Here is a 57,671-nt window from a genome sequence, read left to right as displayed (position 1 = left end):
TTCAAACGATGCCTTTATTGTAAAGAAACTTCGTGAAGCTGGAGCTGTATTATTGGGAAAGACAAATTTAAGTGAATGGGCTAACTTTAGATCTTCTTCCTCCTGTTCGGGCTGGAGTAGTCGAGGTGGACAAACTAAAAACCCTTATATTATTGATCATTCTCCATGTGGTTCGAGTGCTGGTTCTGGTGCTGCTGTTGCGGCTAATCTGTGCGTTGTAGCTGTTGGAACAGAAACAGATGGTTCCATTGTTTGCCCAGCTTCTGTCAATGGGACAGTAGGTATAAAACCTACCGTTGGTTTATTAAGTCGTTCTGGTATTATACCTATTTCCCATACACAAGATACTGCAGGTCCTTTAGCTAGAACCATAAAAGATGCTACTATTCTTTTGGAAGCTATGGTTGGTGTAGATGCTACTGATTCAGTAACTATAGAAAGTAAAGGAAAAACATCTAAGAATTATATTCAGTATTTAAAAATAGATGGTTTGAAAGGGAAAAGAATTGGGGTAGAGAAAAAGAAATATAGTAATCCGCTTCTTAATGAATTATTAGAGAAAGCATTTAGCATCATCAAAGAACAAGGTGCGGAAATTGTTGAGATAGAATATCTGGATAAAGTGAATGCTTGTGGTGCATCTGAAAATGAAGTGTTAGAATTTGAATTTAAATATGGCGTAAATAACTATTTATCAACTGCTAATGCTAAAGTGAAAACATTAGAAGACGTCATCGCTTTTAATAAAAATAATGAAGCCAAAGCCATGCCTACTTTCAAACAAGAAACACTTGAAAAGTGTCAGCAAAAAAAAGGATTAGAAAGCGGGGACTATTTGAAAGCTTTAACAGAAAGTCATACGGGAGTAAAAAAAATTATTGATAATGTGATGAAAGAAAACAACCTTGACGCTATTTCGGGATTGACAATGGGACCTTCATGTAGCATTGATATCATTTATGGTGATCGTTGGGGAGATGTTTTTCTAACAGCCCCTGCAGCGATGAGTGGTTATCCTCACATCAGTGTTCCTTGCGGGAAAGTATATGATTTACCTATTGGTCTTTCTTTTTTTAGTGGTGCTTATCAAGAAGGCAAAATAATAAGTCTTGCCTACGGATATGAGCAAGCCTCTAAGAACAGAATAAAACCCGAGTTTAAAAAAGCGTTTTTGGACTAATAAAAAAGCCTGATGTTTTATTCATCAGGCTTTTATTTTTATAAGTAAGCTATAGTATTTCAATTCCATTATCTTCTAATACTCCTAAAAGATATATACTTTGATTGGGGTCGTACTTCTCTACTCCACTTTGATACCATTTAGAAATAACATCTATTTGATAAGCGGTATATCCATCTTCATTGATGCTAATTCCTAACATACCTGCTAAGAGAAAATCTTCTAGGACTTTGTTTGTAACAATTAATTTAGGGATACCATGAATAATTTTTCCATTCATCCTCTCATAATCTAATCTTCCTTGGTCAAAACCAATATTGTAGGCTTCATTTTGATTTTCTAGTGATTTTAGATAAGGGTTAACACCGTTTTTGTATCCTTTTAGATAGTCCTTACGGTAAACTGGGTTGAATATATTATTCATATAGATGTTATGTGGTATTGATAAATATATTTCAAACGTAATAACTATATTTTAGTAAAAATATTAAAATCGTTTAAAGGAAAAAAAACTCTTCGAACCGCAATACCAAAGGAGTTCGTCGATATATTTGACCCATTAACTTGGAAATAAAAAAGCCAGAAAACAATTATCTTCTGGCTTTAAATCTACTATGTAACTCTTATTTTCCGTTAATCCAGCCTACTATGGCTGCATCTGTTGGTAACACTCTTGGAGATAATACTTTTACTAATTCTCCTTGTTCGTTGATTAAGTATTTTTGGAAGTTCCACTCTACTTCACTGTCTTGTAGACCATTTTTGCTCTTTTGGGTTAGGAATTGGTAAACTTTATCCATATCATTTCCTTTGACAGATATTTTACTCATCATTGGAAAAGTAACCCCGTAATTCATTTCACAAAACTTAGCAATTTGTTCATTACTTCCAGGTTCTTGTGAGCCAAAATTATTAGCAGGAAAACCAACTATTACAAAATTTAGATCTTTGTATTTTTTATAAATAGCTTCTAAATCTTTGTATTGAGGAGTTAATCCACATTCAGAGGCTGTATTTACTATTAATATTTTTTTTCCTTTGAGTGACGCAAAGTCAAATGGTTTACCGTATAAATCGGTAACTTTAAATTGATAAATTGTTTCTGCTTTAGCAGGTGCTTGTGTTTCCATTGTTTTTTTATTGTTTTGTGCCTGATTTTGGCAACTGAATAGGGTTAAAATCGTTAGCAATAAGAATGTTTTTTTCATAACTTAATTTTTTATAAAATTAAACATTATTTTAGAAGACATTGTTATACATTTCCTAAAGTTTTAATAAAAAAAGCTCAGTGATTTTGGTATCACTGAGCCCTAACAAAACATAATAGAAAACCAATTTCTATTACCAAAACCTCGAAAGAAATAATTTCATAGCGTATTCTTCCCTAACCTACATACGTTAATATATCAGTAATGGTTTTTAGTTTTTTTTAATTAAAAACAAATTATTTTTCTATTTAAAGACTTTAATTTTCAGCACTTTGACTTCTACAAAGTCAAGTACGAAAAAACGTGAAAAGTGGTTTTAAAATATTGCAGTTTCTGTTGAAATAATTAGATTCTTTCCAAGAAGTTTCTTTATTTTTACAATAAATAAAACATTAGGTATGACACAAGAAGAATTATTACCCTTGCTTCTGAGGAAGGAAGAAAGGGCATTTACCCAATTGTATGATATGTATTCCAAGAGTCTTTTTAGTATCATTACAAATTTGATAAGTGACCGAGAAGAAGCGGAAGATGTACTTCAGGAAGTCTTTGTTAAGATTTGGAAAAACATTGAAACCTACAATCAAAGTAAAGGCAGATTATATACTTGGATGCTTAACATTGCTCGTAATACGGCTATTGACAAGCTACGCTCAAAAGGTTTTAACAACAGTCAAAAAAACCTGTCCTCTGATAATTTCGTACATCTGTTGGATGACAGTAATAAGTTGACGAATAAAATTGATAGTATTGGACTAAGAGAATTTGTAAACAAACTCAAGCCAAAGTGTATTCAGTTAATTGATTTATTGTTCTTCAAAGGTTTTACGCAACAGGAAGCATCGGAAGAATTAGAAATTCCTTTGGGCACTGTTAAGACCCAAAATCGAATGTGTATGAACGACCTACGAAATTATTTAAAAGTGTAATGGAAAATAAAGAATATATAGAATCAGGAATATTGGAACTCTACGTTTATGGTTTGTTAAGCGAGGCCGAGAATGATGAAGTAACGGCTATGTCCCAAAAAAATCCAGAAATTAAAGCTGAGATTATCTCTATTGAGAAAGCCATTATCAACTTATCCAGTAGCTTCTCTCCTTTTATTTCTCATGCTCAATTTGAGAAAATTAAAGCTCAACTGGAGTTAAAACATGGTAAAGTTGTTGACTTTAAGTCGAGAAGCAATCGATTAAACTATCTTGGTTGGGCAGCATCTTTAGCGTTATTAGTTGGTATTGGTTTTCAATACAATAAGTTGACTCAGAGCAACGAGCAGCTGAAAGTAAAAGAAAATGAAAAATTAAATCTTGAAAAAACATTAGTAACCGTAGAAAGCAAAAGTAAAGCTACAGAATCAGCCTTAAATGTTATTCGAGATGAAAATAACACGGTGATTAGTTTAGGAGGTCAAGCCGCAGCTCCGACCGCCAAAGCTAAAATCTATTGGAACAAACAAACACAAGTGGTTTATGTTGATGCCAGTGGATTGCCTGAACCACCAGAAGGTAAAGTATACCAAATTTGGTCTTTAAAACTATTACCTCAGTTAACACCAACCAGCATCGGACTTTTATCTGATTTTCAAGCGAATCAAAGCAAAGTCTTTGCTGTGGATAAAACTACTGGAGCTGAAGCATTTGGGATTACTCTTGAGCCAGCAGGTGGAAGTAAATCACCAACCATGGAGCAATTGTATACTTTAGGAAAAGTATAATAATCACTAATTTCAAATACAAAAAAAGCCCTGATTAGAATCAGGGCTTTTATATTTATTTCTTGTAATACTTTCTATACTTTGGATAAGCTAATAGTCCGACTAAAGACATTCCGCTTAAGGTCATCCATATCCAACTTAATGATTTGGCTTCTCCACTTGCATAAGAATGCAACCCTACTAAGTGAAAGTTCACTCCATAATAAGTAAACAAAATCGATACAAAAGCATACATCGCCATCAAGTTAAACAACCATTTGTTACGCATAGCAGGAACGAAACGAGCATGTATTACAAAAGCATAAACCATAATACTGATTAATGCCCAAGTTTCTTTTGGGTCCCATCCCCAATACCTACCCCAGCTCTCGTTAGCCCATTGTCCGCCTAAAAAGTTTCCGATAGTTAGCATTACTAGACCTACGGTTAAAGCCATCTCGTTGATATAGGTTATTTCTTTGATGTTTAGTTCCATTTTGGCTTTGTTCTTTTCTGTGGTAAAGAAGATTAATACTAAAGCAACAAAACCTAAAATCATTCCCAATGCAAAAGGACCATAGCTTGCTACAATTACAGCTACGTGAATCATTAACCAATAGGAATTTAATACCGGTTGTAAATTGGCTATCTCTGGGTCAATCCAATTGGCATAAGCCGCAGTTAATATCATAGCCGTTACAAAGGCACAAGAAGCCACAGTCAATTTTGATTTTCTGTCAAAGGCTAAACCGAAGAACATGGTGGACCATGCTACATAAACAATTGCTTCATAGGCATTACTCCAGGGTGCATGTCCTGAAATATACCAACGAGCAATTAAAGACAAAGTATGTATAGCAAATAATAATCCGACTATCACATGCAATAAGTTTACTGTTACTTTCAGCCATTTCCTTTCTTTAAAGATTTGGATTATCGTAAACAACATCATTAAAGCGGCAACAGTTAAATACCAATATGGCAGCTTTTGAAAGACATCGTATTTGTTATATAATAGCTCGTACTCTATTTTTTTATCCGATGGACGAACTGCTTTACCAAACTTCTTTTGATAGTTTTCCATTCCGACCAAATAGGTATTTGCCATGGTATAGTTATTATCCTTAGAAGCTTTCATTAAGGCGTCTAAATATAAAGGCAAAGCATTTTTAATCGTGTCTAAGGCTGTTCCAGTTGGATGATTGATTTCTAAAAAAGAAAGCCATTTATTATTAGCATCTTTTGGGATTGGAAAAACCCTTAATATCTTTCCGCTTAAGGCTGAATTTAAGAGATTGACTTTCTTATCAGTTTCTACAAAGTCTTTCTCAAACTGATTTGGATTGGCTGCTTTGTAGGCATCATCTAAGTAAGGAGATAATTTATAATTTCCTCTTTCATCAAAGCAAGAACGAAATGTGGCATACTTAGCATCTGATGGAATTCCAAGAATTTTACGGATACTGTCATTACCACTCTTGATGTAAATTAAAGGTGTTTCGAACCAAACCGTTGGAAACTGTGTCATCGAAATAAAAGCTTGATCGGAATTCATTCCGTGGTAAGTATCACTGTGGCTAACCTTACGCAATAATTCAGAGGAGAAGGTATTGATAGGCTTCATTCTTCCTCCTTCGTCCTGAATGATTAGACGACCAAATTGTTCCGCATGCCTTTCGGATACTTTGTATTTGTTTAGGATAGAATCTATTTGCTTTTGGGTAGGCAATCCGTTTTGACTGCCATGATTTTGAGCGAATCCATTGAAAGATATGAATAGGATTATGATAGCAGCTAGTTTTTCTTTTTTCTTTTTTACATTCTCTAATTTTCTTTTTAAGTCGGCAAAACGAGTGTTTTTCACAAACAATATGGCCATCATGCAAAAGAACAATAGGAAGTACCCAATATAAGTAATTGTGGTTCCCCAAAAGTCATGGTTTACCGACAATACTGTTCCTTTTTCATCAGGGTCAAAAGAAGCTTGGAAGAAACGATAGCCTTTGTGATCTAGAATGTGGTTCATGTAGATACGGGCATCAAACTTTGGTTTAGCCGAATCTTGAACTGTCACTTTGCTCTCAAAAGAAGAAAAGCTCTTTTCTGTTCCGGGATATTTCATGGCTACGAAATCGTTTAGTTTTATGCTAAAAGGTAACGTATATACTTTGCTTCCGTAACTTAAAGTAAATTCTAGTTTTCCTAGTTTTATAACTTTAGGTTCTCCTTGTTTTCCTTTTGAACCTACAAGGGTTACTTCCTTTTCTTGGTTACCCGATTTGATAACTAAAGTGATGGCATCGTTACCATTTTTGGCTCTAAAATTTCCGCTTGGTTTAAAGGACTTTACTCCCTTTTTAGGTTGGTCTGGAATTACAAATTGAGTCCCCCCCACATTATAAAGTGAACGATACATTAAAGGTTGAACCGAGTCTTTAGCCACCTTTCCTTGAAGTTTGTCAGCCATTCTCATGAATTGTCCTTCAAACGGAGACGTTATGGTGTTGGTTTTGGTATCAATATTAATAGCTCCTTTGGTAGGTTTATTTATAGCAAACAATACATTGTGTATGTCTTGTATTTCTCCTTCTTTAAGTAAATGCTCGTGACGCATACCGTCTCCTGATTCTACTAACTTTAAGTATATATCTCCGGTTTCAGATTCTACTACAGTTTCTTTGGCATCTAGGACAAAATTTTTATAATTAATCTCGAATGGCGTCTCATCAAATTTCTCCTCAATGCTAAAATTGTTATTGGCAACCGGAGATAGTAATAATGGCTTTTCGATAACCCTTCTCATCATTTTGCCTTGGTATATTCCGTCAACAAGGATGGTTAAATAATTTTTATCTGAGAAAAACTGATTGGAAGCGGCTCCTTCTCTTATAGGCATTACTCCTTCGTAGCTTATGTATCGTGTAATGAAAGCTCCAGAGATGATAAAGATGAAAGATAAGTGCAGTAATAAAGTTGCCCATTTCTCTTTTTTATAGAGTTGGTAACGCTTAATGTTTCCAATGAAATTAATCATAAAGAACAGCATAATGGCTTCAAACCACCAGGAGTTGTAAACCCAAATTCGAGCCGTATCAGTATTGTATTTGCTTTCAATGAATGTTCCTGAAGCCATCGCTACTGCAAAGCCAAGAAACAAAATTGCCATTAAACGAGTTGAGAATAAAATAGAGTATATTTTTTTTTCCATGAGGTGGAATCATTTTTTAAAAAAGTGCTACAAAAATAACGTAAATAAATAGATTTACATTGCATTTATTTATCGTTTTAATTCTTTTTTATGACTTGTGGAATCCCATCATTTGGAGCATAAAAAAAGCGGACCTGAGTCCGCTTCAAAAACAGCATTATGAAAACATTATTGTACTTTGATCATCTTATTTTCGTTGATATTAAATGCTTTTATCACCGCATTATAATCGTTTAAGTTTACTTTGCTCATTTTGTTACTAACATAAGCTGGAATTACGACTACTCTTAGTACTTGATTTAATTTCAAGTTATTATTCAAACCAGCTAAATCATAACCTTCTAAATATACTACGGCGTTGTAACGATTGAAGTCGTTGTTGTATCTAAAACTTAAAGTACCGTCATCAAAGTAATAGGTTTCAGGTAATAATTTCCAAACATCAGCCCCTTGATCAAATCCTGATAAACGGTATACTAACACCATATCTGAAGTGTAAAGCGTGTGAGGAAAGTTTAATACAACGCTATAACTGTTTGGAAAGAAATTAACGTTAGAGTATTCAAATACTTCACTGATGGTATCATTATCAGTGTGATCATTGTTTGTGGTGCAACCTTGTAACGTTATCATCCCGATAAACGCTAACACTAGAGTAATTTTTTTCATGATGTTATAATTTAATGATTAATGTTGATTATCACCTTTCAATAGTTGTGCCATTTTTTTGGAAAAGTATCGTGGCCCATTATAAAATAGTCCTTTTTGAGAATTAAGAACCGAGTTGAAACCCCATAAATACTGCTATTCTTTCGTTTACTATCCCATTTTCCATAGTTTATAATTTAACAAAATTTTATACATTTACCGTATGGGAAGAAATAATGCTAAAAACATAAAAGCACATAACGACAAACTTCATAAGGCTCAGGATAAGGCTAAAACAAAAGAGCAAGTTCGTGCAGAGCAATTAAAAGCGATTGTAAAAAAGTTTAACGATTCTAAAAACTCCTAGAATTTTGCAATAATTATATAGAGTTGTATAAGACAAGCCCTAATGGATTGGTTACTTTTATGGGATGAAAACAACACAAATTATTGGCATTCTTTTGATTGGTTTAGGCGTTGGATTATGTTACTATGGCTTTACTAAAGTTAATGAAAACAGTAACCAAGTTAAAGTATTAGGACTAAGTATAGATGCTTCTAACCCAACTGGGCAACGCGAAGGTTATTTTTATTTAGCGATAGGAGTTGTAGCCTTTGGTGCGGGGATTTATAGTATTACTAAAAAATAATAAAGTTCTTCTTTAAGTAAATCGTTTTTTCTACTACAAAATCTTTCTAGATTATTTCCTTATTGCCACAAGTTATGGCAATATAATTTCTCGTTGCGGCACCTTGCAGCACTTTGACAGCACTTTGACAGCACTTTGATAGCACTTTGATGGCAAGTAAGAAGCAATCTAGAGAAAAGAAACAATAGACAAGAAAAAGATCAGAGTTTTATTGGAATCCAGACTTCTTCTTGTGAGTTGGGGTCGTTGTTTTTGAATTTGTCTCCTAAGATTTCGAAGTGAGGACGGTTGTCTAATTTATACCCTGAGGCTGGTAACCATTCGGTGAAAATGGCTTTGAAAAAAGCGGTTGCTTCGGTGTTGTTTCCTTTGTAGAGGAATACTGCGTAGAGTCCTTCTGGGATGGTTAGCGTTTCCATACCTTGTGGAATTGAAGTTCCTTCTGTTACTGGTGCTGTTGCCCATTTTTCAAAAGGCGTATTGGGGCTAAAGTCAAAGTCTTTTGGATAGATTACTACATTGTATAACTCCTCTCCTAACCTATTTTGAATTTCGTTGCGGCGTGGCATGAAACTGTTCCAAAGCAAAAAGGTTTTGTCTTCGGCAAAGGTCATGGTTTGGCGGTTACCGAGGAGGGTTGTTTTGGGGTGGGTTTTTATGGTGGGGTGCATAGTGTTAACCTTTATAAAAAACAGTAACAAACATATGAAATTATTTTAGAGATTATTCTTAAAAATAGTCATTTACTGTATATCAAAAATTACTAATTGTTTTATATCTTTGACTTTACTGAGAACCTTAATTCACGATTTCCCGATGAAAAAAATCATTATATTCCTCTTATGTTCATCTGTTGCTTTTGCCACTGAACTTAAAACTAAAGCCACACCAAGAGAGGTAATTGTTTATACCAATGGAGCACAAATAACTTCTGATGTTTCGGCTACTATTCCAAAAGGAAGTTCTGTATTAAGAATCACTGATGTATCTCAGTTTGTTACTCAAAACACTATACAAATTAGCGGATTAAAAGAGGTTTCTATTCTTTCTATAGGTTTTGAAGTAAATTCATTTCCTAAAAGAGAGTTGACTGATAAAATTAAAAATTTAAAAAATCAAATAAATGCTAAACTTAGAGAAATAGCCATATTACAAAATAATATCAAAGGGCTTGAAGAAGAAGAATCAATATTATCACTAAATAAAAATTTAGGGAGTAATCAACAGGCAGCAACAATCGACAAAATAATATCTCATTCTAAGCATTACAGAGAAAGAGTTCCAATAATCAAAATGGAAATTTATGATACTAATGAAAAAATACAACTTTTGAACTCTGATGTAAAAGCTATGCAACAAGATTTTCAGAAAATGACTGGAGATGCTTATGAACAAAAAGGGGAAATCATTGTGAAATTGGACAATCCTAATGAAGCCATTGCACTCAATTTAATACTTAAATATATTGTGACTGGATCGGGTTGGGTTCCATCGTATGAAATAAAAGCCAAGAATTCTAAAGATGCTTTGCAATTTGCTTATAAAGCACAAGTATATCAGAATTCAGGAGAAGATTGGAATGATATCAAATTAACCTTGTCAACGGGTAATCCTAATTACAATAATGATAAACCTAATTTAGAACCTCAATATTTAAACTATATCAATCCTTATGCTTACCAAAGAAGTAAAGATAATGATCGAGAAAATTATGTTTACAACCCTATGGTTAAAGAAGTTTCCGGAATTGTCACAGACAAATCGGGTCCTATACCTGGAGTAAATGTACTAATAAAAGGAACTAACATAGGAACGCAAACCGATTTCAATGGAAGATATTCTTTAAAGATACCTAATGGTAAAGAATTGGAGTTTTCTTTTATTGGTATGGAAACTAAGACCATCCCTATATATAGTGGCAATATGAATGTTGTTCTGAAAGAAGATGGAGCTAAACTACAAGAAGTAGTTGTTATGGCATATAAAAAATCAGACATCGAATCAGATGAAATTGAGGCTAAAAAAGAAGTAATAACAACTGGTTCAGGTGATGAAAAAGAAATTATTATGAATAGTGTAACTTTTAAAATAAAAAAGAATTATTCTATTCCTTCACTTGATACCCCCTCTATAATTGAAATTGATAATTTTATCATTCCAGCCGAGTTTGAATATTATTCGGCACCCGTATTGAGTGAAAATGTATTCTTGACAGCTAAAGTAAAAGATTGGAACAAATACGATTTATTACCTGGAGATGCCAGTATATATACAGAAGGAAGTTATGCAGGAACTACTTATATTAATCCTTATCAAACCGAGGAAGAATTAGTTATTTCAATGGGAGTTGATAGCAATTTAATTATTGAACGCAAACAATTAAATAACACTAAAGACAAATCATTTTTGGGTGGTACAAGAATCATAGACCGTAATTATGAAATCACTACAAGAAATAATAAACCAAATGATATTAGTGTAAAAATCTTTGATCGCATTCCAATAAGTGAAAATAAAGAAATCAAAGTAGAAAAAGAAAATATTGATGGGGCTACATATGATGAAAAAACAGGGATTTTATATTGGCAGTTACCTATTCCATCAAAACAAGCTGTCAAAAAACAATTGGGATATCAGGTTAAATATCCAAAGAATAAAACCATAAATTTATAAACAAAAAAACCTCACATAGCAGTGAGGTTTTTTTCTATAGATCCCGATATTCATCGGGATAAGCGAACACTAAGTCCCCAACTTTGTTGGAAAACAGTGCCTGCTTACATATTTCTTCTATACTGCCCTCCTACTTCAAATAGTCCAGCAGTGATTTGCCCCAACGAACAATATTTAGTAGCATCCATTAGGAGTTCAAAAATGTTTTCGTTTTTGATGGCGGCGTTTTGAAGCAGTTCTATTTGTTCCTTTTCTTTGTCACCATTGGCTTTGTGGAGGTTGTGTAAGGTTTGGATTTGGAATTGTTTCTCTTCTTCAGTGGCACGAATTACTTCGGCTGGTAAGACCGTTGGAGAGCCTTTAGAACTTAGGAAAGTGTTTACTCCAATGATTGGGAATTCCCCTGTGTGTTTTAAGGTTTCGTAATACAAACTTTCTTCTTGTATTTTACTTCTTTGGTACATGGTTTCCATGGCGCCTAGCACTCCACCGCGTTCTGTGATGCGGTCGAATTCTTGTAATACGGCGTCTTCTACTAAATCAGTTAGTTCTTCTATAATGAAGGAGCCTTGGATTGGGTTTTCGTTTTTGGCTAATCCTAACTCTTTGTTGATGATTAACTGGATGGCCATAGCACGACGTACACTTTCTTCTGTAGGGGTTGTAATGGCTTCATCGTAAGCGTTAGTGTGCAATGAATTACAGTTGTCATAAATAGCATATAACGCTTGCAAAGTCGTACGGATATCATTGAAATCGATTTCCTGAGCGTGTAACGAACGTCCAGAAGTTTGGATGTGGTATTTCAACATCTGTGCTCTTTCGTTGGCTCCGTATTTATTTTTCATGGCTTTCGCCCATATCTTACGTGCTACTCTTCCGATTACTGCGTATTCTGGGTCAACTCCGTTAGAGAAGAAGAACGATAAGTTGGGTCCGAAATCGTTGATGTTCATGCCACGACTTAGATAATATTCCACGTAAGTGAAACCATTGGATAAAGTAAATGCTAACTGGGTAATTGGATTAGCACCAGCTTCGGCAATATGATATCCCGAAATAGAAACCGAATAGAAATTACGTACGTTCTTCTGAATAAAATATTCTTGTACGTCACCCATTAAACGCAAAGCAAATTCGGTAGAGAAGATACAAGTATTTTGGGCTTGGTCTTCTTTTAAAATATCGGCTTGAACGGTACCTCTAACTTGGGATAAGGTTTTAATTTTAATATCTTGATAGACTTCTTTTGGTAATACTTGATCTCCTGTAACGCCTAGCAACATTAATCCTAGTCCGTTATTTCCTTCTGGTAACTCGCCATTGTATTTGGGTCTTGTGAGTCCTTTTTTCTTGTAGATTTCATTGATTCTTTCTTCTACTTCTACTTGAAGATTATTTTCTACTATGTATTTTTCGCAGTTTTGGTCGATGGCCGCATTCATAAAGAATCCCAATAACATCGGCGCCGGACCGTTAATAGTCATACTCACTGAAGTTAGTGGATGACTTAAATCGAAACCAGAATATAATTTCTTAGCATCATCTAAGCAACAAATAGAAACGCCGGCATTTCCGATTTTACCATAAATATCTGGACGTAAATCAGGATCGTTGCCGTATAACGTTACACTATCGAAAGCAGTTGATAACCTTTTGGCAGGCAATCCTGCGCTCACGTAATGGAAACGTTTGTTGGTACGTTCTGGTCCACCCTCTCCAGCAAACATTCTTGATGGGTCTTCCCCTTCTCGTTTGAACGGATATAATCCTGAGGCAAAAGGGAATTCTCCAGGCACATTTTCTTGTAAGTTCCATTTTAAAATATCGCCCCAAGCTTGGTATTTAGGCAAGGCTATTTTTGGGATTTGCGAGTGCGATAAGCTTTCGGTGTGGGTTTGGATTTTGATTTCCTTGTCACGAACTTTAAAGCTATAAACTGGATTTTTATATTTGTTTACCTTGTCATTCCAAGTTAGAATTATTTCCCAATTGAAGGGATCGAGATTCATTTTTACTCGGTCAAACTCTTTAACTAATAGGTTTAGAAAGTCTTTGTTATCTTCATTGAAATTCAAAGTATTAGCATCAATACTTGCTTTATCAAAAGCGGGTGCTTTTTTGTTTACCGATTCGATGGTTTTATAGATGCCGTATAACTTTTGTGCTACCTCTACTTGTGTTAAAACCGTTTCATCGTACTTGCGATTATTCTCTGCAATCTCTGATAAATATCTTGTTCTGTGTGGTGGAATTACAAATACCTTTTCACTCATTTCACGAGTGATGGTGAAAGTCGATTTTAAATCGGCTCCCGTTCTTTCCACAATTTTATCCATGACTCTTTTGTAGAGCGTGTTCATTCCGGGATCATTGAATTGTGAAGCGATGGTTCCTATAACCGGCATATCATCTGGGTTAGTATCCCATAGATTGTGATTGCGTTGGTATTGTTTTTTTACATCGCGAATGGCATCTAAAGCGCCGCGTTTGTCGAATTTATTGATAGCTACTAAGTCGGCAAAGTCAAGCATATCAATTTTTTCTAATTGAGTGGCAGCCCCAAATTCAGGCGTCATTACGTAAAGTGAAACATCCGAATGATCCATGATTTCAGTATCACTCTGACCAATTCCAGAAGTTTCCAGAATGATGATATCATATTTGGCTGCCTTTAGTACTTGAATAGCTTCGGCAACATATTTAGATAAAGCCAAATTAGACTGACGTGTAGCCAAAGAACGCATGTATACTCTAGGATTGTTGATGGCGTTCATACGAATTCTATCTCCCAATAAAGCACCTCCTGTTTTACGTTTGGATGGGTCTACGGAAATTAATCCGATAGTTTTTTCTGGGAAATCGATTAGAAAACGACGTACTAATTCATCTACTAAGGAAGACTTCCCCGCTCCACCAGTTCCTGTAATTCCAAGTACTGGTATTTTTGAGGTTTCATTTCTAGTATGAATATCGTCAAAAACAGGTTTGGCAATTTCTGGGAAATTTTCGGCAGCCGAAATTAATCTTGCTATGGCTGTTGGGTTTTTATCTTCTATATGTTTTAACTCTCCGTTTAATTGGTCTCCAATAGGATAATCCGATTGTTTTACTAAATCGTTAATCATTCCTTGTAATCCCATGGCTCGACCATCATCAGGAGAATATATTCTGGTAATTCCGTAGGCTTGTAATTCGGCTATTTCGCTTGGCAAAATTACACCCCCACCACCACCAAAAATCTTGATGTGACCAGCGCCTTTTTCCTTTAACAAATCGAACATGTATTTGAAATACTCATTGTGTCCTCCTTGATAGGAAGTCATGGCAATCGCATTAGCATCTTCTTGAATGGCAGTATTTACTACCTCTTCTACGCTTCTATCATGACCTAGATGTATCACTTCTACACCTGTTGACTGGATAATTCTACGCATGATGTTGATGGCTGCATCGTGTCCGTCAAAAAGAGAAGCGGCGGTAACAATTCTTACTTTGTTTTTTGGAATATAGGGTTGTTCTTGAACCATTGTTAAATAAGTGTGTATTTTGAGGACGCAATTTACGGATTTTTCAAAAAAACGCCTATTAAATGAAACAAAACATAAAAATAAGTTTTAACTAAAAAACTAATCAAATTAAGTTTAGATTTGAATTTAAGAAATAGCTACTTTATTATCAAATGAATAAAATTGTCATCCTCATCCATTGTAGTGATCAAAAGGGAATTATAGCCGCGGTTACTAATTATATTGCTTCTATTGGAGGAAATATCATTTACCTAGACCAACATGTTGATAGTGACCAAGATGTTTTCTTTATGCGACTGGAATGTGAGTTTGCTAAAGACCATTTTAATTTGGATACCATCAAGGATAATTTTTCGAAAAATTTAGCGAATCCTTTTTCGATGTCATGGTCTATTCAACTGCAAGAACGTAAACCACGGATGGCTATTTTTGTTTCAAAATACGATCATTGTTTGTATGACATTCTTTCGCGCTACAGCACAGGAGAATTGCCTATCGAGATTCCGATTATCATTAGCAATCACCATGATTTGAGTTCGGTTGCTGCACGATTTTCGATTCCGTTTCATCATATTCCTTTTACCAAAGAAACTAAAGAAAGTGGTGAAAAGGAACAGATAGCCGTTTTAGAAAAATACCAAATAGACTTTATCGTTCTGGCTCGGTACATGCAGATTATTACCCCTAATTTGATTGCTTTGTATCAAAATAAAATTATTAATATTCATCATTCGTTTCTTCCTGCATTTCCTGGGGCGAAACCTTATCATTCGGCATTTAACAGAGGCGTTAAAATTATTGGCGCTACTAGTCATTATGTTACCGAAGAATTGGATGAAGGCCCTATTATTGAGCAAGATATTACCCGAGTAACCCATAGTCACTCTATTGAAGATTTTATCATGAAAGGGAAAGATTTGGAGCGTATGGTTTTGGCTAGAGCCATCAAATTGCATGCTGAAAGAAAAACGATGGTTTACAATAATAAGACCGTAGTTTTTTCCTAAAATTATTTTTTGGCCTTATTTTTGCTACTTCTTAAAAAAAATTACACTTATGAAAACTAAATTAACGCTACTCCTATTATTACCTACCTTGGGTTTTTCTCAAGGAAGCCTATTAGATCAATTAAAAAAAGAAGTCCAAAAAGTAGTTCCAGTTGATTTATCCATATTGGATGGAAAATTAGGTACTGTTGATATAGCAGGAGGCTTGAAAGAAGCCTTAAATAAAGGGATTGAAAAACAAGTAACTAAATTAACGGCCACTGATGGTTTTTATAAAAACGACAAGGTAAAAATCTTGTTGCCAGAAGAATTACAAAACATAGACAAAACACTCCGAAAACTAGGTATGAGTTCTTTGGCCAATAAAGGTTTGTTGCTGTTGAATCGTGCTGCGGAAGATGCGGTTAAAGAGTCGACTCCAATCTTTGTTGATGCGGTAACTAACATGAGTTTTACCGATGCAAAAAACATCTTGATGGGGAATGAAAGCGCGGCTACCACCTATTTACAAACCAATACTACTACTCCACTGTATGCGAAATTTAATCCAGTAATTAAAAGTTCTTTTGCAAAAGTCGGAGCCGATAAAGTTTGGGCAAGCATTATTAAAAAATACAACAATTTACCGTTGGTAAAAAAAGTGAATCCAGATTTAACAGATTATACCACCAACAAAGCCTTGGAAGGTGTTTTTAAAATGATAGCCGTTGAAGAAAAAAACATTCGTTCCGATATCAATGCTAGAACTTCACCTTTATTGCAACAAGTTTTTGCTTTACAAGATAAAAAGTAATTTTTTACACTTTATTTAATTGCATCCTGAACTGTTTTGGGGTGCAATTTTTCTTTTTTAGAAATATCCTATTGAAATAGGTTTGGTTTTCAAAACCCGATTCTATGGCAATTTGAGCAATTGTTTTATCCGTTTGAGTAATAAGAGTGCAGGCATTTCCAATTCTAATTTCATTCACATAATCTGAGAAAGTTTTTCCTGTCATTTTCTTGAAAAATTTACAAAAAGCGCCAGTTGTTAAGTGAATAGAAGCCGCGGCTTGCTCTAATGACATAGATGTCGCTGCATTTTGTTTTATATAATTAAACACGGTGTTTATTCGGGTTTCGTTTTCTTTGGAATTCTTTGGAGCATAGAAAGAAGAGGCTAACGTTTCACACTTGATATTTGTTAAATCGTCAAATACATTTAATAACGCTGCAATTTGTTTGACTCCTTTTTCATTAGCAATTAGCTTCATTCGTGATGCCATATCATTGGCTTGGGGATTTGGAAAAAACAACCCTCGAACACTAGATTGCAACAGTTTTTTAATTTGATAAAAAGCCTGACTATTCATAACACTTTCTATGAAATTCTCTGAAAACTGAATTACTACAGCGGCTACCATCTCTTGATTATTGGAATCACTTTCCCAAGTATGGGGTATTCCAGAGCCCAACAAAACTAAATCACCCGATTGGAAAGGTAGATAGCTATCTCCTACTAAACGCATACCCTTTCCTTTGACAATATAAGTCAATTCATATTCGGGATGGTAGTGCCATTTGAATTCAAAAAAAGGCATTTCAAACGCAAAGGCATGAATAGCATTTTCAATAGTGATCGTTTCTAAAATAGGTTTCATAGCACCTTATTTGTTGTGAAATTGGATTATTACCTCAAAACTAAACAATATAGTATTATTATTTTCATTTTTTGTACTATTTACTGGCGGTTAAAAAACTTATTTTTGATTATAATCAAGTTTACTTATGGTATTCAATAGAAACCCCCTCTTATCTTTCTTTCTGCTTCTCTTTATTTCTTTTTGCTTTGCGCAAAACAATTATAGATATGTCAACGTCTTCATAGGAACAGAAGGAACTGGTCACACTTTTCCTGGACCGTCGATGCCTTTTGGAATGGTACAACCAGGTCCTGATAACAAAGATCATGGTTGGAATCATACTAGTGGGTATCAATATAAAGATACTTTGCTTCTAGGTTTTTCTCAGACGCGTTTTAGTGGGACTGGCATTAATGAAATGGGCGATGTTCTTTTGCTTCCTATTAACCCTAAAAAAGAAAACTTAAAAAATGGGTATTATAAAAATACGGAGTTTGGAAAAGTGGGTTATTACACATTGACTAAAAAAGATGATGTGAAAGTAGAACTGACTTGTTCTGAAAGAGTGGCATTTCATCGGTATACCTTTCCAGAGAAAGAAGCGAAGGTTCTTCTTGATTTACAACATGGTTTGCATTTTGTCTTTGATGAATCTAATCCCAAAGGATTGGTAGTTGAAAGTGATGTAAAAATTGAAAATAGCACCACTATTTCGGGCTATTGCGCTACACAAAACTGGGTTAACCGAAAGTACTTTTTTACTCTGACTTTTGACCAACCTTTTGTCTCTAGTCAATTATTGGAGAAGAAAGCTAATGAAAAAGCACCAAGGTATTTTTTAGATTTTAATTTAAATGATAGCAAAGAATTAAAGGTGAAAATAGCTTTATCATCAGTTTCCGTTGCTGGAGCTAAACTCAATAGGCAAACTGAAATTCCAAATTGGGATTTTGATGCCGTTGTAATCCGTAACAAAAAAGCTTGGGATACTTATTTGAACCGCATTGACATTGAAGCTCCACAAAAACAAAAAGAAATCTTTTATACCTCCTTATACCATTTGTTTTTACAACCTTCTAATATAGCTGATGTTGATGGAAAATACAGAGGTGTAAATGACCAGATAGCATTAGCGCCCAACAAGGAATACTACTCTACCCTATCGATTTGGGATATTTATCGTGGGGCTTTTCCGTTGTTACAAATAGTAGCCCCTGAAAAAGTCAATGGGATTATCAATTCAATGCTCATTCATCATAAAGCCAAAGGGTTCTTGCCTATTTGGACGGCTTGGGGACAAGACAATTATTGTATGATAGGCAATCATGCTATTCCGATGCTACTATCCGCTTATCAAAATGGCTTTACCGGTTTTGATAAAAACGAAGCTTTGAAAGCGATGGTCGAGACTTCTACCAAATCGCATATTAATTCGGATTGGGAATTGTATACTCAATATGGGTATTATCCATTTGACAAATTAGATAATGAAGCCGTTTCTCGGACTTTAGAAAGTGGTTATGACGATTGGTGTGTTGCGGAAATGGCAAGGAAATTAGGGTCAAAGAAAATAGCCACTACTTTTTTTAAAAGAGCTCTTTATTACCAAAATATTTTTGACAACGAAACCACCTTCTTTAGAGGAAAAGACACTAAAGGCAACTGGCGTAGTCCTTTTAATCCTCTGCAAGCCACCTCTCCCCTTAACAATCCCGGGGATTATACTGAGGCTAATGCTTGGCAATATTTTTGGACACCAGCGCAACATGACGTTAATGGAGTCATTAAATTGTTAGGAGGAAAAGCAAACTTCACTAAGAAATTAAATGCTTTTTTTACCACAGAAGCTGAAAATCCGAATAAATTTTTGGGACAAGAGGCTATGATTGGGCAATATGCTCATGGGAATGAACCAAGTCATCATATTTTGTATTTGTATGCTTTTACTAACGAACCCAAAACAGGTCAAAAATACATTCACAAAGTCATCAATGAATTTCATAACAATACTCCAGATGGTATGATTGGCAATGATGATTGCGGCCAAATGAGTGCTTGGTATCTTCTTTCTACTTTAGGGTTTTATCCGGTAAATCCAGCTAATGGAGAATTTATTTTTGGGAGTCCACAAATAAAAAAAGCCATACTCCATTTAAAGAATGGAAAAGAATTTAAAATTGAAGCTAATAATTATTCCAATGAAAATAGTGTAAACGAAAATAGATTTCTGAATGGAAGTAAAATAGCAAAATCATTCATTACTTATAAAGAAATTATGGCAGGCGGAACGCTTACCTTTGAAATGACAAACAACTAATTATGAAGAAAATAGTGATATTACTTTTCCAATTTCCTTTCCTTATGATAACAGCACAAGAGCAGTTACAACGACTTCCTTTTGGAACTATAAAACCAACCGGTTGGCTCAAAGAACAAATGCAGAAAGACATAAAGGGTTATTTAGGCCACTTAGACCAATTAGTTCCCGATTTGATTAATGATCCTATTTATGGTTCGGGAAGATTGCATAAAAATAGTCAAGTCAAAGATTTAGGCAATCTAAAAGCAGGAGATGTTGAAGGAAGTGAGCAATACAAATGGTGGAATTCAGAAACGCAATCCAACTGGTGGGATGCTTATATTAGAAATGTGTTTATGATTGATGACCAAGCTGGCATTGAAAAAGTTCATCGCTATGTGGAGCGCATTTTGGCAACACAAGATGCCGATGGTTATCTTGGCATTTATGACAAAGAACTTCGGTATCACTTTAGTTCAGAAAATGGCGAATTATGGTCGAAAACAACTTTTTATCGTGGCTTATTAGCTTACTATCAATATACTAAAGATGAAAGGGTTTGGCAAGCGTTAGTTAGAGCTGTAGCTAATGTGATGGAAAATTATCCAATTAATACTTCCAGTCCGTTTAGTTCAGGAGATAAATTTAATGGTGGAGTTTCGCATGGATTGACTTTTACGGATGTGTTAGATAGCATGTACCAAATCACAGGAGATGAAAAGTATACCAAATACGCTTTGTTTTTGTATCAAGATTTTTCCAAAACCTATCAATCGGAATGTGATGTGCAGTTGTCCAATATTTTAAATCCAAACTACAAATTAAAATCGCATGGCGTTCATACCTACGAACATCTAAGACCTTTGATAGTTGCAGCTTATCAAAATGAAGCATTGCAAAAAGCATTGTCTATTTATTTGGAAAGAATCAAAAACACCACCACGCCTACTGGCGGGCCTATAGGAGATGAATGGATAGCAGAACGAACTGCTGATGCCACCCATACAGGGTATGAATATTGTTCGATTCATGAGTTATTAGATAGTTATACTGTATTGCTTCAAAAAACGGGGAACGCAGCTGTTGCTGACCAAGTAGAAACTATATTTTACAATGCAGCTCAAGGTGCTCGAAACCCAAACTATTCCTGTATTGCTTATTTAAAAACAGATAATAGTTATGAAATGTTAGGGACCAAAAACGGAGAAGTAGAACCTGACAGAAAGCAAACTCGGTATAAATATTCTCCAGCACATCAAGATGTGGCGGTCTGTTGTAATCCAAACGCAGGAAGAATATCTCCTTATTTTATTCAATCGTCGTGGATGAAAGAAAATGAAACCACTTTGGTAGCTACACTATTAATGCCAAATGTGTTAGCAACAGTTATTAATGGTTCAAAATTAACTATTGAAAACCAAACCAACTATCCGAATGAAAATACTTTTAATTTTAAAATTCAAATGGATACACCGATAGCTTTTAAACTAAAAATCAGAAGGCCAAGTTGGGTTACCTCTATTGTAACATCTGAAAAATATCAAATGGAGAAAGAGTATATAGTTATTGAAAGAACCTTTACTAAAAATGACAATATCAAACTTGAATTTAAAGCCGATGTTAAAGTGATTACTGATGATAAAGGAGAACATTACTTTTCGTATGGAAGTTTGTTCTATGCTAAAGCGATTTCAGCTATTCAAATTAAAGGAAAAGAATATGCTAAAGGATTTGATGATTTACATTATGAACCTTTGGATACTGTCCGGTTTTCATTCATTGACAATGAGAAGGCACTATATTCTAAAAACACGATAAAGGTGAATTTAAAGAACAGCGTTACTAATAAAATAAGTGAAATGACACTTACTCCTTTTGGCAAAACCATACTAAGGCAAGTTTCTTTCTAAATTTTTAGAAATCAATAACATAAGAATAACAAAAACTTAACATTAAAACTTAAAAGCCCAACGTACATTTGTAGTGTAATAAATTTGGTTTTTTATTATTTTGGTTTGAGGTTAGTTAGTTAAAGAATCCGTTGTTCCCAAAACATCGGATTTTTTTATGCTATACTTTCATGAAGTTTTTTGAAATAGGCAAAAGCTTTTACTACCCTGCTCCCGTACCAAGAAAACATTTCCCCGTCTACAAAAACCGTTTTGGCATGATGGGTAAATCTCCCTAATTCAAAGGCATGTTCATCAGAAAATGGGAAAGGCTCTGAGGAAAGAAATACTACATCAGGATCGCCTTGAATGCGCATTTTTTGAATGATAACTTCAGGATAGCGTTCTTCTCTATTTTCATAAATGTTAGCAAACTTATTGATTTTCAGCATTTCATTAATAAAAGTATTCCCTCCTGCCACCATATAGGGATTGGCCCAAATAAAATAGGCTACTTTTTGAGTTTCTTTATCGCTTATAAAAGTTAGAAATTCATGGTGCGCAAAATTGATTTTATCAATCCATTTCTGAGCTTCGGTTCTTTTGTTGAAGAGATTTCCAAAGTCGGTTATCATTTTCAAATTGTCTTCTAAAGTAATAATATCAGTTACCCAAACTGGACAAATTTTAGACAATTCTTCAACTATTTCAATAGTATTTTCTTCTTTGTTAGCAATAATGATATCCGGTTGCAATAAAGGGATTTTCTCGAAGTGCACTTTCTTGGTTCCTCCGATAATTTTCTTGGTAGATTTAAAATGAAAAGGATGCACGCAGAATTTGGTAATTCCGACAATACTTTCTTCTAAACCCAAATCAAATAGCAATTCAGTTTGCGAGGGCACTAAAGAAATGATTCGTTTGGGTGCGTTTTCAAAAGTATGTTGCGTTCCGAGTTGGTCAACCAATGTTTTCAAAGCGATTATTTATTTTATAGTATAGCTTCCATTTCTTGTTGCATTTTTTGGGCTTCTTCTCTTGCTTTTTGGGCAAAGTCTTTATCTTTTGAAGCGTAAATAATACTTCGAGAAGCGTTTATAAGCAAACCAACTTGTTCGTTCATTCCGAATTTACAAACCTCTTCTAAACTTCCGCCTTGAGCACCCACTCCGGGAACAAGCAAAAAACTATCAGGTATTATTTTACGAATTTCTGTAAAGTATTCTGCTTTCGTAGCGCCTACTACATACATTAGATTTTGTGAGTTCTTCCAAGTTAAAGAAGTCTTGATAACGGTTTTGTATAACTCCTCACCTTCTACTCTCTTAGTTTGGAAATCAAAAGCACCTTCATTAGAAGTCAGCGCCAACATAATCGTGTGCTTGTTTTCAAAAGCTAAAAAAGGTTCAACAGAGTCTTTCCCCATATAAGGAGCCACCGTGATACTGTCAAAATTTAAATCTTCTAAAAAAGCTTTGGCATACATGGTTGAAGTATTGCCAATATCACCTCGTTTGGCATCCGCAATTGTAAAAATCTCAGGATGCTTTTCATTGAGATACTTGATTGTTTTTTGTAATGACATCCATCCTTTTAATCCGTAAGCTTCATAGAAAGCCGTATTGGGTTTGAACGCAACACATAAATCATGAGTAGCATCAATTATGGCTTTGTTGAATTCGAAAATAGGATCTTCTGTTTCTAGAAGATGTTGAGGGATTTTTGTTAAATCCACATCAAGGCCGATGCATAGAAAGGATTTCTTGTGCTGAATTTGTTGTACGAGTTGTTGTGTAGTCATTTTTGTAGTTGTGTGAGGCAAAGTTACAAATTGGAAGCTGAAAAGTGCAAATTTTATAACTTTCCTTGAAAATTCTGTAAAGGCCTAAATATAGTCGTGAAATATCTTTGTAATGCTAACGATTAGTACCTACTACTATATCATTTGGCTAATAATAAAAAGTTAGGGTTAGAGAAAAAGCCGTAATCATTTACGGCTTTTTTGAAGGAAATATTTTGTTACATTTACAAGTAATAACCCAAGTCCATTTTTTATGAAACTCTTTATCAAATTTGACTTTAATGCGGTCTGCCGAAAAGTATTAGAAGAAAAGCTTATCAAATACCAAATAAAACACAAAATTATTGGGTTTGGCGAAGTAGAAATTCTAGAGAAAGTTGAGACAAATATTTTTTCAGAATTAACAGAAGAGTTAAAAGAATATGGTATCGAGATTATTGAGAATCAAAAAAGTATTTTGGTTCAAAAAATTAAAGATACCATTATCGAGATGATTCACAATCCAGAATTAGTACCTCTTAAAAGTTCTGCCTATTTAGTCGAAAAACTGGGGCATAGTTATGGTTATATCTCCAATTTGTTTTCTGATGTTACCTATACTTCGATAGAAAATTATATCATATTGCAAAAAATAGAATATGCTAAACAATTGATGGTTACCAGTGAATTGAGTTTAACAGAAATTGCCTTTAAACTTAATTATTCCAGTGTGGCGCATTTGAGTACTCAATTTAAAAATGTAACGGGTATAACACCCTCTGCTTTTCTGCGTATTATCAAAAAAAGAAGGGAAATAGCACTTAAAAAATAATTTATGGAGAAGGAATATATACATATTATATTGGCTGACGACGACGAAGATGATCGTTTGTTTTTTACCGATGCCTTTGAAGAGTTAAAAATTAATACCAAAGTGAGCACTTTTAATGACGGTGTGGAATTGATGGATTATTTAAATCAGACTGATGCCGTTTTACCTAATGTCCTTTTTTTGGATTTGAATATGCCAAAGAAAAATGGAATTGAATGTCTTCATGAAATTAAAAAAAATGAACGATTTAATGACATTGCTATTGCTATTTTTTCAACCTCTTCTTCAGAGGAACATGTAGAAGAGACCTTTGTCAGTGGTGCCAATATCTATATCAAAAAACCTAGCGATTTTAATACTCTTAAAAAAGTATTGTCGGATGTCGTGACTATTAACTGGCAGTATCATACTTCTGGATTGAACAAAGACAATTTTTTATTAAGAATGTAAATTAAGTTATGACACCAAAAACGTTTTATAAATCTCCTGCCTTTCTTAAGAGCGTTTTTGTCGTTTCGATATTTGCTATATTTTTCATTTCGGCTATTACTTATAAGCATATTAGTATCCTGAATAACTCGTCTAAATGGGTGAATCATTCCTATGATATTAACTTAGAATTAGAGCGCTTATTCTCTTATTTAAAAGATTCCGAAACGGGACAGCGTGGTTTTTTGATTACCAAAGACTCCACTTTTTTAGATCCTTATTTTAAGGCTAAAAAAAATATAGCTCATTCTTTTGCCTTGGTTAAAAAATATACCAAAAATGATCCCGAACAAGAAAACAATGTTAGAAAATTACAGTTTTATATCAATAAAAGACAAAATTATCTTTCTGCTACATTGCATTTATCTTTAAAAAAATCCTTAACGGATAAAGAACTAAAAAGTAAAATCATCATTGGGAAACAAACGATGGATAGCGTTCGGAGTCAGATAAATAAAATGATTGTCTTAGAGAAAAAGACCTTAAAAGAAAGGGAATTAAATTATAAGGATACCATCAAAGTTACCCCCATATTTATTTACATTACTTTACTAATCACGCTCCTTTTAATTTCGGTATCCTATATCCGAATCACTAAAGATTTAGAAAAAATGCAGGTGGCCTACAACCGACTGACCGTTTTAAACGAGTCGAGTAATTTGGCAGAAATGGTTGGTAATTTTGGTAGTTGGCAAATAAATCCAGAGACAAATGAGGTTGTTTTTTCGGATAATATCTATAGATTACTAGGTTGCGAGCCACAATCATTTAAAGCTAATAGAGAAAACTTTCTTAAATATGTGCATCCAGAAGATTTGTTGTCTTTTGATATTAAGTCTATTGACCGAATTGAAAATGACAATTTAACTCCCTACACCTATCGAATTATTAGAAAAGACAAACAACTACGTTATTTTAGAAACACAGGAAGAGTGGTTATCAATCGTTCTGAAAAGAAAATTTTAATTGGCACCACCACTGATGTGACCGATGAAGTCTTAGCTTCTTTATCCTTAGAGCAACAAAACATAGAATTGGAAGCTAGTAATAAGGAGCTTTTGGCATTTACTTATGTTGCCAGTCATGATTTACAGGAACCTTTACGTAAAATTCAAACCTTTGTGTCTAGATTATCCGATAAGGAGTATCATAATCTTTCTGATAGTGGAAAGGAGTTTATAGATAGAATAAATGCTTCCGTTAATAGAATGCGCATTCTTATTGATGATTTACTGCAGTATTCGAGAGCCAATAAAACTGAAAAGGTTTTTGAAAAGGTAAACTTAAATGATTTATTGGAGAATGCTAAATTTGATTTGGCACAATCTATAGAAGAAAAAAATGCAATTATTAAAAATGAAGAGCTGCCTACCATGACGGTTATTCCGTTTCAGATTCAACAATTGTTTATCAACATCATTGGTAATTCATTGAAGTATAGTAAACAAAATGAGGTACCAACAATCAAAATTTCATCTAAAAAAGTAGTAGCTTTTGAAGAAGAAAAAATACCCAAAAACACCAAGGATAAATTCTACAAAATCACTTTTGAAGATAACGGAATTGGTTTTGAACAAGAATATGCTGAAAAAATATTTGTCCTATTCAATAGACTTCACAACAAAAATGAATATGCTGGAACTGGTATTGGATTAGCTATTTGCAAAAAAATAGTCGAGAATCACAAGGGATTTATTTTTGCTGAGGGCAAACCCAACAAAGGCTCTATCTTTACCATATACCTTTCTGAAGATTGTTAAATCCACATCCTTCTTATCCTTATTTACTGTATTGCTTTTTGTCCCCTTTAATGTAAATTTTATAACTATTTTAAGAATTGTTATAACAAAAGAATTGTTTTTGGATTGCACCTTTGTACTATAATAAATTAATACAATTTGTCCCAATGAAAAAGTCAATTATAATCATGCTTTTAGTGGTTAAAGCATTGACCGCTAATGCTCAGAACAAAAATGAAAAGACAGTAATCTTTTCGGATGACGCTTCCTCTATATGTAATGATAGCTCAGGCTCTGGAAAAAATACAACTTCCTATTATTACTTTCCCAATATGCAAGTCTATTTTGATTTAGAAAAAAAGATGTACCATTATCAAGTTGGTAAAGATTGGTTAACATCAGAAGAGTTGCCCTTATATTATGGAGGTTATTCGTTATTTAAAAACGAAAGAGTTATGGTATACATTGCAAAAGATGAAGCTCCTCAAAACTATATTAAACAACACCGCAAAGAATTTCCATACAATCCAAAAGGAAGAATCAAAAGGCCTTCTTCAGCCATGGTTCCTGAAAATTCAACTGCTTCACTACAATAAAATCAAAATTAAATTACAATGCAAAATTTACTTTATACCCTTGCCGTTGTATTAGTAATCCTTTGGGCTTTAGGATTCTTCGTATACAACTTGGGATGGATAATTCATATTTTATTACTGATAGCCGTGATAGCGATATTACTTAAAATCATTAAAGGAAAAGAGATCCTGTGAAGAATGTAATCATCAATTAATAAAAAAAAAGTTGTATTTGAGTTTTAACCAATTTAATAAGCAAAAAAAAAGGCTAACTTACTGTTAGCCTTTTCTATTTTAGAAAACTTCGCTTTCTTTTAATTTCTCCATGTTATTGACCATTTGAAGTTCGTCAACAAATTTTTGAATTTTCCCATTCATTACTCCATCCATATCAAAAACATCTAATCCTATTCTATGATCTGTTACACGACCTTGTGCATAGTTGTAAGTACGGATTTTAGCAGATCGGTCACCTGAACTTACTTGAGAAGTACGTTTGGTAGCATCTTCCGCTTGTTTTTTGGCTAATTCTTGTTCGTATAAACGGGAACGCAATACTTCTAAAGCTTTATCTTTATTTTTATGTTGGGATTTTTGGTCCTGACATTGCGCTACTAATCCCGTTGGAATGTGTGTTAAACGCACAGCCGATTTTGTAGTATTAACGGATTGTCCACCAGGTCCTGAGGAACAGAAGAAATCCACACGAACATCGTTCATATCAATTTGTACGTCAAATTCTTCCGCTTCTGGCAAAACCATAACAGTGGCTGCTGAAGTATGTACACGTCCTTGTGTTTCCGTTTGAGGTACCCGTTGTACACGATGAACTCCCGCTTCAAACTTTAGTGTTCCATAAACATCTTCACCGGTTACTTCAAAAATGACCTCTTTGAAACCACCCGATGTTCCTTCATTCATATCCACAACCGAAGTTCTCCAACCACGGCTTTCACAGTATTTGGTATACATTCTAAATAAATCTCCAGCGAAAATGGAAGCCTCGTCTCCACCTGTTCCAGCACGAATCTCCACCATGACGTTTTTAGCATCTTCTGGATCTTTTGGAATCAACATAAATTTGATTTCTTCTTCCAATTCTGGTAAACGATCTTTGGCTTCGTCTAATTGCATCTTGGCCATTTCTACCATTTCGGCATCCGAACCATCAGCGATAATTTCGTTGGCTTCTTCTATATTTCCAGTAATGTTAATTAGCTCTTCCCGTTTTTCCATTAACGCTTTTAGCCCTTTGTATTCCTGATTTAACTGCACATAACGTTTCTGATCAGAGATAATATCAGGTTGAATAATCAAATCCGAAATCTCATCGAAACGTTGTTTTACATATTGCAATCTTTCTAACATAGTGTATTCTTTATTTTCGAGTGCAAAAGTACAAAAAAAGTGTTCAGTTTATAGTCTTTGATTATCAGATTTTTTAGGACAGTTTTATGACTGTATTGACTGTTTTTTGGATAATGATTTAGTAGTTTTGTAAAACACACTCAATCCAAAAGATGCATTTCACAAAAATTAGAAGTCGATATCATTTCCATTTATTCCAAAAACTAGTACTTGCTTCTCTTTTAATTGGTTTTCTTTCTACATTTTTGAGTCTAGCTTTAAAGCACATTACTGAAAAATACGAATCCATTTTATTTTTTAAGGCATCAACCAATTGGATTTATTTCTTACTCTTTCCTATTTTAGGATTGTCAGTAATTTATTTATTACGTCACTATTTGTTTCAAAAAAAAGCGAACAAAGGTATTACTGAAATTTTTGAAGCAATTCAATCAAAATCAAAACAATTGCCTTTGTACAAAATTCCGTCACATTTTATTAATGGTATAGTGACCGTAATTTTTGGGGGTTCCACAGGCATTGAAGTTTCAACAGTTGTTGCTACAGCTGCTATTGGCAATACAACCTCAAAAAAGGATAAGCTTTTAAGCAATTATAAAACGGAACTCATTTGTGCTGGTATTACTGCTGGAATAACTGTCTTATTTTCTAGTCCCATAGCAGGAATTTTATTTTCTATGGAAGTTATTACTAAAAAAAGAAATTGGGTTTTCTTTTTAACCAACGGCATAGCATTATTAACCTCGCTGGGTCTACTATTATTTGTAGATGAAAAACCTTTGTTTGCCATCACCATTACTACTTGGCATGTACATGCTATTCCCTATTTTATTTTACTTGGTATTTTGGCTGGATTGAACTCTGTTTATCTGACAAAAATGGTATTGTTTTTTAAATTACAATTCGGAAAGATTCCCTTTCACTATCACAGAATTTTGTTAGGAGCTACCATTTTAACCATTTGCTTGCTTCTATTACCACAATTGTATGGAGAGGGATACTCAGCTGTAAAAGGATTATTTAGTCAAGCCAATTCTTCAATCACTTTACTTTCCATAGCAACCTTAGTTGGGGTCATACTATTAAAACCTGTAATTACTTCAGCAACTTTGGCCGCTGGTGGTGATGGTGGTGTTTTTGCACCAAGTTTAGTAATTGGTGCTTTCTTGGGTTTTTTTGTTGCTACCATTATAAACCATTCCTTTCATGCCAATGTTATTCCTATGAATTTTGTTGTTATCGGTATGGCTGCTGTTTTAAGTGCTAGTATTCAAGCACCTTTTACAGCTTTGTTTTTAGTTTGTGGAATGATTCATAATTATACACTATTCTTCCCGCTTTTAATGGTGTGTTTGATTGCTAAACAAACTTCAAAAATGATTTTTCCGTTTACAGTATACAACTATAATGCTTCTCTTAAGTAGAAATCTATACTGCCAAAATTAAAGAGTTAAAATTCATTAAAAGAACTAATTTTCTAAAACAAAAAAAGCCTTTTTATTCAAAATACCATTATCAAAAATAAGTTTGTTAATTTTACGCTTTACTAACTAAAAAAATATGAAATCTTTTAAAACCGTTTTATTATCAACCATAATCATACTTTGTTTTGTCTCTTGCAAAAACAGTACTTCCCATAAAAAATTTGACAAACTAGATAAAATGAATTGGCTCCTTGGGCATTGGGAACAAAAACTTCCTGATGGTACATTGACTGAAAACTGGGAAATAGCAAATGACAGTACCTTTACTGGTCAGAGTTATTTTATTACTTCAAAAGACACAGTACATTTTGAAAGTATCCAATTGATACAAAAGAATGAAGAACTAATCTATAACGCCACCGTACAAGGGCAGAATAATGATGAACCTGTTAGCTTTAAACAAACCTCTGATGCTGAAAATGTATTCACATTTGAAAATCCAAAACATGATTATCCTCAAAAAATCGTCTATAAAAAAATAAATGATACTAATTTGATTGCCACTATATCTGGTAAACAACTAGGAAAAGAAAGTCAAGAAAGCTACCCTATGAAGAAGAAATAACTCCTTTTATCCGCTTAAATAGAACAAAACCTTACTCCTTAGTAAGGTTTTTTTGTTTGTAAATAATACTAAATCAAACAGATAAAAATATTATTTATATTTATTCTAAATAAACTTTGTTGTTTGAGTTTCCGTAATTATATTTGCATCATTATTTTTAATTATTCTAAATAAAATGAAATCATATTTGCATTTTCTATCCTTATTTATACTATTTACAAGTTGCACTGATGATAAAAGCAATTACGAAATAGTCCCAAGTGAAAAAAATCAAGTGGGTAAGGCTATCTTTTTTGACACCAATTTATCCAATCCAATAGGACAAGCTTGCGCTTCCTGTCATGCCCCTGAAAAAGGATTTAGCGACCCTGCAAACAATGCTATATCACAAGGCATACTGACTAATAACTTTGGAAATAGAAATGCCCCTAGTTTATCGTACACTATATTTTCACCAAGTCGCTATTACAATGCTATTGATGAAACCTTTGTTGGTGGGTTATTTCTTGATGGACGATCGACTAGTTTGCAAGAACAATTTATTCACCCCCTATTAAACCCTTTAGAAATGAATAATACGTCCGTTCATGACGTAGCAGAGAAAATAAAACAAGCGATATATTTTCCTAAACTAACAAGTATTTATGGAACACTACAATCCGATATTGAAATTCTAAATGCTGTTGCCGATGCAGTGGCGAGTTATGAAAAATCGAGAGAGGTCAATTCGTTTACTTCCAAATTTGATTACTATTCTCGTCAAATGATATCTTTTACAGAGGATGAAAAAAAAGGTCTAGCGCTTTTTGCAGGTAAAGCCCAATGTGCTAACTGTCATATTTTAGATGAAGATGAAAATACAGGAAAAGTTTTGTTTACCGACTTTACTTATGACAATATTGGAGTACCCAAAAACCAAACTAATCCATTTTATACACAACCGACTTCTATTAATCCAGCTGGAAACAATTATATTGATTTAGGTATTGGTGCCTTAGTTGGTCAGGCTCAACATAATGGTAAATTTAAAGTTCCTACTCTTCGTAACATAGCTATTACAGGACCATATTTTCATAATGGCTCGTTTTCAACACTCAAACAAGTAATCCATTTTTATAATACTAGAGATCTAAATACTGGTGAATTTGGTCCTGCAGAAGTACCTCAAAATGTAAATACCGAAGAATTAGGTAACCTTCAATTAACGGCTGAGGAAGAATATCAACTAGAAAAATTCCTTGAAACGCTTACCGATCATTACAGACAATAATTTTAACTATACTTAATACAATCATGAATTTCAATAGAATTATCCTTACGGCATTAGTATTTGGCTCTGTTCATTTTGTCAATGCTCAAGTGAAAGACACAATCAATAAACTCAACGAAGTTAAAGTAAAAGGATTTAAAACCGTAAACGGATTAGGTCATTTACCTGATACCAAAAATGGAATTATTTACGCTGGTAAAAAAAGTGAAGTGATTCTCATTGATAGCCTCGATGCCAATAAAGCCATAAACAATACTCGTCAAATTTTAGGAAGAGTGCCTGGCTTAAATATTGTAGAAACCGAAAGTAGCGGTTTTACTGCCAACGGAATTGCCACTCGTGGATTAAATCCAACTCAAAGTATCGAAATGAATACTCGTCAAAATGGATACAATATTAGTTCCGATGTTTATGGTTATAACGAATCTTACTATTTGCCTCCAATGGAAGCTGTCAGTAGAATAGAATTGGTTCGTGGAGCATCATCCTTACAATTTGGTTCCCAATTTGGAGGTTTGGTAAATTATGTTATCAAAGAAGCTCCCATAAACAAACCGTTTGAATTCATTACCTCACAAACTATTGGAAGCTACGGATTGTACAATTCGTTTAATTCTATTGGTGGGAATTATAAAAAGTGGAGTTATTATGCCTTTTTACAATACCGTAACATAGATGGTTACAGACCTAATAGTGAACAAACACAAGTTTCAGGATTCGCAAAAATACAATACAACGCCTCTGAAAAATGGAATTTTGGTGTTGAGTATTCTTTGCTTCGTAATAAAATTAAAATGCCAGGTGGATTAACTGATGCCCAATTTAATTCAGATGCAAGTCAGTCTACCCGTAGTAGAAACTGGCTAAAAACTCCTTGGAATATTATTACGGCATTTGCAAATTACACTCCTTCTAAAAACAGTACATTGAGCATTAAATCAAGTTATTTATTTAGTAGTCGTTCTCTAGTATGGCGAAACGAAGATGGCGGACCAGAAGCTGTTGATGCTATAGACCCTGATACCAATGCTTATGTACCAAGAGAGGTTGGTATTGAAAATATGAACAATGTAACCACTGAAATTAGGTACTCGCAAAACTATACACTAGGAAACCAACAATCAACTCTTGCTAGTGGAATTCGTCAAAGTTATGCCTGGTTTACCCGTCAAGGAGGTGGTGAAGGTACCACAGGAAGCGACTTTGATTTATCAATTACAGGCAATTGGGGGTATGATTTAGATTTTACTACTACTAATGTGGCACCGTTTGTAGAAAATATTTTCAGAGTATCTAAAAACTTTACGGTAACTCCAGGATTTCGATTGGAGTATTTAAGAAGTACTTCTAAAGGAAGTAAAGAAGTAGAAGGCGATATCCAAATTTCTGATGAAATTCGCAACCGAACTTTTGCTTTAGCAGGAATTGGATTAGAATACAAAACTTCAAAAAACAGTAGTGTTTACGCCAATTTTAGTCAGGCCTATAGACCAATAGATTACAGCCAATTAGAGCCTTTTGGGGTAACCTCTAAAATAGACCCCAATCTTAAAGATAGTGATGGTTACAACAGTGATTTGGGGTATCGTGGTACCATTAAAAATTATTTGAATTTTGACTTCAGTGGATTTTATTTGGGGTACAACAAACGAATTGGGGTAACGCTTGAAACTGATCCTATTACCGGTGATTTGTATTCCATTAGAAAAAATATTGCTAATAGCGTTCACAAAGGAATTGAAAGTTATGTAGAATTTAATTTCTTAAAATATTTCAATGCCAATTCGGATTACGGGTTAAGTCTTTTTAATTCCTTTGCTTATGTGGATGCTAAATATACTTCAGGAGAATACTCAGGAAAACGTGTGGAAGCCGCAACTAAAATCATCAATCGTGTAGGTTTGATTTTTAATACTAGCAAATTATCTACTACATTTCAAGTCAATTATGTAGGCGATGCTTTTGGTGATGCCTCTAATGTAGCAACAAGTACCGATCCTGTGGCGGGTTATATTCCGGCTTACACGGTATTAGACTTTAGTGGCAGTTATAAAATCAATAATTTTGCTTTGAAATTTGGTGTCAATAATTTAGCCGACAAACATTACTTTACTCGTAGAACCGATGAATATCCTGGTCCCGGAATTATCCCAGCTGTTGGCCGAAGTTTGTATCTAGGATTTACAGCTAAGTTTTAAAAGAAATTAGTTTATAAAACAAAACCTCGTTTATTTCTAAACGAGGTTTCTCTTTTCTCTTTCTTCATTCTTCTATTTTCTCTCTGGAATATTAGCCAAAATCTCTAAATAAAACTTCCAGAATTTTTGTGACGATTTGATAGAGGCTCTTTCATCTGGACTGTGAGCTCCATGAATAGTTGGTCCAAAAGAAATCATATCCATTCCTGGATAATTGGTTCCTAAAATACCGCATTCTAATCCGGCGTGACAAGCTACCACATTAGGTTTTGCTCCGTTTTGTTTTTCATAAATGCCCACTAATAAATCTAGTATTTCTGATTTTACATTTGGAGTCCAACCAGGATAACTTCCTCCAAACTCTACTTCACAACCAAATAATTCATACGCAGAACGCAACCCATTGGCCAAATCAAACTTAGAGCTTTCCACAGAAGAACGCGTTAAGTTTTGAATAGAAATACTACCGTCTTTCACGACCACTTTCGATATGTTATTAGAAGTTTCCACCAAGTCCGCCATATCTGCACTCATTCGGTAAACCCCATTATGGGCTGCATAAAGAGAACGAAGCAGTCCTTCTTGAACACCTAAATCCATTACTTTAGAAGGCAAATCGCTTTTGTTGATTTCAATGGTTAAATTAGGTTCTGTGGTTTTGAATTCAAATTTAATATCATTGATGATTTCTTGCATATCAAATACAAAAGCCTCATCATACATTCCAGCCACAATTACTTTCGCTACACTTTCACGCGGAATCGCATTGCGCAAACTTCCACCAGCTATTTCTGAAATCTGTAACCCAAAATTCTCAAATCCGTCAAACAATAAACGGTTCATGATTTTGTTTGCATTTCCTAACCCTTTGTGAATGTCCATTCCAGAGTGACCACCATTCAACCCTTTAACAGTAATGGTATAACCTACAGAGCCTTCAGGAACTTCCTCTTCAGTATAGCTTCGAGTTGCTGTTACGTCTACTCCACCTGCACATCCAATATCAATTTCATCATCTTCTTCAGTATCTAAATTCAATAGAATTTCTCCTTTTAAAATTCCACCTTTCAAGTTCAACGCTCCAGTCATTCCCGTTTCTTCATCTATAGTAAATAAAGCGTCAATCGCTGGATGCGGAATGTCTTTGCTTTCCAAAATAGCCATGATTGCGGCTACTCCTAACCCATTATCAGCACCAAGTGTAGTTCCTCGTGCACGAACCCAGTCGCCATCCACAAACATGTCAATCCCTTGCGTGTCAAAGTCAAAATTAGTATCGTTATTTTTTTGATGTACCATATCCAAATGCCCTTGAAGCACAATAGTTTTACGGTTTTCCATTCCTGGGGTGGCTGGTTTACGGATGATTACGTTTCGGATTTCATCTTCAAAAGTTTCTAACCCTAGGCTATTTCCGAAGTCTTTCATGAATTCAATCACACGCCCTTCTTTCTTAGATGGACGAGGTACTGCGTTCAAATCGGCAAATTTATTCCAAAGCACTTTAGGTTCAAGGTTTCTAATTTCTTGGCTCATTATAATTTTAGTTTGTTATTTAGGATATTTTTTTGGGTTCAATGAAGTATTGAAAACAGCAACTATGTACACTATTTTCTTTTCTTCATCAGTAAAATAAAAGATTATGAAGGGGAATTTTTGAATTGGAAGACCGCGATAGTCTTTAAATCTAATTTGGAATAACGGATTTTTACTTAAAACTTCAATGTGTTCTTCTAAAGTTTGGAAAAAATAAGCCCCTAAACCTTTTTGTTTAAAATCATAATAATCAACCGCATCTTGAATATCAATAATTGCTCTAGGTTCAATTACAATTTTATAACTCATTATTTTGATTTAAAACGAATTTGATTTTTAACTTCTTCCCAAGATAAATAATCCTCAGTATTGGAAGTTGCTCTTCTTTCGTCTAATAAGTCTTTCATCTCTTGATTTATAGAAAAATCAGTCACAATAGGCTCATAATTAAATTTTTCTATCAATTTCATAAAAAAACCCAATTCGTCATCTGGAATATTTAAAGTGATTTGTGTCATAAATCCAATATTGAATTACAAATTTACAAAAAAAGAGTTATGCGTTGGGCTATAATACCTATTTTTATAACAAATTAGTACTGTGAAAAGAAAAAACATTCTCCCACTTTTTCTACTATTCCAAATTCTTTTCTTGAAGATCTTGGCTTTCTTTCCTGAACTAGTGGAGCATTATTACAGTAATGGACTTTATGTTTTTACTTCAAGAATAGAACGTACTATTTTGGGCAAACTACCTTTTTCGTTTGGTGATGTTTTATACGGAATCCTACTTATTTATTTACTTATTTCCATTTGGAAAACCCGAAAAGAGTGGCGCAATAACAAGAAAGATATATTTTTAAAGGTGTTGAGCGGCTTTTCCATTTTTTATTTTTTGTTTCATTTGCTTTGGGCCACCAATTATTATCGAGTGCCGTTATATGAAAAAATGAACATTAAAAGAGAATACACTAACGAAGATTTATATGATTTCACTAAAAAACTAATTGCCAAAACCAATGAAGTCCAATTCCAAATCACTCACGATAAAAATAAAAAAGTAACCAATCCGTATTCTCAAGATAGCATCTTTAAAATGACCGAAAATGGATATGCTACTTTAGCTAAAGAGTACCCTTTTTTTAAGTATGAAATTCCAAGTCGAAAGAAATCTTTATTCAGTTTGCCTCTTACTTATATGGGGTTTGGTGGGTATTTGAATCCGTTTACCAATGAATCTCAAGTGAATTACAAATTACCTATGTACGGTTTCCCCAATGTAATCTGTCACGAAATGGCGCATCAAATTGGCTATGCTAGTGAAAGTGAATGCAATTTTATAGGGTTTATGGCCTGCATTAAAAACAAGGATTTGTATTTTCAATATTCGGCTTATTCTAATGCGCTACGCTATTGTTTAGAGAATATCGTGATGAAAGATGAAGCCAAGTTTAAAGAATTCAAACCTACTATCAACTCAGGAATCATAGAAAACTTTAAAGAAAGTGATCGCTTTTGGAAACAATATGACACTTTTATTGACAAAGGATTTCATTTATTTTACGACCAATTTCTCAAAGCCAATCAACAGCAAGATGGTTTAGAAAGCTACAGTAAATTTGTTGATTTATTGATTAACTATTATAAAGAAAAAGAACTAAAGTAAAAAATTACGAATTACGAATTACGAATTAATAATAATAAAATTTATTTCTTTTCTCTTGTCTCTTGCTTCTTTCCTCTTACTTCTACCTCACATTCTGCTTAAAGTAAACTTCCGTTGCGCCCAGTCCATACTTTTGATAATTAGCATCTTGAAAAGAAATATTATCGTATCGTCCTAACATAAAATCGAGCTCCGATTTAAGGACACCTTCTCCTACTCCGTGAATGAAAACTATCTTGGGAATTCGGTTGCGTATGGCGAATTCGATATGCCGTTTTGCCGTTTCCATTTGCAAGGTTAGGATGTCATAGTTACTCATAGCCTTATAGTTTTTGACCAGCTTTTCTATATGCAAATCAAATTCGGGTGGTGGAATCTCTTTTTTGTTTTTTTTCTCTTTATTGATGTAGTTGGGCTTAGAAACTTCTTTTACGCTAATCACCTGACTTTTATTAAAAGAAAAATTCATAGTATCCGTAGTCCCTATTTTGATTAACTCACTGCTTTTAAACGTCAAGTTAAAACCATCCGTAGTTTCTATAGTGACATCCAGCCCTTTTACTTCTACTACAACCCCATCAATAGCATCGTCTAAAACCGAAACTTTATCGCCTTTATTCATCATCTTTCTCCTCGTTTTCCTCTTGGTGTTTACTAGGCGTTTTGCCGCTTAATTGCATCATACCATACATGAATACTGCTATGGCACCACATAAAATATAAATATTGGGCTTGTCTTTGGATTGCTCAAACAAACCCACAATGATGGCGACAAACATAAAAGGCAACACCAGTTTTTTCATGTGAAAAAATATATAGTTCAAAAATATAAAAAAACCAGCTCTATTAGCTGGTTTTCTTTACAATATCTTTTACTTTTCGAATTGTTGTAAGGTCTTAATAATAATCGACACACAATCTAATAGTTGTTCTTCGTTCATTACTAAAGGTGGCGCAAAGCGGATGATATTTCCGTGTGTAGGTTTGGCCAACAAGCCATTATCGCGTAAAGCCATACAGATGTTCCAAGCGGTATCACTCTCTTCTGTATCATTAATCACTACTGCGTTAAGCAATCCTTTTCCACGAACTAAAGTCGCAATATTGGAAGTGGTAATGTATTCGCCAATTCTTTCTCGGAATAGTTTTCCTAATCTTCTTGCGTTTTGAGCCAAATGTTCTTCGCTAACTACATCCATAGCCGCAATAGCTACAGCACCTGCAATAGGGTTTCCACCAAAAGTAGAACCATGTTGTCCTGGCTTGATGACATTCATTATCGCATCATTAGCCAAAACCGCTGATACTGGATAAGCACCTCCTGATAATGCTTTTCCTAGGATTAAGATATCTGGAGTGACATAAGTGGCTTGCTTTTCGCATTTATTTTCACAACTGCAATTCCCACAAACGGCTAACAAAGAACCCGTTCTGGCAATACCTGTTTGTACTTCATCAGCAATGAATAAAACATTGTTTGCAGCACATAATGCTTTGGCTTTTGCCAAATAATCTTCGCTTGGCACATACACTCCAGCTTCTCCTTGAATCGGTTCTACTAAGAATCCAGCTATGTTTTTTGATGAAGTGATAGCTTTTTCTAGGGCTTCAATATCATCGTAAGCGATTTTTATAAAACCTGCTGTATACGGACCGAAGTTTTTACGAGCATTTTCATCATTTGAAAACGAGATGATTGTAGTAGTTCTTCCGTGGAAGTTCCCTTCACAGACAATAATTTGAGCCTCATTTTCAGCAATACCTTTCTTTTCATAAGCCCATTTTCTACACAGTTTCAAAGCCGTTTCTACTGCTTCTGCTCCTGTGTTCATAGGTAATACTTTATCAAAACCAAAATACTTGGTAATGTATTCTTCGTAAACACCTAATTTATCATTGTAAAAAGCTCTCGAGGTTAGCGTCAACGTTTGCGCCTGTTCCATCATAGCGCCTACAATCTTTGGATGACAATGGCCTTGATTCACTGCCGAATAAGCCGAAAGAAAATCATAATACTTTTTACCTTCTACATCCCAAACATAGACTCCTTCTCCTCTGCTCAAGACTACCGGTAACGGATGGTAATTGTGGGCACCATACTTGTCTTCTAAAGCAATCGCTTCGGCGGAACTCATTTTTTCTAAAACTGACATTTTTTTTATTTTAAATTCTTTAATATCAATTCCTTCTTATTGGAGAGAAATCATCCATATCTTCAACAAAAGTATAATTTAATTGTGAATTGTGAATTATGAATTGTGAATTGTTACTTTCTTCTACTTTATTTTCATCACGTTGCAAATTGCAAATACAACAAGGCTACTCCAGCCACCGTCATGATGATTAAGGCGGCGAATCCTAAAATATTGGATAATCTACTATTAGTAAAATTACCCATTACGGCTTTGTTATTGGAAATATGAAGGATAATAGCAATTAAAACGGGTGCTGTTAATCCGTATAGGATAGCGGTGTATATCAGGGCTTTTACTGGGGAAATGCCGATGTAATTTAGTGACAATCCTAATAACAACGAAATCGCAATTACAATATAAAAGGCTTTGGCTTCGTGGAATTTTTTATCCAAGCCTTGCTCCCATCCGAAAGTCTCGGTAATGATATACGATATGGAACCACTTAATACGGGAATGGCTATCAATCCGGTACCAATTACCCCAATAGCAAACAACAAATAAGCAAAGTTTCCCGCTAAGGGTTTTAAAGCCGCAGCCGCTTGTTCTACCGTATCAATTTGATGAATACCCGCTTTGTATAACACCGTTCCTGTAGTAAGGATGATAAAATACATTACAAAGCCTGAGAACGACATCCCAAAATCGACATCTTGTTTCATGTCTTGGATGATTTTCTTATTGACTATTAAATGACGCTTTTTGTTTTTCATTTCTTCTACTTCCACCGAAGCTTGCCAGAAGAACAAATACGGAGAAATAGTAGTCCCCAAAATACCCACTAAAATGGCAATAAAGTTCTTATCCATTTTGAGGGTCGGAATAAAAGTGGCTTTGGCTATGGCTACAAAATCTTGATGGTATAAAAAAGGCACAATAAAATACACCAACATTACAATACACAAGTATTTTAAAACCGCCGCTATCTTCACATACGGCAAGTAAATAATCAGTCCCAATAAAAGAAGGGTAAAAAAGACACTAAAAAACGAAGCATCAATAGACGGAAATAATAAATTCCCTACCGCTCCCATTCCGGCAATATCGGCACCAATGTTCATGATGATGGCTGGAAAACTAAACAACAACATCAAATACAACACCGATTTATGGTAATGGGTTTTCAAAGCGCCTGTTAATCCTTGTGAGGTCACCAACCCAATCTTAGCACACATTTGCTGAATGGCTGCCATCAAAGGAAACGCTACAATAGAGGTCCATAAAGTTGAAAGTCCGTAAGCGGCTCCTGCTTGTGAGTAAGTAGCAATCCCTGAAGGATCATCATCGCTGGCACCTGTTATCAATCCGGGACCTAATACTTTCCAAAAACGCTGTAATTTATTGGCTTTCTTCACATGAGTTTATTTTAGGCTAATTTACGTTTTAAACGACAAAAACCCTCATTCCTAAGAAAGAAATGAGGGCTTAACTTTATAATTTTTGTTTACTTACACTAGCATAGCGCTAGAAGAAATCGCTGTATTCAATAACTTAGAAATCGGGCAGTTTTTCTCTGCTTTAGTAACTAGTTCTTGGAAAGTCTCATTAGTAATACCCGGAATCTTAGCTTCAACAGTTAAATGAGAGCTTACGATAGATCCGTTTTGAAAATCAATATCGCATTTGGTTTGAATGCTATCAGCGACAAAACCTGCTTCACCAATAAAAGCCGATAACTGCATTGAGAAACATCCGGAATGAGCCGCAGCAACCAACTCTTCTGGGTTAGTACCAACTCCGTCTTCAAAACGAGAGTTGAATGAGTATTGTGTATTGTTCAATGTAGTACTTTGGGTAGTAAGAGTTCCTTTTCCTTCTTTTACAGAACCTTTCCAAACGGCGGTGGCATTTCTTTTCATTGTTGAGTTGTTTAAAGTTTAGCCAAATTTAAGCATAGCACTTTACCCAAACGTTATAGAATTATTGTTATTTCTAATAGAGTTATTGTCTTTATCTTGCTTCTTGACTCTTGCTTCTTGACTCTTTCTTCTTGCTTCTAACTTTCAAACATTTCCAACAACTTATTCACCGTATTCCAATTCCGTGTAGTAGAAACCACATTCATGCTTTTCTCTATCCATTTGTTGTCCAATTTGGTTTTGGCGGGTGAGATGTCGTATTTTAAGTAAATCCGTTTACCATCGAGTTGGATTTCGTCGGGATGGATGAAGTTTAAGTTGAGTTGGGTAATCATATTCTCGGGCAACTCGGAGGAGATAAAAGAAACATACAGTTTTTTCAAATCAACGCCTTCGTCATTCAAGAAATTATTGCGGTCTAAACACGCTTGCAAATCTTCTTTGCCAATGACAATCACTGGTACATCGTGTCCAAACTCCTTAAAGATTTCTTGTTTAATAAGAAAGCCCACCTTGGCCGGACTCTCCTCCTCGGAAGTAACAAAAACGTTCCCCGATTGGATATAAGTCACCACATTAGTAAAACCAATGTATTCTAAAGCTTTTTTCAAAGCCGCAATATTTATCATTTTGTGTCCAGAGACGTTAATGCCGCGGAGAAGGGCTAAGTGGGTTGTCATGAATTAGATTATATTTTAAATTAATAATCCCGTAGGGATTTAATATTGGTAGAAAAAATTGGCAAACATTATTAAAAATCCTGTAGGGATGCTATTTTTAATGTTGAAATCTTACATTCTGCTATTATACCATCCCTAAAGGGATTTTAATTTTATGGTAATTTATTTTCTACCCAGCTCTAATCCCTAACGGGATTGAAGACTACATAGCTTCAAAGATAGTAAATTTTGTAACTAGACCTGACCCGATTTAGAAACGGTAGGGTCTTAGTTCTTAACTATTTTTTTAACTTGTATTCCGTTTTGATTTTTTACTTGAACCATATAAACTCCGCTTGCCAAATCATTACAAGGCAAAGCCGTTTTGAAGGCTTGCAAGGAAACCTGTTGTACTAACTGCCCCTGCATATTGTATAGTGTAGCAGTTGCGTCTTGGTATTCTTCCAATTCTATAAACAGCTCATCTTTGCAAGGGTTTGGATACTCCGAAAATGTATGGACTATAGCCGTTTCTTCTATCCCTAAAGTCACATTACACAAACCTGTTACCTGCACTGGGGTGTGTCTTTCAATTGTGGTTCCATCACCTAGTTGTCCAAATTCGTTATTGCCCACAGCCCAAACGGTACCGTCATTTTTCAAAAAAAGAGAATGATAAGAACCAGTGGCAATTGCTGTAATTCCTGTTAGTCCAAGTATTTGTAGCGCAGTACTTCTATTATTTGTAGTTCCATCACCTAATTGGCCATATTGATTATTCCCTACAGCCCAAACCGTTCCATTATCTTTTAGGTAAAGGGAATAATACTCACCCGCTGCAATTGCAGTAATTCCTGTTAAGCCGGCTACTTGAACGGCATTACTTTTAGAAATTATAGTGCCATCCCCAAGCTGTCCATAGTCATTAAAGCCTACAGCCCAAACAGTACCATTATTTTTAAGAAAAACAGAATGAGTATTACTACAAGCTACTGCAGTAATACCGGTAAGTCCAGCTACCTGCACTGGAGTATGTCTTTCGATGGTGGTCCCATCGCCAAGCTGACCAATATTATTAGCACCTGTTGCCCATACTGTTCCATCATTCTTTAAAAAAATGGTGTGCATTTGGCTGGCACTTACTTTGGTAATTCCTGTAAGTCCATGTACCTGCGTTAGATTAATTCTATTCACATTGGTTCCGTCACCCAATTGCCCAAAGTAATTGTAACCTACTCCCCAAACGGTCCCATTATTTTTTAGGAAAAGAGAATGGAAATCTCCACCCTCCACTCCAACTATTCCGGTAAGACCGGGGACTTGTATAGGAGTACTTTTGGAAATAGTAGTACCGTCTCCAAGTTCTCCTGAACCATTTTCCCCTACCGCCAAAACGGTTCCATCATTCTTTAGATAAAGGGTGAAATTACCACCACCACTAAAGGCAGTTATAGAGGATAGCCCAAGTACGGGCACAGGAGTATGCCTTTCAATGGTGGTGCCATCGCCAAGACCTCCAGTAGTATTAAAACCCACTCCTTGCAGCGTTCCGTCTGAGCAGCGAAATATGGAATGAGATCCCCCTGCTGCAATAGATTGTGCATAGATACTATTCATCGTTATACTGAGGATGGAGAGGAATATGATTAAAATGGGGGTTGTTGTTTTCATGGGGTAATGGTGTGGAGGGGTCGCATCAAGTATAGCTTGTCATTTCAAAGATAGTAAATTTCTATTCAAACAAAAAAACCACCCTTTCGGATGGTTTCGTATTGGATAAAGAGAAAAGGTTTATTTAAAAGTAAAGCCCATTCCAAAAGAGAAAACTGAGTTTTTAATCACTTGTTCGCTTCCATTAGAATATACTACATCGGCCCCTTTAAATACTTTTAGCATCCCTAAAGTATATCTTCCGCTAAAGTTGATGCCATTTTTTAATTCGTACCCCAAACCAAAGTTCAAGCCCAAATCAAAAGTGTTCACTTTGGCATTAAGATTACTAGCCGCAAAAAGTTCATCAAGATCAATAGTAGTACTTTGTCCGTTAGATTCTCCTTTGGCTTTTTTACTCACTATAAAAGATAATTGAGGTCCAAATTCTACATTAAACCCTTTGGCTGGATAGTATTTTGCCATTAAAGGGATGGCAATATAATCTAACATATAAGTTACTTTGACATTATTGCTTTGTACAATGTTTCCTTGCGTAGTATAAAGTAATTCGGGTTGAAGTGCCCATTTTTCAGCCACTTTATAATGTAAATAACCGCCTAAGTTAATTCCAGTTCGAGGAGATACACTACTAGAACCGTCTTCGGTATTGGTTAAATTGGCAATATTAAGTCCTAGTTTAAGTCCAAATTTTATTGGAGTTTTACTTGCTTTTGAAGGGCTACTATTTTGTGCCATCGTCAAGCCAAACACTAACAACATAGCGGTTACAAATAGATTTTTCATGATTGTTTTTTTTAGATTTGGTGCGAAAATACTTTATTCTGTTTAAAATCCAAATTAAATACTACAAAAAGCAGGTATTTCCGTTGTTGTGGAGACAGTGGTTTTAATCCTTCTTCTAGTCATGTTCGATATTCGTTCGGTAACTATTCCAATTTACCGAAAGCTTACCGAACGAATATCGAACATGTATCGAACAAAACCCGAATAATTATCGAACAAAGAGACAATAAAGGACTAAACCGGACATTATCGGACATACCAAATATTGCTTTTAAAATCCGAATTAAGTTTGGCAATTACTAAAGCAAACGTATCGTACCCTAATTCGTAATTCGTAATTCATAATTCGTAATTTATTATTTACTTTTGCCCCATGGGAAGAAAACAAACCAACAAAGTCATCTTTGAAAATATTACCGTTTTGGACGCTGGTGCCAAAGGTGTATCAGTAGCCAAAGCCCCTGAAGGGCAAGTTATTTTTATACCAAACGTCGTGCCTGGCGATGTGGTAGATGTGCAAACCTTAAAGAAAAGAAAGTCCTATTTTGAAGGCAAAGCGATAAAATTCCACGCCTATTCTGAAAACCGTATTGAACCCGTTTGCCAGCACTTTGGGGCTTGCGGTGGTTGCAAATGGCAGAATATGAAATACGAGCAACAGTTATTTTATAAGAATCAGGAAGTGTACAACAACTTGAAACGCATAGGTAAAATTGAGTTGCCCGACTTTGAACCTATTCTAGGTTCCGAGAAACAATTCTTTTACCGCAATAAAATGGAGTTTGGGTTTTCGGACACGCGTTGGTTAAACGAAAAAGAAATCCAATCCGAAGACCAATCGCTAAGCAAAAAGCCAGCCTTAGGGTTTCATATTCCAAGAATGTGGGATAAAATATTGGACATCGAGAAATGCCATTTACAAGAAGATCCTTCGAATGCTATTAGAAATGCCATAAGACAATTTGCAACGGATAACGACATGCCTTTTTTCAATGCGCGTAATCACGAAGGATTGTTGCGTACCTTGATGATTAGAACCGCTTCGACAGGAGAGATTATGGTGTTGCTTCAGTTTTTTAAAGAAGATAAAAAGCAACGCGAATTGTTGTTGGATTATATCAATACTACCTTCTCGCAAATTACTTCGCTACAATATGTTATCAACGGCAAAGCCAATGATACTTTGTACGACCAAGACATTAAATTGTACAAAGGAAGAGATTATATTTTGGAAGAAATGGAAGGGTTACAGTTTAGCATCAACGCTAAATCGTTTTACCAAACCAACTCGGATCAAGCGTATGAGTTATACAAAATCACTAGGGAGTTTGCCGGGTTAACGGGTAACGAAGTGGTTTATGATTTGTATACGGGAACCGGAACGATTGCGCAGTTTGTTTCGAAAAAAGCGAAAAAAGTAATTGGTGTAGAAGCCGTTCCAGAAGCGATTGCCGATGCCAAAGAAAATGCCAAACGCAACAGCATTACCAATTGTGAGTTCTATGTAGGCGATATGAAAAACGTGTTCAACGACGATTTCATAGCGCAACACGGTCAACCCGATGTAGTCATCACCGACCCACCAAGAGACGGCATGCACAAAGATGTGGTAGAACAATTGTTGAAAATTGGTGCGGCTAAAATTGTGTATGTGAGTTGTAATTCGGCCACACAAGCTAGAGACTTAGCCCTGATGGACGAACACTATAAAGTGACACGCGTGCGACCGGTAGATATGTTTCCGCAAACGCATCATGTAGAAAATGTTGTACTTTTGGAGAAAAGGTAAATAATTTGAAATTACGAATTACGAATTACGAATTAATAATTACGAATTACAACACGAGAGCTTTGCTCGACTGTATGGAGCGAAGCGTAATAAATTGGTTATACTATGAAAAAAATACTTTTACTGCTCTTAGTTTCCATTGCTTTCTCTAGTTGTGAGAAGGACGATGTTTGTACGGAGGAAACTACGCCACGAGTGGTGTTAGAATTCTATGATATCACCAACAATGCAACCTTGAAGAATGTGGTGAACTTAGTAGTTCAAGCAGATGGAGCAGCTACGCCTATTGTATTTAATACAGCGCTTCCAGTGACCGATGCTACCCGCTATCTTTTTAATGGAAATAAATTAAAACTCCCATTAAAAATAGATGACACTACTACCAAATACAGTTTGATTTTGAACAGTACTAGCACCACTGGAGGAGTTAATGAAGATTTTCTTCAGTTTGATTATGCCCATCAAAATGTCTATGTTTCAAGAGCTTGTGGTTACAAAACGACTTTTAATTTGAATAATCCTGGTGGAGTCACCAATACGGATGCAGCCACTCCAGATAGTTTTTGGATAAAAGACATCAACATCATTACCTATAACATTACCACCGAAAATGAAACACATATCAAAATATATTTTTAGTATTGGTCTTGTGTTGCTTTCCATCGCAAGTAATGCTCAAGAAATAAGTACCACTCAAAAAGACAGCATCCCCGTAAAAAAAGATACTATTCCAGTAAAAAAAGAACGGTATGGTTTGCGTTTAGGAGTTGATTTATTCAAACTGACCCGCTCGTTTTACGAAAAAGAATATCGTGGATTAGAGCTTGTTGGAGATTTTCGTTTAACAAGAAGACATTATTTAGCAGGCGAAATTGGTAACGAAAACAAAACAGTAGTCAATCCACAACTCAATTTTACTACGAAAGGGACCTATTTAAAAGTGGGGTTTGATTACAATACGTATGAGAATTGGATGAATATGGAAAACATTATATCCGTGGGTTTGCGTTATGGTGTGAGTAGTTTTAGTCAAACGTTAAACAGCTACCAAGTCTACAACTCTAATCATTATTTTGGGGAATCCCCTACCATAGTTTCAGGAGATACATTTGAAGGTTTGTCGGCGCAATGGATTGAAGTAGTGGCCGGAATGAAAGCCGAAGTGTTTCAAAACGTATTCGTAGGATTTAGTTTTAGATTGAATCGTTTAATTTCACAAAACCGACCAAACAACTTTGATAACTTATACATTCCGGGATTCAACAGAACGTACAATGGTGATTTTGGAGTTGGATTCAATTATACCGTTTCGTATTTTATTCCGTTATATAAAGCTACGGTAAAAGCCAAAGCCAAAAAAGAAAAGGAAAAAAAGAAAAAATAATTACGAATTACGAATTAGTAATTACGAATTTGAAAATGCAAAACGAGAACTTTCCTAAACTGAATGAAGTCTCTAGTAGAATAAATTAAAAATGAAGGAAAATAATTAGTGCTATTCAAAAGACATTAAAAAATAATAACATCAATTCGTAATTCGTAATTGACAATTCGTAATTAACTTATCTCCTTCACTCCTTTTAAAAAAAGCCATTTCATGTACAGTTTTTCTCCATCGGCTGTTGGTACTGCTTGAAACTTAGGTGCCGTTAATGTGCCTACAACAAAAGCCGTAATCGGGATAAAGAACCCTGTTAAACTGGTGTAATGCATGATTACCCAACGAAATCCAAGAAATAAGATGGCAAAACAAATAAGGTTATAAAGAAATGCTTTTACTTTTTTAGACATGATGTTTTTCAAATGATTTAGTGCTCAAAGGTAGCCAAACAATTTATTGGCGCCTGTAAATTTTAAGATAAATTTAAAAATCCAATGTTCCATTTCTATACTAAATAGTCTATTTTTGACATTCAAAAATAATTGTTTAGAATATAGTTAGTTTGTTTATGAAGAAATTACTCTTTGCATTCGTTTTTTGTTGCTCTTCATTTTGTGCTGTTGCCCAAACGGGTTACGATATTACCATTAATTTAAAAAACTGCACAGATACCTTAGCTTACCTTACCTATTATCAATTTGACAAGACATTAGTCAAAGATACTTGCACATCAATAAAGAATGGTAAAATAGTTTTTAAAGGAAAAAAGAAATTAGACAAAGGGATTTACTCATTGGTAAGTCAAAAAAAAGCCATCTATTTTGATTTCTTTATCGATGACAATACTCAGAAATTAGAATTAAAAACGGAAGCTAGCCCAAACCTTGCTAAAGAATTAACGGCACTAAATTCGCCATTAGAAAATGATTTTTTTAGGTATGTACAATTCATCAACGAAAAAAATACGGAATTTCAAACCTATAAACAGTCAACAAAACTGTTAACCAAGAAAGATACGCTTGCTTTAAACGACAAACAAAAGGAAGTACAAAAAAACATTCAGGCTTACGAAGAAAAATTTTTGGCTGACCACAGAGGCAGTTACATTGGAGATGTAATGAACTTGAAAGTAGAAAAATTGTTGAAAGACATCCCAAAAGCATCAAACGGAAGACCAGACAGTACTAAAGTTTACAGTTATTACAGAAAACATTACTGGGATGATGTTGATTTTAAAGATGATGCCACCATACGAAATCCTTTTTTTAATACTAAAGTAAAAAACTATTTTGAGTCGATTATACCAATACATCCCGACACTGTTAGTGTTGAGATAGACAAAATGATGAGTAAAACTAAGCCTGGAAGTATATTTTACAAACTTTTATTGGCTCATTTTACATACTCCTATGAAACCTCAAAAATAATGGGATTTGACAAGGTATTTGTTCACATGTCTGACACTTATTTTAAATCTGGAAAAGCAGATGGCATCTATGAAGATAAAGATATTGTTCAAAAAATCATCAAACGTGCTGATAAGCTAAAACCTCTTTTATTGGGTGCCGTTGCTCAAGATTTATTCATGATAAAAGCGGAAGATTTTAGCAAATTGAAAGCTATGGGATTTGAGGATGCTAAGAACAACGAAGAAATGACCGCTGTATATTATAAAAACGTAGATCAAGTCAATAAAATGTATGTCAAATTAAGCGATGTTAAAGCTGAATATACGATACTCGTTTTTTGGGATGTGGATTGTGGTCATTGTCAAAAGGAAATTCCAAAACTTCTAGAGGTATATAATGACTTAATAAAAGAGAAAAAAGATATTAAAGTCTATAGTGTTTATATGCAGCACGAAGGCGAAAAATACCTTAAATATATTGACGAGCATAAACTCCCTTGGATCAATGTTTACGATGGAGCGCATTATAATAACGCTGTAGAAAAATATGATGTTTACTCTACTCCTGTTATTTATATTTTAGATAAAAATAAAGTTATTAAAGCTAAACGTATCGAGTCTGATCAAATCAAAGCCATCATCAAAAGCATTGAAATGGAAAACAAAAAAACTAATTAATTTTTAAAACTACTACTATGAAAACTAAAGTTAACCTAAGATTATCCCTTTTATTCATATTGTTTGTAACCTCATTATCTTTTGCCCAAACGGCTGAATCATTCGCGAAAAGTGGTTTTGATAAAGCACTGGCTCTAGACAGAGTTGGAGCGATTGAAGATTACACCAAATCACTTGCCTTAAAACCAAACCCAGATGTCTATTACAAAAGAGCTATTGCTTATATGCAAACCAATCAGTTAGCTAAATCGCTTGCCGACTTTAATCAAATTGAAGAAGCTAGAAAAAACGATTCTGATTTTTTCTTCGAAAGAGCGAGTTGCAAAGCCTTATTAAAAGACCACAAAAATGCTATTCTTGATTTTGATAGAGCGGCTACACTTAAACCAGATTATGGAAAAGTTTATTTAATGCGTGCTTTATCTAAACTTGCTTTAAAAGACAAAACAGGTGCTTGTGCCGATTTTCAAAAAGCAATTGATAATAAATATGACAAGGCTGCAGCGTATTTGAATAGCAACTGCAAATAAAACAAATCTGTAAGTATTGCGTCTGACTACCAAGAGATAGTAAAAATTGATTAAACAATTAAAAATCAATAAATTTAATTATTAGCTTTGCCTTGTTGATATCATTTGTCAACCTAAAATAAAGATGAAACGTACGCTAGCATTAGTTTTTTTATCCTTATACTTATTTTCAACCACTGAATTTCATGAGTTGTTGAAACTACCAGCTATGGTAGAGCATTTTAGCGAGCACAAAAAAGAAAAACCTAGCATTTCATTGTGGCAATTTTTATCTATTCATTATGCTCATGGTGATGTTCAAGATAAAGATCATGATAAAGACATGAAATTGCCATTCAAAACTCATGATAACTGCGGGTCTTCTAACTTCATCACATTACTACCTGATCATCAGTTTAGTTTTGAAAAAACAACCTCTATTTTTGTAATTAAAAATCCGCACTATTATTATGCTGGATTTAGTAATTCTCCCGATTTAAATAGTATCTGGCAACCGCCAAAAGTTAGCTAGTTTTTTTATTTTTAGTAAGCTACAAATGCCGATGGTGTTTGTTGGTTTATTATTCATCGAAATAAAAACTAAATAACATTTATCTTCATGCTAAATAAAATTATCGAGTTTTCCGTTAGGAATAAACTCCTCGTTGGGCTTATGGTTATTGCCCTTGTAGGGTATGGTATCTACCAAACTACTAAACTACCTATTGATGCGGTACCTGATATTACGAATAATCAAGTACAAGTTATCACTATCGCACCTTCCTTTGGTGCCACTGATATTGAACGCCTTATCACTTTTCCCATAGAACAAGCCAATACTAATATTTCTGGATTAAAAGAAATTAGAAGCTTTTCCCGCTTTGGATTATCCTTAGTTACTATTGTATTTGATGATGATACCGATATTTATTGGGCACGTCAACAAGTAGCGGAGCGTCTGCAAAAAGTACAAACCGAAATTCCAAAAGGCATTGGCACACCTGAATTGGGGCCAGTATCAACGGGCCTTGGTGAAATATACCAATATGTAGTGCGACCTAAAAAAGGATACGAAAAAAAATACAACGAAACCGATTTACGCACCATACAAGATTGGATTGTCAGAAGACAATTAATCGGGGTAAAAGGAGTAGCTGAAGTAAGTAGTTTTGGAGGGAAATTAAAGCAATATGAAATTGCGGTCAACCCCAACAAACTGCAGTCGTATGGTATCACTATTGCCGATGTATTTACAGCGGTTGAAAAAAACAATCAAAACACAGGTGGATCTTATATCGAAAAAGGAGCCACTTCCCTATTCATTCGTAGTGAAGGACTTATCGGAACTACAGAAGATATTGAAAATATTGCTATTAAAACTAGTTCTTCTGGCACACCTCTTTTTATAAGAGATGTTGCTGAGGTAAAAATTGGTTTTGCTACTAGGTATGGCGCCCTATGTTATAATGATCAAGGGGAAGTTTCTGGAGCAGTAGTGATGATGCTGAAAGGAGCTAATAGTAGTGATGTGATTAAAAGTGTTAAAGAAAGAGTAGCTCAAATTCAAAAAACTTTACCAGAAGGTGTTGTCATTGAACCTTTCTTAGATAGAACCAAAATGGTCAATAATGCCATTGGAACTGTAGAGCATAACTTACTCGAAGGGGCACTAATTGTGATTTTTGTTTTAGTGTTATTCCTTGGAAATTTTAGAGCTGGATTATTAGTGGCTTCAGTAATTCCATTGGCAATGCTGTTCGCCATTATCTTAATGAACACTTTCGGTGTGAGCGGTAACTTAATGAGCTTAGGTGCCTTAGACTTTGGGTTAATAGTAGATGGTGCCGTCATTATTGTGGAAGCGGTTATGCATCAATTATCCCATAGTAAAACCTTCAGTAAAGTAGAAGAACTTTCTCAAAGCAAAATGGATAAAACGGTACAAAGCGCTGCAAGTAAAATGATGAATAGCGCTGTATTTGGCCAAATAATAATACTAATTGTTTACCTACCCATATTTACATTAGAAGGTATAGAAGGCAAAATGTTCAAACCCATGGCACAAACTGTTGCCTTTGCTTTACTGGGTGCCTTTATTTTATCATTGACCTATATCCCTATGATGAGTGCTTTATTTTTGAGTAAGAAATTAAAACACCAACCTAATTTTTCTGATCGTTTAATGATATGGGTGGAAATAAAATACCAACACGCTTTAAACAAAATTTTAGGATATCCAAAAATGGTGATTTCAATAGTTATTACCCTTTTTATATTGGCTATAATTACATTAAGTTTCTTGGGAGGTGAATTTATTCCTGCCTTGGAAGAAGGCGATTTTGCAGTAGATACTCGAGTCCTAACGGGTAGTAATTTAACCACTACTATCGAAAGTACACAAAAAGCAGCCCACATCTTAAAAACCCAATTTCCAGAGGTGGAAAAAGTAGTGACTAAAATTGGTAGCGGTGAAGTCCCTACTGACCCAATGCCCATGGAAGCCAGCGATATGATGGTCATAATGAAAGATAAAAGCGAATGGAAATCGGCCAAAACATTTGATGAAATGGCTGAAAAAATGGGAAAAGCATTAGAAGATGTACCTGGAATTACGGCTGGATTTCAGTATCCCGTTCAAATGCGTTTTAATGAATTAATGACGGGTGCCCGACAAGATGTAGTTTGTAAAATCTTTGGAGAAAACTTAGATACTCTTGCGGTATATGCGCAAAAATTAGGCAAAATCGTTAGTACGGTTGACGGCATACAAAACCTATTTGTTGAACCTGTAACTGGTATGCCACAAGTAGTCATTGACTATAACCGAAATACCATTGCGCAATATCATTTAAGTATTGATGACATCAACAAAGTGGTAAATACAGCGTTTGCTGGTCAAACCACAGGATTAGTCTTTGAAGGAGAAAAACGATTTGATTTGGTTGTCCGACTCAATACCAATCAACGCAAAGATTTAGAAGACATTCAAAATTTATTAATTCCGACACCACAAGGAACTCAAATTCCGTTATCGCAATTGGCTACAGTAAGCATTAAAAATGGTCCAAACCAAATTCAACGAGAAGATGCGAAACGCCGAATTGTAGTAGGTTTTAACGTAAGAGGTCGTGATGTACAAAGTATTGTAAACGAGTTACAGCAAAAAGTAGAAAAACAAATCAAATTGCCAACAGGATATTACACCACTTATGGCGGTGCTTTTGAGAATTTAAATAAGGCAAAACAAAGGCTAATGATTGCAGTACCAGTTTCGCTATTGCTAATTTTCTTGTTGTTGTTCTTTGCGTTTAATTCTGTGAAACAAGGGTTGTTAATTTATTCCGCTATACCGCTTTCTGCTATAGGGGGGATTTTCTTTTTAGCGCTTCGAGGCATGCCTTTCAGTATAAGTGCTGGAGTAGGTTTTATTGCGCTTTTTGGAGTAGCCGTATTAAATGGTATTGTATTGATATCCGAATTTAACCAATTAAAAAAAGAAGGGATGACCGATTTACATCGTATCGTTTTAATGGGTACTAAAGTCCGTTTACGCCCCGTATTGATGACTGCTTTTGTAGCCTCCTTAGGGTTTTTACCGATGGCCATCAGTAATGGAGCTGGTGCAGAAGTACAACGTCCTTTAGCTACGGTTGTTATTGGTGGGTTATTAATTGCGACCTTCTTAACCCTTTTTGTCCTTCCTATATTATACATCACTTTCGAAAAAGGTATTACAATGAAATCAATCAACAAAGGAGTTACAACAATTGTCCTACTCCTATCGCTATCTATAGCTAATGCACAAACAAGTAATCCAATTCGTTTGGACAAAGCCATTGAAACAGCGCTTAAAAACAATTCCCCGATTAAGAATGAACGCTTGAAAGCCGAGTACCAAAAGCAAGTAATTAAAACGGCAGCCAATTTACCTGCTACTACAATTACTGGTGATTACGGTCAGATTAATAGTTATTATAATGATAACCGAATTGGAATAGCGCAAACGTTTAATTTTCCAACGGTTTACAGTCGACAAAAACAACTCTACACAGAGGAATGGAAAACAGCCACTTTAAAAGTAACCTGGAAAGAAGCTGAGTTGAAAAAAGAAGTTACCCAACTTTTTTATTCATTAGTTTATTTATCTGAAAAAGAACGTTTGTTGCAAAGAAGCGATAGTCTTTTCAATGTTTTTGCACAAAAAGCCACGCTTCGTTTTAAAAAAGGAGAAAGCAATATTTTAGAAAAAACTACAGCCGAAACTCAGCAAGGGACAATCCAATCACAGTTGGTGCAACTGCAACAAGAAAAAGCGGTTTTACAAAGTAAGTTTCAATTGATTTTAAATTCAGAAAGCGAAGTGATTCCAGCTGCTGACCAATTAAAGTTGTCTTTCAACACTAGTATTGATAGCACAATGCTGGCCAACCATCCAACGGTACAAGTTTTAGAACAACAAAAGAAAGTAAGCTCAGCCAATACTAAAGCGGAGCGTTCTAAACTTATGCCAAGCATTACCTTTGGCTACAATAGCGCTACCATAACAGGAACTGGTGCTGATAATGTGTTGTATGATAAATCCACCCGATTCCAATCGGCTCAATTTGGACTAGGTATTCCATTATTTGGCGGGGCACAAAGAGCTAAAATTAAAGCTTCTAAAATAGCCGAAACTATAGCTGACAATGAACTTCAAAAAGGAAAACTGGAATTACAACAGCAGTTTTTAAACGCGCAATCTCAGTATCAGAAAAGTCAAGAGCGACTAAGTTATTATGAAAAGACAGCTTTGCCCAATGCTAAAATCATCAGCACTACGGCTAACAAACAATTCTATAACGGTGAAATCAATTATTTAGATTGGGTGATGCTAATTCATCAAAGTATAGCGATTCAAAACGATTACATCAATACGGTAAATCAGTATAATGATGCCGTAATCCAACTCAACTACCTAACTTCAAAAAATTAATACCATGAAAAATATAATGATACTCCTTTTTGGCTTTCTTATTTTGGGCTGTCAGTCTAAAAAGGAAGAAACAACAAGTGAGACTAATACCATAGCGGAATCGACAGTCACTCTTACCTCGGCCCAATTAAAAAATGCGGCTTTAACCACAGGAAATCTGGAAAAGAAATCTATTTCTTCCGTATTGAAAGTCAATGGAAAAATTGACGTACCTCCGCAAAATATGGTTTCTATCAGTATGCCATTAGGCGGTTATTTAAAAACAACTCAGTTGTTGCCTGGCATGCACATCAACAAAGGTGAAGTCATTGCCACTATGGAAGACCAACAATTTGTACAATTGCAACAAGATTATTTAACTACTAAGTCGCGCTTGTATTTTGCCGAAAAAGAATATGAACGTCAAAAAGAGTTGAATCAAAGTCAGGCCAGTAGCGATAAAGTATACCAAATGGCCGATGCTGATTATAAAACCCTACGCATTACTTTAAGTGCTTTGGGAGAAAAATTGAAATTGATTAATATCAATCCGAATACCTTAACGGAAAAAAATCTTTCTAAAAGCGTCAACATCTACGCTCCTATTACTGGATTTGTGTCTAAAGTGAATGTAAACATTGGAAAATATGTAAACCCAGAAGACGTACTATTTGAACTCATCAATCCCTCTGATATCCATTTGAATTTAAAAGTCTTTGAAAAAGACATTACTAAATTAGCCATTGGACAAAAGTTAGTCGCTTACACTAACAATCAGCCTGAAAACAAACACGCCTGCGAAATCATCTTAATTAGCAAAGATTTATCGGTTGATGAACATTCGGCAGAGGTGCATTGTCATTTTGAAAACTACGATAAGACGCTTTTGCCAGGGATGTATATGAATGCTGAAATTGAAGTAAAAAGCAACGATGCTTTAACCATACCAGAAGATGCCGTGGTAAATTATGAAGGAAAAAATTATGTATTTGTTGAATTGGATAAAACCAACTTCAAAATAACTGAAGTAACCACTGGCGTGAGTGAAAATGGGGTTGTTGAAATTCTAAATGGAGATGCATTGACTACTAAAAACATCGTAACCAAAGGGGCTTACACGTTATTAATGAAACTCAAAAACAAATCTGACGAATAAACCTTGTCATTGGACAGTACTAAAAAGCCCTCTTCCGAGGGCTTTTTATATGCTTATTCTTCAGTAGTATTCTGAAACTTGGTTCGTTTACTGCCTTCATACATTTCGTATTTCACTAAACGCGCTTCCAAGCTTCCGTTGAAAAGTTTTATTTTACGGGAAGGTCTTAGTCCAACATATTTTAAAGCTTCCAAGTTAGCGGTAATAAACCAAGCATTCGTATTAGGATAATTGTTCTTTAAGGTATCTCCTATTTCTCGGTAAAAACGTTCCAATTCTATATTCAAACGTTCGCCATACGGTGGATTGAAAACCATGTGTAATGGACCCGCATTTTCTTTTTTAGTTTCAAAAAAATCAGCTTGACTGATGGTTATGTATTCGTCTAGATTAGCATTTATGATGTTGTCTTTGGCTTTCTGAACAGCACTTGGTGCTTTATCGTATCCGATAATCGTATGGTGAAATTCACGAGTTCGTTTCATTAAAGCATCGATAATTTGATCAAACAAATCATTGTCCCAATCGTTCCATTTTTCGAATGCAAATTCTTTTCTGTTGATATTGGCTGGAATATTACATGCAATCATAGCGGCTTCCGCTAACAAGGTTCCTGAGCCACACATAGGATCTAAAAAATCAGAACTTCCATCCCACCCTGAAAGTAACAACATTCCTGCAGCTAACACTTCGTTAATAGGAGCAATATTTGTAGCAGTTCTGTAACCCCTGTGATGCAATGAAGCCCCAGAAGTATCAAGTGCAACAGAACATTGGTCTCTATCAATATGGATGTTAATTCGCAAATCAGGGAAGTCTTTATCCACGCTTGGTCTTTGACCCGTTTTGGCTCTAAATTGATCTACAATAGCATCTTTAGCTTTTTGGGAAACAAACTGGGAGTGTTTGAAATTATCCGAATGGATGGTGGTATCAATGACAAAAGTTTGATTTTCGTTTAAGTAGTTAGACCAATCAATGCCTTGAATACCTTTGTATAAGTTGATGTCGTTCGTAGCTCGGAAATAATAAATAGGTTTTAGGATTTTAAGAGCGGTACGCAACGATAAATTGGCTTTGTACATAAATCCTTTATCTCCTTTAAAAGTAACCGCACGGGTGCCAATCTCGACATCTTGCGCGCCTAATTGTTGTAATTCTTTTGACAGTATTTCTTCAAAACCAAAAAAGGTTTTGGCAATCATCTTATAATTCTCCATAAAATCTTAGTGAATCTCTGCGCAGTTCTCTGTGAATCTCTGTGTAATAACTATTTTTAAGTACTTATAAGAAAATACAAAGTTGGGCAAAGTTTAATATCTGTGGCAAAAATACACTAAATTTGCCTGTTCAGAATTCATTTGAAAAGAATAAATGTCAGATACTACAAATTGTAAATCCGAAAATTGGTACGCCTCTTGGTTTGATACCCCCTACTATCACATTTTATACAAGGATAGAAACTATCGTGAGGCACAAATTTTCATGGACAATCTTACCCATTATTTAAACTTACCCGAA

The 57,671-nt window shown here is 34.8% G+C and carries 52 protein-coding genes (2 of these 52 running past the window's edge); 29 read left to right on the top strand and 23 right to left on the bottom strand.

The annotated features are described in order from the left end of the window. Positions 1 to 1,180, top strand: the 3' portion of a protein-coding gene (locus tag OLM53_RS02165) for an amidase (protein WP_264521423.1). Its footprint begins 443 nt before the window's first position; 1,180 of the gene's 1,623 nt are visible here — the last part of the coding sequence; the start codon falls outside the window, past its left edge; its stop codon occupies positions 1,178 to 1,180. A 49-nt stretch (positions 1,181 to 1,229) separates the two neighbouring features. Here OLM53_RS02165 and OLM53_RS02160 read toward each other — a convergent pair whose 3' ends face one another. Both OLM53_RS02160 and OLM53_RS02155 read right to left on the bottom strand, forming a co-directional pair. Beyond that, positions 1,230 to 1,604, bottom strand: a complete 375-nt coding sequence (locus tag OLM53_RS02160; RefSeq protein WP_264521422.1) for a hypothetical protein — start codon at positions 1,602 to 1,604, stop codon at positions 1,230 to 1,232. Positions 1,605 to 1,803: 199 nt separating this feature from the next. Beyond that, a complete protein-coding gene (locus tag OLM53_RS02155) occupies positions 1,804 to 2,388 on the bottom strand; it encodes a glutathione peroxidase (protein WP_264521421.1) in 585 nt (194 codons plus the stop codon). Between the two features lie 398 nt (positions 2,389 to 2,786). On the opposite strand from OLM53_RS02155, the gene OLM53_RS02150 reads away from it, so the two are divergent. Then, positions 2,787 to 3,317: an RNA polymerase sigma factor gene (locus OLM53_RS02150; RefSeq protein WP_264521420.1), complete on the top strand. Its 531-nt coding sequence runs from the start codon at positions 2,787 to 2,789 to the stop codon at positions 3,315 to 3,317. After that, complete coding sequence (locus tag OLM53_RS02145; protein ID WP_264521419.1) at positions 3,317 to 4,105, top strand: anti-sigma factor; 789 nt, start codon at positions 3,317 to 3,319, stop codon at positions 4,103 to 4,105. The genes OLM53_RS02150 and OLM53_RS02145 overlap by 1 nt, the downstream gene beginning before the upstream one ends. Positions 4,106 to 4,160: 55 nt before the next feature. Here the strand turns inward: OLM53_RS02145 and ccsA are convergent, their stop codons facing one another. Together ccsA and OLM53_RS02135 are read right to left on the bottom strand one after the other, a co-directional pair. Then, positions 4,161 to 7,292: a cytochrome c biogenesis protein CcsA gene (ccsA, locus tag OLM53_RS02140; RefSeq protein ID WP_264521418.1), complete on the bottom strand. Its 3,132-nt coding sequence runs from the start codon at positions 7,290 to 7,292 to the stop codon at positions 4,161 to 4,163. Positions 7,293 to 7,460: 168 nt separating this feature from the next. Beyond that, entirely contained in the window at positions 7,461 to 7,961 is a 501-nt protein-coding gene (locus OLM53_RS02135; protein ID WP_264521417.1) for a hypothetical protein, read from the bottom strand. Positions 7,962 to 8,163: 202 nt separating this feature from the next. Here OLM53_RS02135 and OLM53_RS02130 point away from each other — a divergent pair, with 202 nt between their 5' ends. Further along, positions 8,164 to 8,307 carry a hypothetical protein gene (locus OLM53_RS02130; protein WP_264521416.1) on the top strand — a complete coding sequence of 48 codons (144 nt, stop codon included), beginning with the start codon at positions 8,164 to 8,166 and terminating at the stop codon, positions 8,305 to 8,307. 64 nt (positions 8,308 to 8,371) lie between these two features. Beyond that, the gene (locus tag OLM53_RS02125) at positions 8,372 to 8,590 is read left to right on the top strand and encodes a DUF3185 family protein (protein WP_264521415.1); all 219 of its coding nucleotides are present in this window, start codon (positions 8,372 to 8,374) and stop codon (positions 8,588 to 8,590) included. Positions 8,591 to 8,790: 200 nt separating this feature from the next. Here the strand turns inward: OLM53_RS02125 and OLM53_RS02120 are convergent, their stop codons facing one another. Next, a complete protein-coding gene (locus tag OLM53_RS02120; protein ID WP_264521414.1) occupies positions 8,791 to 9,204 on the bottom strand; it encodes a GyrI-like domain-containing protein in 414 nt (137 codons plus the stop codon). Positions 9,205 to 9,406: 202 nt separating this feature from the next. Between OLM53_RS02120 and OLM53_RS02115 the strand changes: the two genes are divergently transcribed. Then, positions 9,407 to 11,263 (top strand): mucoidy inhibitor MuiA family protein, encoded by a 1,857-nt coding sequence (locus OLM53_RS02115; RefSeq protein WP_264521413.1) that lies wholly within the window; start codon positions 9,407 to 9,409, stop codon positions 11,261 to 11,263. Between the two features lie 104 nt (positions 11,264 to 11,367). On the opposite strand, the gene OLM53_RS02110 is transcribed toward OLM53_RS02115, so the two are convergent. After that, the gene (locus tag OLM53_RS02110; protein ID WP_264521412.1) at positions 11,368 to 14,793 is read right to left on the bottom strand and encodes a methylmalonyl-CoA mutase family protein; all 3,426 of its coding nucleotides are present in this window, start codon (positions 14,791 to 14,793) and stop codon (positions 11,368 to 11,370) included. 152 nt (positions 14,794 to 14,945) lie between these two features. Here OLM53_RS02110 and purU point away from each other — a divergent pair, with 152 nt between their 5' ends. Beyond that, positions 14,946 to 15,800, top strand: coding sequence for a formyltetrahydrofolate deformylase (gene purU / locus OLM53_RS02105; RefSeq protein ID WP_264521411.1), 855 nt, complete (start codon positions 14,946 to 14,948; stop codon positions 15,798 to 15,800). Between the two features lie 49 nt (positions 15,801 to 15,849). Further along, complete coding sequence (locus OLM53_RS02100) at positions 15,850 to 16,593, top strand: DUF4197 domain-containing protein (protein ID WP_264521410.1); 744 nt, start codon at positions 15,850 to 15,852, stop codon at positions 16,591 to 16,593. 4 nt (positions 16,594 to 16,597) lie between these two features. On the opposite strand, the gene OLM53_RS02095 is transcribed toward OLM53_RS02100, so the two are convergent. Beyond that, on the bottom strand, positions 16,598 to 17,440 hold the full coding sequence (locus tag OLM53_RS02095; RefSeq protein ID WP_264521409.1) for an AraC family transcriptional regulator: 843 nt from the start codon (positions 17,438 to 17,440) through the stop codon (positions 16,598 to 16,600). A gap of 127 nt (positions 17,441 to 17,567) precedes the next feature. Here OLM53_RS02095 and OLM53_RS02090 point away from each other — a divergent pair, with 127 nt between their 5' ends. Beyond that, positions 17,568 to 19,739, top strand: a complete 2,172-nt coding sequence (locus OLM53_RS02090; RefSeq protein WP_264521408.1) for a GH92 family glycosyl hydrolase — start codon at positions 17,568 to 17,570, stop codon at positions 19,737 to 19,739. 2 nt (positions 19,740 to 19,741) lie between these two features. Further along, positions 19,742 to 21,631 (top strand): glycoside hydrolase family 127 protein, encoded by a 1,890-nt coding sequence (locus OLM53_RS02085; protein ID WP_264521407.1) that lies wholly within the window; start codon positions 19,742 to 19,744, stop codon positions 21,629 to 21,631. 155 nt (positions 21,632 to 21,786) lie between these two features. Here OLM53_RS02085 and OLM53_RS02080 read toward each other — a convergent pair whose 3' ends face one another. Both OLM53_RS02080 and pyrF read right to left on the bottom strand, forming a co-directional pair. Next, the gene (locus tag OLM53_RS02080; RefSeq protein ID WP_264521406.1) at positions 21,787 to 22,587 is read right to left on the bottom strand and encodes an ABC transporter substrate-binding protein; all 801 of its coding nucleotides are present in this window, start codon (positions 22,585 to 22,587) and stop codon (positions 21,787 to 21,789) included. A 14-nt stretch (positions 22,588 to 22,601) separates the two neighbouring features. Then, the gene (gene pyrF, locus OLM53_RS02075; RefSeq protein ID WP_264521405.1) at positions 22,602 to 23,411 is read right to left on the bottom strand and encodes an orotidine-5'-phosphate decarboxylase; all 810 of its coding nucleotides are present in this window, start codon (positions 23,409 to 23,411) and stop codon (positions 22,602 to 22,604) included. Between the two features lie 253 nt (positions 23,412 to 23,664). Between pyrF and OLM53_RS02070 the strand changes: the two genes are divergently transcribed. The 5 genes from OLM53_RS02070 to OLM53_RS02050 all read left to right on the top strand — a co-directional run bounded on the left by OLM53_RS02070 (position 23,665) and on the right by OLM53_RS02050 (position 27,220). Next, positions 23,665 to 24,222 (top strand): helix-turn-helix domain-containing protein, encoded by a 558-nt coding sequence (locus OLM53_RS02070; RefSeq protein ID WP_264521404.1) that lies wholly within the window; start codon positions 23,665 to 23,667, stop codon positions 24,220 to 24,222. 3 nt (positions 24,223 to 24,225) lie between these two features. Next, positions 24,226 to 24,672 (top strand): response regulator, encoded by a 447-nt coding sequence (locus tag OLM53_RS02065; protein WP_264521403.1) that lies wholly within the window; start codon positions 24,226 to 24,228, stop codon positions 24,670 to 24,672. An 8-nt stretch (positions 24,673 to 24,680) separates the two neighbouring features. Beyond that, positions 24,681 to 26,471 carry a CHASE3 domain-containing protein gene (locus OLM53_RS02060; RefSeq protein WP_264521402.1) on the top strand — a complete coding sequence of 597 codons (1,791 nt, stop codon included), beginning with the start codon at positions 24,681 to 24,683 and terminating at the stop codon, positions 26,469 to 26,471. A gap of 146 nt (positions 26,472 to 26,617) precedes the next feature. Beyond that, on the top strand, positions 26,618 to 27,046 hold the full coding sequence (locus OLM53_RS02055) for a hypothetical protein (protein ID WP_264521401.1): 429 nt from the start codon (positions 26,618 to 26,620) through the stop codon (positions 27,044 to 27,046). Positions 27,047 to 27,064: 18 nt separating this feature from the next. Continuing rightward, positions 27,065 to 27,220 carry a lmo0937 family membrane protein gene (locus tag OLM53_RS02050; RefSeq protein WP_264521400.1) on the top strand — a complete coding sequence of 52 codons (156 nt, stop codon included), beginning with the start codon at positions 27,065 to 27,067 and terminating at the stop codon, positions 27,218 to 27,220. Between the two features lie 99 nt (positions 27,221 to 27,319). Here OLM53_RS02050 and prfA read toward each other — a convergent pair whose 3' ends face one another. Beyond that, on the bottom strand, positions 27,320 to 28,393 hold the full coding sequence (prfA, locus tag OLM53_RS02045) for a peptide chain release factor 1 (RefSeq protein ID WP_264521399.1): 1,074 nt from the start codon (positions 28,391 to 28,393) through the stop codon (positions 27,320 to 27,322). Positions 28,394 to 28,545: 152 nt separating this feature from the next. Between prfA and OLM53_RS02040 the strand changes: the two genes are divergently transcribed. From OLM53_RS02040 to OLM53_RS02025, 4 genes are all read left to right on the top strand, one after another. Continuing rightward, positions 28,546 to 29,817: a chloride channel protein gene (locus OLM53_RS02040; protein WP_264521398.1), complete on the top strand. Its 1,272-nt coding sequence runs from the start codon at positions 28,546 to 28,548 to the stop codon at positions 29,815 to 29,817. A gap of 136 nt (positions 29,818 to 29,953) precedes the next feature. Then, on the top strand, positions 29,954 to 30,442 hold the full coding sequence (locus OLM53_RS02035; protein ID WP_264521397.1) for a DUF6265 family protein: 489 nt from the start codon (positions 29,954 to 29,956) through the stop codon (positions 30,440 to 30,442). Between the two features lie 175 nt (positions 30,443 to 30,617). After that, on the top strand, positions 30,618 to 31,712 hold the full coding sequence (locus tag OLM53_RS02030; protein WP_264521396.1) for a cytochrome-c peroxidase: 1,095 nt from the start codon (positions 30,618 to 30,620) through the stop codon (positions 31,710 to 31,712). Between the two features lie 23 nt (positions 31,713 to 31,735). Next, a complete protein-coding gene (locus OLM53_RS02025; RefSeq protein ID WP_264521395.1) occupies positions 31,736 to 33,910 on the top strand; it encodes a TonB-dependent receptor family protein in 2,175 nt (724 codons plus the stop codon). A gap of 72 nt (positions 33,911 to 33,982) precedes the next feature. Here OLM53_RS02025 and OLM53_RS02020 read toward each other — a convergent pair whose 3' ends face one another. The 3 genes from OLM53_RS02020 to OLM53_RS02010 are packed head-to-tail and all read right to left on the bottom strand — an operon-like array spanning position 33,983 to position 35,964. Beyond that, on the bottom strand, positions 33,983 to 35,446 hold the full coding sequence (locus tag OLM53_RS02020) for an aminoacyl-histidine dipeptidase (RefSeq protein WP_264521394.1): 1,464 nt from the start codon (positions 35,444 to 35,446) through the stop codon (positions 33,983 to 33,985). A 15-nt stretch (positions 35,447 to 35,461) separates the two neighbouring features. Beyond that, a complete protein-coding gene (locus tag OLM53_RS02015) occupies positions 35,462 to 35,755 on the bottom strand; it encodes a type II toxin-antitoxin system RelE/ParE family toxin (protein ID WP_264521393.1) in 294 nt (97 codons plus the stop codon). Beyond that, complete coding sequence (locus OLM53_RS02010; RefSeq protein WP_264521392.1) at positions 35,755 to 35,964, bottom strand: hypothetical protein; 210 nt, start codon at positions 35,962 to 35,964, stop codon at positions 35,755 to 35,757. Before OLM53_RS02010 ends, OLM53_RS02015 begins: the two co-directional genes overlap by 1 nt. A 133-nt stretch (positions 35,965 to 36,097) precedes the next feature. Here OLM53_RS02010 and OLM53_RS02005 point away from each other — a divergent pair, with 133 nt between their 5' ends. Next, positions 36,098 to 37,111, top strand: a complete 1,014-nt coding sequence (locus tag OLM53_RS02005; protein ID WP_319799855.1) for a DUF3810 domain-containing protein — start codon at positions 36,098 to 36,100, stop codon at positions 37,109 to 37,111. Positions 37,112 to 37,193: 82 nt separating this feature from the next. Here OLM53_RS02005 and OLM53_RS02000 read toward each other — a convergent pair whose 3' ends face one another. From OLM53_RS02000 to OLM53_RS01965, 8 genes are all read right to left on the bottom strand, one after another. After that, entirely contained in the window at positions 37,194 to 37,736 is a 543-nt protein-coding gene (locus tag OLM53_RS02000) for a Smr/MutS family protein (RefSeq protein WP_264521390.1), read from the bottom strand. Then, positions 37,726 to 37,914, bottom strand: coding sequence for a hypothetical protein (locus OLM53_RS01995; protein WP_264521389.1), 189 nt, complete (start codon positions 37,912 to 37,914; stop codon positions 37,726 to 37,728). Before OLM53_RS01995 ends, OLM53_RS02000 begins: the two co-directional genes overlap by 11 nt. A 69-nt stretch (positions 37,915 to 37,983) precedes the next feature. After that, on the bottom strand, positions 37,984 to 39,264 hold the full coding sequence (gene rocD / locus OLM53_RS01990) for an ornithine--oxo-acid transaminase (protein ID WP_264521388.1): 1,281 nt from the start codon (positions 39,262 to 39,264) through the stop codon (positions 37,984 to 37,986). A gap of 137 nt (positions 39,265 to 39,401) precedes the next feature. Then, positions 39,402 to 40,658 (bottom strand): NRAMP family divalent metal transporter, encoded by a 1,257-nt coding sequence (locus OLM53_RS01985; protein WP_264521387.1) that lies wholly within the window; start codon positions 40,656 to 40,658, stop codon positions 39,402 to 39,404. Positions 40,659 to 40,751: 93 nt separating this feature from the next. Further along, complete coding sequence (locus tag OLM53_RS01980) at positions 40,752 to 41,162, bottom strand: OsmC family protein (RefSeq protein ID WP_264521386.1); 411 nt, start codon at positions 41,160 to 41,162, stop codon at positions 40,752 to 40,754. 137 nt (positions 41,163 to 41,299) lie between these two features. Then, positions 41,300 to 41,842 carry a DUF1697 domain-containing protein gene (locus OLM53_RS01975; RefSeq protein WP_264521385.1) on the bottom strand — a complete coding sequence of 181 codons (543 nt, stop codon included), beginning with the start codon at positions 41,840 to 41,842 and terminating at the stop codon, positions 41,300 to 41,302. A 267-nt stretch (positions 41,843 to 42,109) separates the two neighbouring features. Further along, positions 42,110 to 43,492 carry a T9SS type A sorting domain-containing protein gene (locus OLM53_RS01970; protein WP_264521384.1) on the bottom strand — a complete coding sequence of 461 codons (1,383 nt, stop codon included), beginning with the start codon at positions 43,490 to 43,492 and terminating at the stop codon, positions 42,110 to 42,112. Between the two features lie 120 nt (positions 43,493 to 43,612). After that, complete coding sequence (locus OLM53_RS01965; RefSeq protein ID WP_264521383.1) at positions 43,613 to 44,278, bottom strand: porin family protein; 666 nt, start codon at positions 44,276 to 44,278, stop codon at positions 43,613 to 43,615. A 373-nt stretch (positions 44,279 to 44,651) separates the two neighbouring features. On the opposite strand from OLM53_RS01965, the gene rlmD reads away from it, so the two are divergent. From rlmD to OLM53_RS01950, 3 genes are all read left to right on the top strand, one after another. Beyond that, positions 44,652 to 46,067 (top strand): 23S rRNA (uracil(1939)-C(5))-methyltransferase RlmD, encoded by a 1,416-nt coding sequence (gene rlmD, locus OLM53_RS01960; protein WP_264521382.1) that lies wholly within the window; start codon positions 44,652 to 44,654, stop codon positions 46,065 to 46,067. A 105-nt stretch (positions 46,068 to 46,172) separates the two neighbouring features. Continuing rightward, on the top strand, positions 46,173 to 46,706 hold the full coding sequence (locus OLM53_RS01955; RefSeq protein WP_264521381.1) for a DUF6452 family protein: 534 nt from the start codon (positions 46,173 to 46,175) through the stop codon (positions 46,704 to 46,706). Continuing rightward, positions 46,678 to 47,451: a DUF6048 family protein gene (locus OLM53_RS01950; protein ID WP_264521380.1), complete on the top strand. Its 774-nt coding sequence runs from the start codon at positions 46,678 to 46,680 to the stop codon at positions 47,449 to 47,451. Before OLM53_RS01955 ends, OLM53_RS01950 begins: the two co-directional genes overlap by 29 nt. 173 nt (positions 47,452 to 47,624) lie before the next feature. Here the strand turns inward: OLM53_RS01950 and OLM53_RS01945 are convergent, their stop codons facing one another. After that, a complete protein-coding gene (locus OLM53_RS01945) occupies positions 47,625 to 47,858 on the bottom strand; it encodes a hypothetical protein (protein WP_264521379.1) in 234 nt (77 codons plus the stop codon). A 158-nt stretch (positions 47,859 to 48,016) separates the two neighbouring features. Here OLM53_RS01945 and OLM53_RS01940 point away from each other — a divergent pair, with 158 nt between their 5' ends. The 5 genes from OLM53_RS01940 (at position 48,017) to OLM53_RS01920 (ending at position 56,150) form a co-directional block, all read left to right on the top strand. Continuing rightward, on the top strand, positions 48,017 to 49,534 hold the full coding sequence (locus OLM53_RS01940; RefSeq protein WP_264521378.1) for a TlpA family protein disulfide reductase: 1,518 nt from the start codon (positions 48,017 to 48,019) through the stop codon (positions 49,532 to 49,534). Positions 49,535 to 49,551: 17 nt separating this feature from the next. Then, on the top strand, positions 49,552 to 50,064 hold the full coding sequence (locus OLM53_RS01935) for a tetratricopeptide repeat protein (protein WP_264521377.1): 513 nt from the start codon (positions 49,552 to 49,554) through the stop codon (positions 50,062 to 50,064). Between the two features lie 124 nt (positions 50,065 to 50,188). Then, positions 50,189 to 50,575, top strand: coding sequence for a hypothetical protein (locus OLM53_RS01930; protein ID WP_264521376.1), 387 nt, complete (start codon positions 50,189 to 50,191; stop codon positions 50,573 to 50,575). A gap of 87 nt (positions 50,576 to 50,662) precedes the next feature. After that, positions 50,663 to 55,015 carry a CusA/CzcA family heavy metal efflux RND transporter gene (locus OLM53_RS01925; protein WP_264521375.1) on the top strand — a complete coding sequence of 1,451 codons (4,353 nt, stop codon included), beginning with the start codon at positions 50,663 to 50,665 and terminating at the stop codon, positions 55,013 to 55,015. A gap of 4 nt (positions 55,016 to 55,019) precedes the next feature. After that, positions 55,020 to 56,150 (top strand): efflux RND transporter periplasmic adaptor subunit, encoded by a 1,131-nt coding sequence (locus tag OLM53_RS01920; RefSeq protein WP_264521374.1) that lies wholly within the window; start codon positions 55,020 to 55,022, stop codon positions 56,148 to 56,150. Between the two features lie 53 nt (positions 56,151 to 56,203). Here the strand turns inward: OLM53_RS01920 and OLM53_RS01915 are convergent, their stop codons facing one another. Next, positions 56,204 to 57,370 (bottom strand): THUMP domain-containing class I SAM-dependent RNA methyltransferase, encoded by a 1,167-nt coding sequence (locus tag OLM53_RS01915; protein ID WP_264521373.1) that lies wholly within the window; start codon positions 57,368 to 57,370, stop codon positions 56,204 to 56,206. 154 nt (positions 57,371 to 57,524) lie between these two features. On the opposite strand from OLM53_RS01915, the gene OLM53_RS01910 reads away from it, so the two are divergent. Next, positions 57,525 to 57,671, top strand: the 5' portion of a protein-coding gene (locus OLM53_RS01910; RefSeq protein WP_264521372.1) for a class I SAM-dependent methyltransferase. The gene runs 597 nt beyond the window's last position; the window shows 147 of its 744 coding nt (coding positions 1–147); the start codon lies at positions 57,525 to 57,527; the stop codon falls past the right edge of the window.

It is taken from the genome of Flavobacterium sp. N1994 (assembly GCF_025947145.1).
Lineage (GTDB): Bacteria > Bacteroidota > Bacteroidia > Flavobacteriales > Flavobacteriaceae > Flavobacterium.
The sequence above is the reverse complement of the archived record's forward strand: the minus strand, read 5'-3'. Positions and strand labels throughout refer to the sequence as shown.

What these genes read in the sequence shown, in the direction of transcription:
- OLM53_RS02160 (WP_264521422.1), bottom strand. Translation starts at nt 1,604, where the DNA reads ATGAATAATATATTCAACCCAGTTTACCGTAAGGACTATCTAAAAGGA.
- OLM53_RS02155 (WP_264521421.1), bottom strand. Translation starts at nt 2,388, where the DNA reads ATGAAAAAAACATTCTTATTGCTAACGATTTTAACCCTATTCAGTTGC.
- OLM53_RS02150 (WP_264521420.1), top strand. Translation starts at nt 2,787, where the DNA reads ATGACACAAGAAGAATTATTACCCTTGCTTCTGAGGAAGGAAGAAAGG.
- OLM53_RS02145 (WP_264521419.1), top strand. Translation starts at nt 3,317, where the DNA reads ATGGAAAATAAAGAATATATAGAATCAGGAATATTGGAACTCTACGTT.
- ccsA (WP_264521418.1), bottom strand. Translation starts at nt 7,292, where the DNA reads ATGGAAAAAAAAATATACTCTATTTTATTCTCAACTCGTTTAATGGCA.
- OLM53_RS02135 (WP_264521417.1), bottom strand. Translation starts at nt 7,961, where the DNA reads ATGAAAAAAATTACTCTAGTGTTAGCGTTTATCGGGATGATAACGTTA.
- OLM53_RS02130 (WP_264521416.1), top strand. Translation starts at nt 8,164, where the DNA reads ATGGGAAGAAATAATGCTAAAAACATAAAAGCACATAACGACAAACTT.
- OLM53_RS02125 (WP_264521415.1), top strand. Translation starts at nt 8,372, where the DNA reads ATGAAAACAACACAAATTATTGGCATTCTTTTGATTGGTTTAGGCGTT.
- OLM53_RS02120 (WP_264521414.1), bottom strand. Translation starts at nt 9,204, where the DNA reads ATGACCTTTGCCGAAGACAAAACCTTTTTGCTTTGGAACAGTTTCATG.
- OLM53_RS02115 (WP_264521413.1), top strand. Translation starts at nt 9,407, where the DNA reads ATGAAAAAAATCATTATATTCCTCTTATGTTCATCTGTTGCTTTTGCC.
- OLM53_RS02110 (WP_264521412.1), bottom strand. Translation starts at nt 14,793, where the DNA reads ATGGTTCAAGAACAACCCTATATTCCAAAAAACAAAGTAAGAATTGTT.
- purU (WP_264521411.1), top strand. Translation starts at nt 14,946, where the DNA reads ATGAATAAAATTGTCATCCTCATCCATTGTAGTGATCAAAAGGGAATT.
- OLM53_RS02100 (WP_264521410.1), top strand. Translation starts at nt 15,850, where the DNA reads ATGAAAACTAAATTAACGCTACTCCTATTATTACCTACCTTGGGTTTT.
- OLM53_RS02095 (WP_264521409.1), bottom strand. Translation starts at nt 17,440, where the DNA reads ATGAAACCTATTTTAGAAACGATCACTATTGAAAATGCTATTCATGCC.
- OLM53_RS02090 (WP_264521408.1), top strand. Translation starts at nt 17,568, where the DNA reads ATGGTATTCAATAGAAACCCCCTCTTATCTTTCTTTCTGCTTCTCTTT.
- OLM53_RS02085 (WP_264521407.1), top strand. Translation starts at nt 19,742, where the DNA reads ATGAAGAAAATAGTGATATTACTTTTCCAATTTCCTTTCCTTATGATA.
- pyrF (WP_264521405.1), bottom strand. Translation starts at nt 23,411, where the DNA reads ATGACTACACAACAACTCGTACAACAAATTCAGCACAAGAAATCCTTT.
- OLM53_RS02070 (WP_264521404.1), top strand. Translation starts at nt 23,665, where the DNA reads ATGAAACTCTTTATCAAATTTGACTTTAATGCGGTCTGCCGAAAAGTA.
- OLM53_RS02065 (WP_264521403.1), top strand. Translation starts at nt 24,226, where the DNA reads ATGGAGAAGGAATATATACATATTATATTGGCTGACGACGACGAAGAT.
- OLM53_RS02060 (WP_264521402.1), top strand. Translation starts at nt 24,681, where the DNA reads ATGACACCAAAAACGTTTTATAAATCTCCTGCCTTTCTTAAGAGCGTT.
- OLM53_RS02055 (WP_264521401.1), top strand. Translation starts at nt 26,618, where the DNA reads ATGAAAAAGTCAATTATAATCATGCTTTTAGTGGTTAAAGCATTGACC.
- OLM53_RS02050 (WP_264521400.1), top strand. Translation starts at nt 27,065, where the DNA reads ATGCAAAATTTACTTTATACCCTTGCCGTTGTATTAGTAATCCTTTGG.
- prfA (WP_264521399.1), bottom strand. Translation starts at nt 28,393, where the DNA reads ATGTTAGAAAGATTGCAATATGTAAAACAACGTTTCGATGAGATTTCG.
- OLM53_RS02040 (WP_264521398.1), top strand. Translation starts at nt 28,546, where the DNA reads ATGCATTTCACAAAAATTAGAAGTCGATATCATTTCCATTTATTCCAA.
- OLM53_RS02035 (WP_264521397.1), top strand. Translation starts at nt 29,954, where the DNA reads ATGAAATCTTTTAAAACCGTTTTATTATCAACCATAATCATACTTTGT.
- OLM53_RS02030 (WP_264521396.1), top strand. Translation starts at nt 30,618, where the DNA reads ATGAAATCATATTTGCATTTTCTATCCTTATTTATACTATTTACAAGT.
- OLM53_RS02025 (WP_264521395.1), top strand. Translation starts at nt 31,736, where the DNA reads ATGAATTTCAATAGAATTATCCTTACGGCATTAGTATTTGGCTCTGTT.
- OLM53_RS02020 (WP_264521394.1), bottom strand. Translation starts at nt 35,446, where the DNA reads ATGAGCCAAGAAATTAGAAACCTTGAACCTAAAGTGCTTTGGAATAAA.
- OLM53_RS02015 (WP_264521393.1), bottom strand. Translation starts at nt 35,755, where the DNA reads ATGAGTTATAAAATTGTAATTGAACCTAGAGCAATTATTGATATTCAA.
- OLM53_RS02010 (WP_264521392.1), bottom strand. Translation starts at nt 35,964, where the DNA reads ATGACACAAATCACTTTAAATATTCCAGATGACGAATTGGGTTTTTTT.
- OLM53_RS02000 (WP_264521390.1), bottom strand. Translation starts at nt 37,736, where the DNA reads ATGATGAATAAAGGCGATAAAGTTTCGGTTTTAGACGATGCTATTGAT.
- OLM53_RS01995 (WP_264521389.1), bottom strand. Translation starts at nt 37,914, where the DNA reads ATGAAAAAACTGGTGTTGCCTTTTATGTTTGTCGCCATCATTGTGGGT.
- rocD (WP_264521388.1), bottom strand. Translation starts at nt 39,264, where the DNA reads ATGTCAGTTTTAGAAAAAATGAGTTCCGCCGAAGCGATTGCTTTAGAA.
- OLM53_RS01980 (WP_264521386.1), bottom strand. Translation starts at nt 41,162, where the DNA reads ATGAAAAGAAATGCCACCGCCGTTTGGAAAGGTTCTGTAAAAGAAGGA.
- OLM53_RS01975 (WP_264521385.1), bottom strand. Translation starts at nt 41,842, where the DNA reads ATGACAACCCACTTAGCCCTTCTCCGCGGCATTAACGTCTCTGGACAC.
- OLM53_RS01970 (WP_264521384.1), bottom strand. Translation starts at nt 43,492, where the DNA reads ATGAAAACAACAACCCCCATTTTAATCATATTCCTCTCCATCCTCAGT.
- OLM53_RS01965 (WP_264521383.1), bottom strand. Translation starts at nt 44,278, where the DNA reads ATGAAAAATCTATTTGTAACCGCTATGTTGTTAGTGTTTGGCTTGACG.
- rlmD (WP_264521382.1), top strand. Translation starts at nt 44,652, where the DNA reads ATGGGAAGAAAACAAACCAACAAAGTCATCTTTGAAAATATTACCGTT.
- OLM53_RS01955 (WP_264521381.1), top strand. Translation starts at nt 46,173, where the DNA reads ATGAAAAAAATACTTTTACTGCTCTTAGTTTCCATTGCTTTCTCTAGT.
- OLM53_RS01950 (WP_264521380.1), top strand. Translation starts at nt 46,678, where the DNA reads ATGAAACACATATCAAAATATATTTTTAGTATTGGTCTTGTGTTGCTT.
- OLM53_RS01945 (WP_264521379.1), bottom strand. Translation starts at nt 47,858, where the DNA reads ATGTCTAAAAAAGTAAAAGCATTTCTTTATAACCTTATTTGTTTTGCC.
- OLM53_RS01940 (WP_264521378.1), top strand. Translation starts at nt 48,017, where the DNA reads ATGAAGAAATTACTCTTTGCATTCGTTTTTTGTTGCTCTTCATTTTGT.
- OLM53_RS01935 (WP_264521377.1), top strand. Translation starts at nt 49,552, where the DNA reads ATGAAAACTAAAGTTAACCTAAGATTATCCCTTTTATTCATATTGTTT.
- OLM53_RS01930 (WP_264521376.1), top strand. Translation starts at nt 50,189, where the DNA reads ATGAAACGTACGCTAGCATTAGTTTTTTTATCCTTATACTTATTTTCA.
- OLM53_RS01925 (WP_264521375.1), top strand. Translation starts at nt 50,663, where the DNA reads ATGCTAAATAAAATTATCGAGTTTTCCGTTAGGAATAAACTCCTCGTT.
- OLM53_RS01920 (WP_264521374.1), top strand. Translation starts at nt 55,020, where the DNA reads ATGAAAAATATAATGATACTCCTTTTTGGCTTTCTTATTTTGGGCTGT.
- OLM53_RS01915 (WP_264521373.1), bottom strand. Translation starts at nt 57,370, where the DNA reads ATGGAGAATTATAAGATGATTGCCAAAACCTTTTTTGGTTTTGAAGAA.